The organism is Nesterenkonia sphaerica (genome assembly GCF_005771565.1).
GTDB lineage: Bacteria > Actinomycetota > Actinomycetes > Actinomycetales > Micrococcaceae > Nesterenkonia > Nesterenkonia sphaerica.
In genome coordinates, this window is record NZ_VAWA01000005.1 from 1 (window position 1) to 57671 (window position 57671).

55 protein-coding genes, 1 tRNA gene and 1 riboswitch (1 of these 57 running past the window's edge) are annotated in these 57671 nt (G+C 64.6%); of the genes, 41 read left to right on the forward strand and 15 right to left on the reverse strand.

Translation table 11 applies throughout. The annotated features are described in order from the left end of the window. Positions 1–4: 4 nt before the first annotated feature. From FEF27_RS05105 to nirB, 3 genes are read right to left on the reverse strand one after another with little or no spacing between them, the layout of a single operon-like run. Entirely contained in the window at positions 5–715 is a 711-nt protein-coding gene (locus FEF27_RS05105; RefSeq protein WP_243729104.1) for a uroporphyrinogen-III synthase, read from the reverse strand. 22 nt (positions 716–737) lie between these two features. Continuing rightward, positions 738–1541 carry a uroporphyrinogen-III C-methyltransferase gene (cobA, locus tag FEF27_RS05110; RefSeq protein WP_138169783.1) on the reverse strand — a complete coding sequence of 268 codons (804 nt, stop codon included), beginning with the start codon at positions 1539–1541 and terminating at the stop codon, positions 738–740. Next, complete coding sequence (gene nirB, locus FEF27_RS05115; protein WP_138169784.1) at positions 1538–4207, reverse strand: nitrite reductase large subunit NirB; 2670 nt, start codon at positions 4205–4207, stop codon at positions 1538–1540. Before nirB ends, cobA begins: the two co-directional genes overlap by 4 nt. Positions 4208–4436: 229 nt before the next feature. Here nirB and nirD point away from each other — a divergent pair, with 229 nt between their 5' ends. The 13 genes from nirD to FEF27_RS05180 all read left to right on the forward strand — a co-directional run bounded on the left by nirD (position 4437) and on the right by FEF27_RS05180 (position 16394). After that, the gene (nirD, locus tag FEF27_RS05120) at positions 4437–4811 is read left to right on the forward strand and encodes a nitrite reductase small subunit NirD (RefSeq protein ID WP_138169785.1); all 375 of its coding nucleotides are present in this window, start codon (positions 4437–4439) and stop codon (positions 4809–4811) included. A gap of 1 nt (position 4812) precedes the next feature. Further along, entirely contained in the window at positions 4813–5574 is a 762-nt protein-coding gene (locus tag FEF27_RS05125; protein WP_138169786.1) for a sirohydrochlorin chelatase, read from the forward strand. 25 nt (positions 5575–5599) lie between these two features. Continuing rightward, positions 5600–5848, forward strand: coding sequence for a hypothetical protein (locus tag FEF27_RS05130; RefSeq protein WP_138169787.1), 249 nt, complete (start codon positions 5600–5602; stop codon positions 5846–5848). Then, complete coding sequence (locus FEF27_RS05135) at positions 5845–6294, forward strand: FAS1-like dehydratase domain-containing protein (RefSeq protein WP_138169788.1); 450 nt, start codon at positions 5845–5847, stop codon at positions 6292–6294. The genes FEF27_RS05130 and FEF27_RS05135 overlap by 4 nt, the downstream gene beginning before the upstream one ends. Then, a complete protein-coding gene (locus tag FEF27_RS05140; protein ID WP_138169789.1) occupies positions 6291–6746 on the forward strand; it encodes a MaoC/PaaZ C-terminal domain-containing protein in 456 nt (151 codons plus the stop codon). The genes FEF27_RS05135 and FEF27_RS05140 overlap by 4 nt, the downstream gene beginning before the upstream one ends. A gap of 108 nt (positions 6747–6854) precedes the next feature. Further along, positions 6855–7793, forward strand: coding sequence for an ABC transporter substrate-binding protein (locus FEF27_RS05145; RefSeq protein WP_138169790.1), 939 nt, complete (start codon positions 6855–6857; stop codon positions 7791–7793). A 23-nt stretch (positions 7794–7816) separates the two neighbouring features. Continuing rightward, entirely contained in the window at positions 7817–8662 is an 846-nt protein-coding gene (locus tag FEF27_RS05150; protein WP_138169791.1) for an amino acid ABC transporter permease, read from the forward strand. Then, positions 8659–9444 (forward strand): amino acid ABC transporter ATP-binding protein, encoded by a 786-nt coding sequence (locus FEF27_RS05155; protein ID WP_138169792.1) that lies wholly within the window; start codon positions 8659–8661, stop codon positions 9442–9444. Before FEF27_RS05150 ends, FEF27_RS05155 begins: the two co-directional genes overlap by 4 nt. A 113-nt stretch (positions 9445–9557) precedes the next feature. Then, a riboswitch (SAM riboswitch) is annotated at positions 9558–9690 on the forward strand. A 167-nt stretch (positions 9691–9857) separates the two neighbouring features. After that, positions 9858–10754, forward strand: coding sequence for a MetQ/NlpA family ABC transporter substrate-binding protein (locus FEF27_RS05160; RefSeq protein ID WP_138169793.1), 897 nt, complete (start codon positions 9858–9860; stop codon positions 10752–10754). A 3-nt stretch (positions 10755–10757) separates the two neighbouring features. Then, positions 10758–11813 (forward strand): methionine ABC transporter ATP-binding protein, encoded by a 1056-nt coding sequence (locus FEF27_RS05165; RefSeq protein ID WP_138169794.1) that lies wholly within the window; start codon positions 10758–10760, stop codon positions 11811–11813. Next, positions 11810–12487: a methionine ABC transporter permease gene (locus FEF27_RS05170; protein WP_138169795.1), complete on the forward strand. Its 678-nt coding sequence runs from the start codon at positions 11810–11812 to the stop codon at positions 12485–12487. Before FEF27_RS05165 ends, FEF27_RS05170 begins: the two co-directional genes overlap by 4 nt. A gap of 54 nt (positions 12488–12541) precedes the next feature. Then, positions 12542–13699 (forward strand): UDP-N-acetylmuramate dehydrogenase, encoded by a 1158-nt coding sequence (locus FEF27_RS05175; protein ID WP_138169796.1) that lies wholly within the window; start codon positions 12542–12544, stop codon positions 13697–13699. A 142-nt stretch (positions 13700–13841) separates the two neighbouring features. Then, complete coding sequence (locus tag FEF27_RS05180; protein WP_138169797.1) at positions 13842–16394, forward strand: GcvT family protein; 2553 nt, start codon at positions 13842–13844, stop codon at positions 16392–16394. 27 nt (positions 16395–16421) lie between these two features. On the opposite strand, the gene FEF27_RS05185 is transcribed toward FEF27_RS05180, so the two are convergent. Continuing rightward, positions 16422–17231 (reverse strand): IclR family transcriptional regulator, encoded by an 810-nt coding sequence (locus FEF27_RS05185; protein WP_138169798.1) that lies wholly within the window; start codon positions 17229–17231, stop codon positions 16422–16424. A gap of 132 nt (positions 17232–17363) precedes the next feature. On the opposite strand from FEF27_RS05185, the gene FEF27_RS05190 reads away from it, so the two are divergent. The 10 genes from FEF27_RS05190 to FEF27_RS05235 all read left to right on the forward strand — a co-directional run bounded on the left by FEF27_RS05190 (position 17364) and on the right by FEF27_RS05235 (position 28031). Then, positions 17364–18614 (forward strand): glycine cleavage T C-terminal barrel domain-containing protein, encoded by a 1251-nt coding sequence (locus FEF27_RS05190; RefSeq protein WP_138169799.1) that lies wholly within the window; start codon positions 17364–17366, stop codon positions 18612–18614. A 12-nt stretch (positions 18615–18626) separates the two neighbouring features. Then, positions 18627–19538: a methylenetetrahydrofolate reductase gene (locus tag FEF27_RS05195; protein WP_138169800.1), complete on the forward strand. Its 912-nt coding sequence runs from the start codon at positions 18627–18629 to the stop codon at positions 19536–19538. After that, the gene (locus tag FEF27_RS05200; RefSeq protein WP_138169801.1) at positions 19535–21307 is read left to right on the forward strand and encodes a formate--tetrahydrofolate ligase; all 1773 of its coding nucleotides are present in this window, start codon (positions 19535–19537) and stop codon (positions 21305–21307) included. Before FEF27_RS05195 ends, FEF27_RS05200 begins: the two co-directional genes overlap by 4 nt. A gap of 100 nt (positions 21308–21407) precedes the next feature. Continuing rightward, positions 21408–22286 (forward strand): sulfurtransferase, encoded by an 879-nt coding sequence (locus tag FEF27_RS05205; RefSeq protein ID WP_138169802.1) that lies wholly within the window; start codon positions 21408–21410, stop codon positions 22284–22286. A 14-nt stretch (positions 22287–22300) separates the two neighbouring features. After that, complete coding sequence (locus tag FEF27_RS05210) at positions 22301–23326, forward strand: aldo/keto reductase (protein WP_138169803.1); 1026 nt, start codon at positions 22301–22303, stop codon at positions 23324–23326. A 105-nt stretch (positions 23327–23431) separates the two neighbouring features. After that, positions 23432–23983: an OsmC family protein gene (locus FEF27_RS05215; protein WP_138169804.1), complete on the forward strand. Its 552-nt coding sequence runs from the start codon at positions 23432–23434 to the stop codon at positions 23981–23983. Positions 23984–23988: 5 nt separating this feature from the next. Next, complete coding sequence (locus FEF27_RS05220; RefSeq protein WP_138169805.1) at positions 23989–25095, forward strand: acyl-CoA dehydrogenase family protein; 1107 nt, start codon at positions 23989–23991, stop codon at positions 25093–25095. Positions 25096–25114: 19 nt separating this feature from the next. Then, entirely contained in the window at positions 25115–26380 is a 1266-nt protein-coding gene (locus tag FEF27_RS05225) for a CmpA/NrtA family ABC transporter substrate-binding protein (RefSeq protein ID WP_138169806.1), read from the forward strand. After that, entirely contained in the window at positions 26377–27198 is an 822-nt protein-coding gene (locus FEF27_RS05230; protein ID WP_138169807.1) for an ABC transporter permease, read from the forward strand. Before FEF27_RS05225 ends, FEF27_RS05230 begins: the two co-directional genes overlap by 4 nt. A gap of 14 nt (positions 27199–27212) precedes the next feature. After that, positions 27213–28031: an ABC transporter ATP-binding protein gene (locus FEF27_RS05235; RefSeq protein ID WP_138169808.1), complete on the forward strand. Its 819-nt coding sequence runs from the start codon at positions 27213–27215 to the stop codon at positions 28029–28031. A gap of 6 nt (positions 28032–28037) precedes the next feature. Here FEF27_RS05235 and asd read toward each other — a convergent pair whose 3' ends face one another. From asd to FEF27_RS05270, 7 genes are all read right to left on the reverse strand, one after another. Further along, positions 28038–29237 (reverse strand): aspartate-semialdehyde dehydrogenase, encoded by a 1200-nt coding sequence (gene asd, locus FEF27_RS05240; protein ID WP_138169809.1) that lies wholly within the window; start codon positions 29235–29237, stop codon positions 28038–28040. A gap of 58 nt (positions 29238–29295) precedes the next feature. Continuing rightward, positions 29296–29838: a dihydrofolate reductase gene (locus FEF27_RS05245; protein ID WP_138169810.1), complete on the reverse strand. Its 543-nt coding sequence runs from the start codon at positions 29836–29838 to the stop codon at positions 29296–29298. A 38-nt stretch (positions 29839–29876) separates the two neighbouring features. Further along, a complete protein-coding gene (locus tag FEF27_RS05250) occupies positions 29877–30680 on the reverse strand; it encodes a thymidylate synthase (protein ID WP_138169811.1) in 804 nt (267 codons plus the stop codon). Positions 30681–30694: 14 nt separating this feature from the next. Continuing rightward, on the reverse strand, positions 30695–31045 hold the full coding sequence (locus tag FEF27_RS05255) for a GNAT family N-acetyltransferase (protein ID WP_138169812.1): 351 nt from the start codon (positions 31043–31045) through the stop codon (positions 30695–30697). Between the two features lie 72 nt (positions 31046–31117). After that, positions 31118–32116, reverse strand: a complete 999-nt coding sequence (locus tag FEF27_RS05260; protein ID WP_138169813.1) for an NUDIX hydrolase — start codon at positions 32114–32116, stop codon at positions 31118–31120. Positions 32117–32211: 95 nt separating this feature from the next. Then, the gene (gene mshD / locus FEF27_RS05265; RefSeq protein WP_138169814.1) at positions 32212–33177 is read right to left on the reverse strand and encodes a mycothiol synthase; all 966 of its coding nucleotides are present in this window, start codon (positions 33175–33177) and stop codon (positions 32212–32214) included. A gap of 33 nt (positions 33178–33210) precedes the next feature. Then, entirely contained in the window at positions 33211–33912 is a 702-nt protein-coding gene (locus tag FEF27_RS05270) for a winged helix-turn-helix transcriptional regulator (RefSeq protein ID WP_138169815.1), read from the reverse strand. Positions 33913–34012: 100 nt separating this feature from the next. On the opposite strand from FEF27_RS05270, the gene FEF27_RS05275 reads away from it, so the two are divergent. The 3 genes from FEF27_RS05275 to ygfZ are packed head-to-tail and all read left to right on the forward strand — an operon-like array spanning position 34013 to position 36198. Then, the gene (locus FEF27_RS05275; RefSeq protein WP_208009697.1) at positions 34013–34855 is read left to right on the forward strand and encodes a hypothetical protein; all 843 of its coding nucleotides are present in this window, start codon (positions 34013–34015) and stop codon (positions 34853–34855) included. An 18-nt stretch (positions 34856–34873) separates the two neighbouring features. Then, positions 34874–34996: a hypothetical protein gene (locus tag FEF27_RS13770; protein WP_279526782.1), complete on the forward strand. Its 123-nt coding sequence runs from the start codon at positions 34874–34876 to the stop codon at positions 34994–34996. Between the two features lie 26 nt (positions 34997–35022). Next, positions 35023–36198, forward strand: coding sequence for a CAF17-like 4Fe-4S cluster assembly/insertion protein YgfZ (gene ygfZ / locus FEF27_RS05280; protein WP_138169817.1), 1176 nt, complete (start codon positions 35023–35025; stop codon positions 36196–36198). Here ygfZ and FEF27_RS05285 read toward each other — a convergent pair. Both FEF27_RS05285 and FEF27_RS05290 read right to left on the reverse strand, forming a co-directional pair. Further along, positions 36195–37226, reverse strand: coding sequence for a 6-phosphofructokinase (locus FEF27_RS05285; protein WP_138169818.1), 1032 nt, complete (start codon positions 37224–37226; stop codon positions 36195–36197). The two genes, ygfZ and FEF27_RS05285, sit on opposite strands and share 4 nt — an antisense overlap. A 125-nt stretch (positions 37227–37351) precedes the next feature. Continuing rightward, positions 37352–38557, reverse strand: coding sequence for a pyridoxal phosphate-dependent aminotransferase (locus tag FEF27_RS05290; protein WP_138169819.1), 1206 nt, complete (start codon positions 38555–38557; stop codon positions 37352–37354). Between the two features lie 191 nt (positions 38558–38748). Between FEF27_RS05290 and FEF27_RS05295 the strand changes: the two genes are divergently transcribed. From FEF27_RS05295 to rplL, 7 genes are all read left to right on the forward strand, one after another. After that, positions 38749–38821: transfer RNA gene (locus FEF27_RS05295), tRNA-Trp, on the forward strand. A gap of 141 nt (positions 38822–38962) precedes the next feature. Continuing rightward, entirely contained in the window at positions 38963–39226 is a 264-nt protein-coding gene (secE, locus tag FEF27_RS05300) for a preprotein translocase subunit SecE (protein ID WP_243729105.1), read from the forward strand. Positions 39227–39290: 64 nt separating this feature from the next. Then, positions 39291–39992 carry a transcription termination/antitermination protein NusG gene (nusG, locus tag FEF27_RS05305; RefSeq protein ID WP_243729106.1) on the forward strand — a complete coding sequence of 234 codons (702 nt, stop codon included), beginning with the start codon at positions 39291–39293 and terminating at the stop codon, positions 39990–39992. A 179-nt stretch (positions 39993–40171) separates the two neighbouring features. Then, a complete protein-coding gene (gene rplK, locus FEF27_RS05310) occupies positions 40172–40603 on the forward strand; it encodes a 50S ribosomal protein L11 (RefSeq protein WP_138169821.1) in 432 nt (143 codons plus the stop codon). Between the two features lie 100 nt (positions 40604–40703). Further along, positions 40704–41411, forward strand: a complete 708-nt coding sequence (gene rplA / locus FEF27_RS05315; protein ID WP_138169822.1) for a 50S ribosomal protein L1 — start codon at positions 40704–40706, stop codon at positions 41409–41411. Positions 41412–41935: 524 nt separating this feature from the next. Next, complete coding sequence (rplJ, locus tag FEF27_RS05320; RefSeq protein WP_138169823.1) at positions 41936–42457, forward strand: 50S ribosomal protein L10; 522 nt, start codon at positions 41936–41938, stop codon at positions 42455–42457. Positions 42458–42518: 61 nt separating this feature from the next. Continuing rightward, positions 42519–42902 carry a 50S ribosomal protein L7/L12 gene (rplL, locus tag FEF27_RS05325; RefSeq protein WP_138169824.1) on the forward strand — a complete coding sequence of 128 codons (384 nt, stop codon included), beginning with the start codon at positions 42519–42521 and terminating at the stop codon, positions 42900–42902. Between the two features lie 139 nt (positions 42903–43041). Here rplL and FEF27_RS05330 read toward each other — a convergent pair whose 3' ends face one another. Next, positions 43042–43467, reverse strand: coding sequence for a hypothetical protein (locus FEF27_RS05330; protein WP_138169825.1), 426 nt, complete (start codon positions 43465–43467; stop codon positions 43042–43044). Further along, on the reverse strand, positions 43464–44894 hold the full coding sequence (locus FEF27_RS05335) for a PspC domain-containing protein (protein WP_138169826.1): 1431 nt from the start codon (positions 44892–44894) through the stop codon (positions 43464–43466). Before FEF27_RS05335 ends, FEF27_RS05330 begins: the two co-directional genes overlap by 4 nt. A gap of 131 nt (positions 44895–45025) precedes the next feature. Between FEF27_RS05335 and FEF27_RS05340 the strand changes: the two genes are divergently transcribed. The 8 genes from FEF27_RS05340 to fusA all read left to right on the forward strand — a co-directional run. Continuing rightward, positions 45026–46366 carry an ATP-binding protein gene (locus FEF27_RS05340; RefSeq protein ID WP_138169827.1) on the forward strand — a complete coding sequence of 447 codons (1341 nt, stop codon included), beginning with the start codon at positions 45026–45028 and terminating at the stop codon, positions 46364–46366. Then, positions 46363–47019, forward strand: a complete 657-nt coding sequence (locus FEF27_RS05345) for a LuxR C-terminal-related transcriptional regulator (protein ID WP_138169828.1) — start codon at positions 46363–46365, stop codon at positions 47017–47019. The genes FEF27_RS05340 and FEF27_RS05345 overlap by 4 nt, the downstream gene beginning before the upstream one ends. A gap of 283 nt (positions 47020–47302) precedes the next feature. Then, positions 47303–50824: a DNA-directed RNA polymerase subunit beta gene (rpoB, locus tag FEF27_RS05350; RefSeq protein WP_138169829.1), complete on the forward strand. Its 3522-nt coding sequence runs from the start codon at positions 47303–47305 to the stop codon at positions 50822–50824. Between the two features lie 64 nt (positions 50825–50888). Continuing rightward, positions 50889–54875 (forward strand): DNA-directed RNA polymerase subunit beta', encoded by a 3987-nt coding sequence (gene rpoC, locus FEF27_RS05355; RefSeq protein WP_138169830.1) that lies wholly within the window; start codon positions 50889–50891, stop codon positions 54873–54875. A gap of 200 nt (positions 54876–55075) precedes the next feature. Continuing rightward, positions 55076–55234, forward strand: coding sequence for a hypothetical protein (locus FEF27_RS13305; protein ID WP_166429920.1), 159 nt, complete (start codon positions 55076–55078; stop codon positions 55232–55234). A 20-nt stretch (positions 55235–55254) separates the two neighbouring features. Beyond that, positions 55255–55629, forward strand: a complete 375-nt coding sequence (gene rpsL / locus FEF27_RS05360) for a 30S ribosomal protein S12 (RefSeq protein WP_119902477.1) — start codon at positions 55255–55257, stop codon at positions 55627–55629. Further along, entirely contained in the window at positions 55629–56099 is a 471-nt protein-coding gene (rpsG, locus tag FEF27_RS05365; protein WP_138169831.1) for a 30S ribosomal protein S7, read from the forward strand. Before rpsL ends, rpsG begins: the two co-directional genes overlap by 1 nt. 21 nt (positions 56100–56120) lie before the next feature. Further along, on the forward strand, positions 56121–57671 hold the 5' portion of the coding sequence (fusA, locus tag FEF27_RS05370; RefSeq protein WP_279526783.1) for an elongation factor G. It continues 567 nt past the right edge of the window; only the first 1551 of its 2118 coding nucleotides appear in the window; its start codon is at positions 56121–56123; its stop codon lies off the right edge, out of view.

The following is a 57671-nucleotide window of genomic DNA, read 5'->3' on the forward strand; positions in this document are numbered from 1 at the left end:
GTTGCTACACCCTCATCTGCGATGAGCCGGTAAAGGTAACAATGTCCAACTGACGGTCGATCACCGCGCTGATCATCTTCAACAATTCGGAATCTTCAGCGGGCTTGGTCCAGGTGTACGGCATCACCGTTAAGACTTTGGCTCCCGCCGCCTCGATACGGTGGACCTGCTGGTGGTTAAGCATTCCGTGGAGCTGGAAGGCGATCGTCTTGCCGCTGATATCCCTTTCCAGAAGCATATCCAGCATCGTGTCAGTGCGTTCGTCCTCAGCGGCCCCGTCATCGTCCAAACCCGCAGCGCGAATCGCGCCGCGTGCTTTGGGTCCGCGCACCAGGATGCTTGCACGGCTCAGCGCCTCGTGGAGCTCCGGCCAGACCCCGTATGTCTCGGCCGCCTCCACCCATCGGCGCATGCCGTAAGCCGTGGTGATGATGGCGTAATCCGGGGGCGAGGAAATCACGGCGTTGGTGTCCTGCTGCAGGGTCACAGACTCCGTCAGTGACGCGATGCGCAAAGCCGGGGCGTGGATCACCTCCGCCCCACGCCGCTGAAACGCGGCAATGAGCTCATCGCTGCGCCGATCAGAGGTCACCCCGATGCGGAACCCAGAGAGCGTCTGCGGCAGCAAAGTCGCGGCGACAGCCGCTCGGGAGGGGACTTCTGGGGTCTGTCGAAGGTGCTGGGGAGGATCGTCAGAGGATGCTGGAGAGATCACCGTGGATGGAGGTCCTTCCGTGTCAGAAATCGGCTGCAGCGGGTGCTGCGGCTGAAGCCGCCTGAAGGACCCTGCCATAGACCGCGGAGGCCTCTCCGGTCTCGGGGCCTTCAGCAGCTAGGGTGACGACTTCCCCGATCACCAGGACCGCGGGTGAACGCAGTCGCCGCGTGGCAGCGATTGTGTGAACAGCATCCAGCTGAGTCACTGTGACACGTTGTTCAGGGCCATATCCGTTCTCCACCGTTCCTACCGCCGTGTGACGAGGCAGCCCATGCCTCATCAGACCCTCCACGGTGTGACCCAAGGTTCCGATCCCCATCAGGAGAACGATGGTCCCCCCTAAGGTGACCAGCCCCCTCAGCTCATCCTCGGTGAGGGGATCATGGGCTGAGATCACGGTGAAGGCGCGGTTGATACCCCGCGCTGTCACAGGTATCCCCGCAGCGGCGGGCACCGAGACCGCCGATGTGACGCCTGGCACAACTGTGACCGGGACACCGGCTTCTCGGCAGGCCGCCACCTCCTCACATCCGCGGCCGAAGACGAACGGGTCGCCCCCTTTGAGGCGCACCACATGTTTGCCCTCGCCGGCCCAACGCAGGATCATCTCATGGATGTTCGCCTGGGAGACCCGGTGGTGGCCAGGCCGTTTCCCCACGTCGAAGAGCTCTGCATGCGGTGCCCATGAGCGCAGTTCATCCGTCGGAGCCAACCGGTCGTAGAGCACCGTATCGGCGGTGGTCAGCACATCACGAGCCCGAACGGTCATCAGGTCCATGGCGCCGGGTCCCGCGCCGACCAAAGTCACCCGCCCAACACTCATGCCCCTATCTCCTGCACTGCCACACCCGGGGTGAGCGAATCGCCGGCGGCGTAGTCCCGGAGCTCTTCGCGAACGGGAATTGTGGGTCCGATAAGCACAAGATCCGCCGAATCGCGCTCCTGCTCTGTCGCCGGACGGATCTGTCCGCGTTCGAGAACATACTTCAGGTCGGTATCAGGTGACTCAGGGGCATTGACGAAGCTGCGGAACCGGCGCAGCTTCTCCGGGTCTCGCAGAGTGGCCGCCCACTCGTCCTCGTACCGGTCCACATGATCGGCGATGCTTCGCTCCAGATCTGCCGCGACCCCAAGTGAATCGTGCACCACCACGTCCGCAACATGTTCGACGCCACCGGGAAGCTCTTCGATCCACCGGGCGGTGCGCTGTAGACGATCAGCTGTGCGGATGTAGTACATGATGTACCGGTCGATGTAGGCCACGAGTGTGTCGTCGTCGAGGTCCTTGGCCAGGAGCTGGCCATGTACCGGGGTCGCACCCCCGTTTCCACCGACGTACATGTTCCATCCGTCCGACGTGGCGATGATACCTACGTCTTTGGCGCGAGCTTCGGCGCATTCCCTGGCGCATCCGGAGACGCCAAACTTCATCTTGTGTGGGGAACGTAGACCCTTATAGCGGTTCTCGAGGAAGATGCCCATGGCCACTGAATCCTGGACCCCGTACCGGCACCAGGTGCTGCCCACACAGGACTTTACGTTCCGCAAAGCCTTGCCGTATGCCTGTCCCGACTCGAATCCGGCATCGACAAGGCGCGCCCAGATGCTGGGCAGCTGCTCAATTCGAGCACCGAAGAGGTCGATCCGCTGAGCGGCTGAAATCTTCGTGTAGAGGCCGAAATCAGTGGCGACTTCTGCGATGACTGCCAGTTTTGCAGGTGTGATTTCCCCCGCGGGAATACGGGGCATGACTGAATAGGTGCCGTTTTTCTGCAGATTCGCCAGCGCGCGGTCGTTGGTGTCCTGCAGGCCGCCCCTGCCCGTGCCCAAGATATATTCGTCATGCATCGCAGCGAGCATCGAGGCTACGGCAGGTTTGCACACGTCGCAGCCCAGATTCACCGCGGAGTCTGCCGGGGCACCAAAGTGGTCCACGATTTCGGTGAACGAACGCAGCTGCGCTGCGCGGACGCGGTCGAAAAGTTCCGAGCGGGACTGCGGGAAGTGTTCGCACATTGCCCGAGAAACTTCCACCCCCTGGGAGAGCATCTCCTTCTCCATGACTTTCTTGGCCAGCGGAATGCAGGAGCCGCACTGAGTGCCCACCGCAGTGCAGGCCTTGAGAGATCCCATATCAGTGCAGGAGGCTTCGCCGCCCTGCCCTGATACCGCTTCACGAACGGCGCCGGCCGAGACGTCCTTGCAGGAGCAGATCTGCGCCTCATGCGGCAGCTCAAGGTCTACCTCGCCGCCGCCGGAGGACGAGAGGAATGCACTCGGCTCAGCCGGAAGTTCACGCCCCAGCAGGGGGCGCAGTGATGTATACGGCCCGGCATCACCAACGAACACTCCACCCAGCAGGATTCGGGCATCATCGGTGACAACCAGTTTCTGATACAGCCCCTGAGCGGGGTCGGCGTAGACGACCTCCAGCGCGCCGGGGGTCTCCCCGAAGGTGTCACCGAAGCTCGCGACGTCCATCCCGGCCAGCTTGAGCTTGGCGGCGGTGTCGAATCCCTCGAAGCTGGCCTGACCACCGCATAATCGGTCCGCCACCACTTCCGCCATGGCATTGGCTGGGGCTACAAGGCCCATGCAGGTGTCTTCGAAACTGGCCACCTCCCCGATCGCCCACACATGGGGCGCGGAGGTCAGGCAGGTCTCATCAATGACGACGCCACCGCTGGCACCTACTCGAAGGCCAGCCGCGCGGGCGAGCTCATCACGGGCGGTGATGCCCACGGCGGCCACCACCAGGTCACAGGGGAGGCTGTCACTGTGCTGAAATTCAAGGGTGTACCCATAACGCCCGGCGGCGTTGCTGCGCAGAGCCACAGGGCGCTCTCCTAGCTGCAGATGGTACCCCTGGCCAGCCAGCAGGCGATTCAGCGCCCGACCGCCGCCCTCATCCAACTGCGCGTTCATGAGATGTCCACGTGAGTGCACAATGCTGACGTCTGCGCCACGTCCAGCCAGTCCGCCGGCAGCCTCCAAGCCGAGGAGCCCGCCGCCGATGACAGCGCAGTGCGGAACCCGGCCCAGTTGGTGTTTCAGCTTCTCCACGCGGCGGACCAGCCAGTCCACATCCTCGATAGTGCGATACACCGCGATGTCCTGATTGCCAGGGATGGGCGGCCGGGGCGCGGAGGAGCCGGTGGCGAGGACAGCGTCGTCGTACTCCACCGCGGTACCGTCGGCCAGCGTGACTGTTTTTGTCCCCGGATCCAACTCCACCACAGCCTGACCGGTGTGCAGCCTCACCCGAGGGTCATCCCATAAGGCGACGGTACCCAGCAGAAGGGTGTTCTCCGGTTCCTCGAACCGCGTCGACAGTGCCACACGGTCGTAGGGCGGTGAACTCTCTTCGCAGTACACGCTGATGCGCAATGCGGGATTATCCCGGGCCAGTAGGGCTTCGGTGAGGCGGTGAGCGGCGGGCCCGCCGCCGACCACCACTACATGGTGGGTGAAGGCTGGGGCACCAGACATTGGACGACCTCTCTCGAGATGGCTTACCGAGCGTGGACTCACAGTACGTAGCGTGCGTTTCAGCCCAGTGTCCGGAATGTGATGCCTATGTGACGGCGTCCTCACATGGGTGTTCACACAGGGTGAGCAACGCTTCATGCGGACGTTACACCGCAGTGTTCCTCCAGTAATTCGAGGCTCCTAAGGTGGATTCGCGACAAGGACCCCCGCCCGAATTGAAGGAGACCTCATGGCGACTGCAGTTGTGGAACGGTTGAGCGGCACGACGTTCGAGGACGGTCACCGCCCGTGGCTGACCGTCTGCTCACTGGATGAGCTCGAGCCGCTCTGGGGTGAGGCCGCCCTGCTGCGCGGAACGCAGATTGCACTGGTGCGGCTTCCCGATGATCGCGTGTTCGCTGTGGACCACTGGGACCCACGCGCCCAGGCCAATGTGATGGCCCGGGGGATCGTCGGCTCGGCAAAGGGCCGAGCCACCCTGGCGTCGCCCATCTATAAGCAGGTCTATGACCTGGAGTCCGGCGAATGTTTGTCGGAGACCGGAGCTGCACTCAACGTCTACCCGGTGAGGGTGGTCGGCGGAGCGGTGCAGGTGTCTCACTGATATGCCCGTCACCGCCGGTCTGAACACCGCAGCTTTGGCGGCGATCTCCCACGGCACGAACTCCCCCGCAGGCCAAATTGCGGTTCAGGGCCTCTTCACGCAGCTCGTTCTCAGGACTGCGGGACTGGGGAACCTCACCGACATTCGGCTCGGCCACGTCGACGTCGAACAGCCCGATACCGCGGCCACCCTGACCAGCCTCTCCGGAGATGGCCCAGCGGTCCTGGTTCCCCTGCTGCTCTCGGCAGGTTTTCACGCCAAGGTAGACCTTCAGGAGGCGGCGGACGCGAGCGCACGGTCCGTAGTCGTCGCCGGAGCACTCGGACCTGATGCGCGGCTGGTAGATGCCCTGGAACAGCGGCTCCATGAGTCAGATGCCGACCCGTTCTCGGACATCATTATTCTCGCAGCGGCTGGTTCTTCCGACAGTGGTGCCGTCCGCGACGTCAACACCACTGCAGCAATGCTCGCTGATCGCCTGCGCTGCCCCGTCCAGCCAGGCTTCCTGTCCTTCGCCGGGCCCACGGTGGGCCAGGCTGTCTCAGCAGCCCGCCGCGCTCATCCGCACCGCCGTGTGGTGCTTGCCAGTTATCTGCTGGCCCCCGGATACTTCCGGCGCCTGCTCTCTCAGCAGGGAGCAGACCTCGTGACCGCACCGCTGCTGCAGGTGACCGACGACGGCGCCGATATTCCGCCGGGGCTGCCGGAAATCATCCTCGACCGATTCCAGCAGGGGGCTGCGAGACTCTCGCCGGCCAGCTGAGGCATACGGGTAGGATATTCCCACCATGACTGACAAACCGTTCGACCCCTGGGCCTCCGGGACGCCTGCATACCGTGCCGCGCTGGTCACCGGGATGGTCTGCAGCTTCGTGGGCGTGGTGATCCTCGTCGTCGCTGCGATGAACGATTCGAGCGCTTTCCGCACCATCGGCATTGTTCTCATCTGCCTGGGTCTGGTCAGTCATGTGACCGGCATAGGCCTCCGCAAGCGCCAGGCCCTTCACATCATCCGCGAGAGAAAGAGCCAGGGATGAGTATCAATACTGCGCGGGAGGGCCATACCTATCCCGCGGTCACCTACCAGGTGGGCCGGGAAGCGGTGCGTGAATTCGCCCGCGCCGTCAAGGCAGAGCACCCCGCCCACTTCGAATCCGAGGCCGCCGCTGATCTGGGTTACCCGGACGTGGTGGCACCCCCGACCTTCGCGGTGGTCGTCTCGCAGCGGGCCGAAGCGGCGATCATCGCTGATCCGGAGGTCGGCATCGACTTCTCCCGAGTAGTCCACGCCGACGAGCGATTCGTCCACCATCGTCCCATCACCGCAGGGGAGACCCTGAGCGCGGCCACCACTCTCCAGCGGATCCGAACCATGGGTGCAGGTGCCATGGTGACCACAGTCACCGAAATCACTCACGACGACGCCCCGCGTGCCACGGTGACCTCGACGCTGCTGGTCCGCACTGAGGAGGAAGCCGCATGACGCCGTCACTGACGGACCTGGAGAAGGGCCAGAGCATCGGACGGCGCACCGTGGAGCTCTCCCGCGCGGACCTCATCCGCTACGCAGCTGCCTCAGGAGACCACAACCCCATTCACTGGAATGACCGGTTCGCCGCTGAGGTGGGCCTCGACGGCGTGATCGCCCACGGGATGCTCACCATGGCTGTGGCGGTGGAACTGGTCATCGCCTGGGCCGGCGACCCCACCAAGGTGGTGGACTATCAGACCCGGTTCACCCAGCCGGTGCCCGTCCCCGAGCCCGAGCACGGCTCCCCGGAGACTCCCACGGCCGCTCTGGAGGTCTCCGGGAAAGTCGGCCGGGTCGACGCCGAGTCCCAGACCGCGCGGATTGATCTGAGCGTGGAACTGGCCTCCGGTGACGCACGGAGCAAGGTCCTTACCAAAGCCCAGGCCGTCGTCGTTCTAAACTGAACGCACTGATACTTTTCACGCAGTCACTTTTCACGCACCACCCAGCCCAGCTGGCAACCGCTCGCATTCGCAAAGGCGCGCTGCGCTCACGTTCAAGGGAGAGACCACATGCCCAGCATGAATCAACTGACTGAAAAGCCATGGCTGAAGCCGTTGGCGCTGGCTTCCGCAGCGGCGCTGGTGCTCACGGCATGCGGCGACGACAACGGCGACGACGAGGACTCCGCCGAAGCTGAGGCTGAAGTCGAGACTCAGGTGGAGATCGACGCTGAGGTCGACACCCTGGAGGAAGGCGTCCTGCAGGTCTGCTCCGACGTACCGTACCCGCCCTTCGAGTACTACGACGCTGACGGCAATGTGGTCGGATTCGACATCGACATCGCCACCGCCATTTCCGACGCGCTGGGTCTCGAGCTGGAAATCATCGAATCTTCCTGGGACGGGATCGAATCCGGGGTGGCGCTCAATGCCCAGGACTGCGACCTCGCCATCTCCGGGATGACGATCACCGAAGAGCGCGCCGGCAACATGCTCTTCAGCGAGCCCTACCTTGATGACAACCTCGGGCTGCTGGCCACCGCAGACTCCGGCATCACCTCCACGGACGATTTGGACGACGTCCCGGTGGGCGTCCAGGCGGCCACCACCGGTCACGACTACGCCCAAGACGAGCTCGGTTTGGACGACGTCACGCAGTACGAGGACTCCGGGCTGATGCTGCAGGGTCTGGAAGCCGGTCAGGTGGAGGCGATCGTCGGCAACATCTCCATCATCGGCTACCAGGCCGGCGACGATGAGCGGTTCGAGTTCGTCGAGGAGATCGACACCGGCGAGCAGCTCGGAATCGCCGCACAGCTGGATAACCAGGAACTCATCGACGCGGTGGACCAGGTCCTTGCAGAATTGGAGGAATCCGGTGCGCTGCAGGAGATTGAGCAGGCGTGGTTCCACTCCGAGACACCTGAAGAGGGAGACGAGGACGGCGGCGACGATGAAGAGGCTGAGGACGCCGAAGAGACCGACGACGCCGACGACGACGGGTACTGAGGGGCCCGCAGGCACAGCTGACCATGGCGCTCTCCAACCGGGACCGGGCCCGGCTCTCCCTAGGAATCCAGGCGGCGATCTTCGCGGCCATCGTCGTCGTACTCATCGTCATCATTGACTGGACGGCGGTTCAGCGCAGCTTCTTCAATGTGGAACCTGTGATGGCGATGTTCCCCGAAGTCATCACCGTGGGGCTGTGGAACACGGTCCGTTACACCTTCTTCGGTTTTGTGTTCGGGCTCATCGGCGGCACTGTGCTGGCGTTGATGCGCATCGCCTCCTTCCCGGTGTACAGGTGGCTGGCCACCCTGTATATCGAGTTCTTCCGGGGAATCCCGGCCATCCTGGTGTTCATCGCACTGGGGTTCGGTGCGTCGCTGGCCTTCGGGCTGAACCTCAGCACACTCCAGACAGCCTCCACGGCGTTAGCGATTGTGGGTGCGGCCTACATTGCGGAAACCATTCGGGCGGGCCTGCAGGCTGTGCCGAAGGGTCAGATGGAGGCCGCCCGGGCACTCGGTATGCCGGCCTGGCGGGCCATGCTGACCATCCAGATCCCTCAGGCGTTCCGGATTGTGCTGCCCCCGCTGACCAACGAAGCCATCCTGCTGACCAAGGACTCCTCGCTGATCTTCGTGGTCGGCATGGCTGGCTCCGCAGCGGAACTGACCAAGATGGGACGCGACGGCATCACCATGTATCAGGCCGGGATGACTCCGCTGGTGGTGGCCGGAATCTGTTACCTGCTCATCACCGTCCCGCTGTCCATTCTCGCGCGCAGAATGGAGGAGCGCTCGCCGGGGCGCTCCTCTCGGCGGCGGCCCAAGAAGAAGGCCACCACATCCCCCGTATCCTCAGGAGTGGCATGAGTGACGAGTCCGCAAATGCCGGCCCTATGAGCACCGCACCTGCCGGTGTGGTTATCGAAGGGCTGCACAAGTCCTTTGGTGAGGTCGAGGTGCTCAAAGGCATCGACATGTCCGTCGAACCGGGACAAGTGGTGTGTTTGATTGGTGCCTCAGGATCCGGGAAGTCCACGCTGCTGCGCTGCGTGAACCGGCTGGAGGACCCTGACGCCGGCAGCATCACCGTCGGCGAATTCGACGCCACACACGCAGACGTCAATCTGGATGCGATGCGCCAGCACATCGGCATGGTCTTCCAGCAATTCAACCTCTTCCCACACCTGAGCGTGCTGGAGAACTGCACGATCACCCCACGCAGGGTGTTGAAGCACTCGCGGGAGAAAGCCGAAGCCGAGGCGCTGCACCAACTGGATCTGGTGGGGCTGAAGCACCTTGCACAGCGACGTCCCGCTCAGCTCTCCGGCGGGCAGCAGCAGCGGGTGGCGATCGCGCGCGCGCTGACCATGCAGCCGAACCTGATGCTCTTCGACGAGCCGACCTCCGCGCTGGACCCCGAGACCGTGGGGGAGGTGCTCTCCATCATGCGCGACCTGGCCCGTGCCGGGATGACGATGCTGGTGGTCACGCATGAGATGGGCTTCGCCCGAGAAGTGGCAGACCGGGTGGTCTTCCTCGACCAGGGGCTTGTGGTGGAAGAAGGACCCGCCGAGCAGGTCATCGGCGCGCCCACCCAGCCGCGGACCCAGGACTTCCTCCGAAGGGTACTCAACCCGCTGGGCAAGTAGCCGGGTTCCGGCCCGTGGCGCAGGGCCCTGGCTGTGATCCGCTGAACATATGTGTCTCTTTGTGACGCACAACTGTCTCCGTTGAGGGGCCCCTTGGGATAAAATTTCTGGTGCATCACGAGTTGCGGCTGACACGATCCACGCTGAGCCGCACGCCAACCCCATGTTCACGGGTGGTACGGATCTCGATGTGGCCCGCTTCTGGCGCCGATGGGCGCCACTGCCCGGGGCGGGCAAGAGCACCTCCGAAAGGACCTCAACTCGTTGCGACGCGTGCGTGCGCACCGTGATTCCGCCGCGCCCTTCCGGCACGGCTCCGGTTCTGCTGGCCAGATCCTCTCTCGAAACTCACCCACAGCGGGCAGCCTGTCACCGGACTGCCGCCCTGCTGCCGATCGCAAGGAGCGACCGCTATGAAAACTCGCCCACTCATCTCCGCCGCGCTGATCTCCACTGTCGCGCTGACCCTTGCCGCATGCGGTCAGGACGGTTCCGCAGACGCCGTCGACGAGGACCAGACGTCCTTCACCATCGGTGTCGCCAATGAGCACGAGGCGCACCGCGAACTGGCTCGCATTGCCGAGGAGGAGTACGGCTACGAGGTTGAGCTGGTGAATTTCACTGCCTACCCAGAGCCGAATCCCGCACTGGCCGCCGGTGACTTGGACGCCAACTGGTTTCAGCACATCGCTTTCCTGGCTGAGCACAACGTCGCTTCCGGGGACAATCTCCAGCCCATTGCGCCCACCGAAATCGTGCCGCTGACCCTGTACTCCAACGAATACGACGACGTCAGTGAATTCTCCGAAGGCGACACCGTGGCGATCCCGAACGACCCGGTCAACCAGGGTCGAGCGATCAATGTGCTCGTCGCCGCCGGACTCGTGGAGCTTGCCGAGGAAATCTCGCAGCCTGAGCCCCGCCATGTGGACCAGGAGGCGTCCACTGTGGAGCTGCAGCCTGTTGACGCAGCTCAGACCGTCAACGCCCTGCAGTCGGTGGAGGGCTCCATTATCAACAACAACTTCGCCCAGGACGCTGACCTCGACCCGCTCAGCGACGGCATCTATGCCGATGACCCCTCGGACCCCTCAGCCTTCCCCTATATCAACACTTTCGTGGTGCGGGAAGCTGACGTGGACAACGAGGCACTCCAGGAGATTGCCTCGATCTATCACGACGAGCGAGTCCTGGAGATCATGGACGACCGTTCCAACGGCACCTCAGTTCCGGTCAGCGATGTCTCCGCTGAGGAACTGCAGGAAGCCCTGACCGATTACGAAGACGCCCTGCGTGAAGGTGACAACTGATCCGTGGCTCGTCCGAAGAACCCGCTGATCGAGTTTCAGAACGTCACACGGACCTTCAACCCAGGCAAGGGCACGGCGGTTACCGCCGTCGACGACGTCTCCTTCACAGTCGATCACGGTGAAGTGTATGGCGTGATCGGATTCTCCGGGGCGGGGAAGTCGACTCTGATTCGCCTGATCAACGGGCTGGAGAGACCTACAGCGGGGACTATCACGGTGCTCGGGCATGAGGTTTCACGGATGTCGGAGTCCAAACTGCGCCACGTGAGATCCCGCATCGGCATGGTTTTTCAGCAGTTCAACCTCTTCCAGTCCCGTAATGTCGCAGGAAACGTGGCCTACCCGCTGCGGGTGGCCGGATGGAACAAGGCGGACCGCGAACGTCGGGTGGAGGAGCTGCTTGAATTTGTGGGATTGGCAGACAAAGCCAAGACCTACCCCGAGCAGCTGTCCGGGGGGCAGAAGCAGCGCGTGGGCATCGCCCGGGCACTGGCGGTCAAACCGGACATTCTGCTGGCCGACGAGTCCACCTCCGCACTGGACCCCTCCACCACCGGTGAGGTGCTGCGTCTGCTGCGCCGGGCCAATGAGGAGCTGGGGATCACGATCGTGGCCATTACTCATGAGATGGAAGTCATCCGGTCCATCGCCGATCGAGTGGCAGTGATGGACCGGGGGAAGATCGTTGAAGAAGGACTCGTCTACGACATCTTCTCCAACCCGCGCGACGACGGGGAGATCACCTTTGTGGGGTCGGCGCTGAAGGACCGGCCTTCCGCTGAAGACCTCACCAGGATCCGCCGACACTCCGACGGCCGTCTGATCACCGTCTCGCTCAAGGACTCCGCGGCAGTGGGGGGCGTGCTGGGGCGCGCAGGAGAGTTCGGAATCGCCTTCGAGATCGTCCACGGAGGTATGAACACCACCAAGAATGCCAGCTTCGGTCTGCTCACGCTGGCTCTGACCGGCCGGACCGAGGCAGTCCAGTCCTTCGTCGAGGCCATGAGGGACGCCGCACCCGTCCAAGAGGTCGAACCCGGACAGGAGACGCTGCGATGATCGAGGCATACCGTGAACTGGATTGGGACTACTACGGGCCGGAGCTCCTTGACGCTCTGGCCGAGACCGTCCACATGGTGGTGGTGGCCTTCGCCATCTCCGCGTGGATCGGTCTGACCCTCGGGCTGCTGCTCTACACCACGCGCGCGGGCGGGTTGCTGGCCAATGCGCCCCTTTTCTGGACGGTCAACTTCTTGGTGAACACGATCCGTCCTATTCCGTTCATTATCCTCATCGCCGCACTGCAGCCGTTGACCATTCAGATACTCGGAACCGGAATCGGCAATACCGCGGTCATCCACGCCATGGTGTGGGCCTCCAGCTTCGGCATCGCCCGGATTGTGGAGCAGAACCTGGTCACCATCGACCCCGGAGTCATCGAAGCCGCGCGGGCCATGGGCGCTTCTCGGACACGGATCATCTTCACCGTCATTCTGCCCGAGGCATTCGGGCCGCTGATCCTCGGATTCACGTTCGTGATCATCGCCATGATTGATATGTCCGCCCTGGCCGGAATCGTCGGCGGCGGCGGTCTGGGCAACTTCGCCATTGTCGAGGGGTACCAGCGATTCCGGCCGGAAGTGACCTGGCTGGCGGTGGCCGCAGTGATTCTCATGGTGCACCTGCTGCAGATCCTGGGCAACCTGGCAGCGCGGAAGGTGCTGCGGCGGTAGGCCCCGGCCGCAGCCACGGCCGCAGCCGGGGTGTCGGACAGTTAGGCTAAAGGGGTGAGCACAGCGCAAATCCTCGCCGACCACACCACCGCACGGGTCGGCGGACCAGCAGCAGAATGGACAGTCGCCCGCAGTGAAGCTGAGGCCGTGGATGTCCTGCAGACGCACCCGCTGCCGGAGGAATCAGTGCGCGCCACCGGTCAGGACACTCTCCTGGTGCTGGGCGGCGGGTCCAACCTGCTGGTCAGTGACCGCGGCTTCTCCGGCGCAGTGCTTCAGTTGGCATTCAGCGGGATCTCCGCCGAGCCCATCGGGGACGACGCTGTCGACCTCCAGGTAGCCGCCGGTCATGACTGGGACAGCGTGGTGGCGTGGACTGTCGAGCGCGGGCTCTGTGGGCTGGAGACGCTCTCCGGCATTCCCGGTGCCGCCGGTGCGGTGCCCGTTCAGAACGTCGGAGCTTATGGGTCAGACGTTTCGGAGACTATCGTGCAGGTGCGGGCATGGGACCGGGCCGTCGGCGACGCGGTGGTGCTGACCAATGACGATCTCAAGTTCGGATACCGGGACTCCATGCTCAAACGCAGCACGATCTCCGGCTCCCCCCGGTACGTGGTTCTCTCCGTGACGTTCCGCCTCACCCATCAGCCAGGTCCGGCGCTGTCTGCACCGGTGCGCTACGCGGAGCTGGCGCGAGCCCTGGGACTGGACCCCACCGCGGAGGACTCCGCTCGTCGTGCCCCGCTGGACCAAGTGCGGCGGACCGTCTTGGACCTCAGGGCGAAGAAAGGGATGGTACTCAACGCCGAAGATCACGACACGTGGTCCACTGGCAGTTTCTTCACCAATCCGATCATCGCGCAGGCTCAGCTTGCGACCCTGCCCGAACGCACCCCCCGGTTCTCCGCCGGCACCAGCAGGGACGGTCAGGCGCTGGTCAAACTCTCCGCCGCCTGGCTGATCGACCAGGCGGGATGCGGCAAGGGCTTCGGCCTGCCCGATGGCCCCGAGCTGGGCCGCGGTGCTGCGGGGGCGGGGCTCGTCGGGGGCAGAGCGGCCCTGTCGACCAAACACACTCTGGCTGTGACCAACCGCGGTGAGGCCTCCACCGAGGATCTGCTCACCGTGGCACGCGCTGCGCGTGACCGGGTCCGCGACACCTTCGGCATCACCCTCCACCCGGAGCCGGTCCTGATCGGCTGCGAGCTCTAGAGCGGCAAGGGGGACTGGCCCGCCCCAGCCTGGCGTGGCACTTCTGCAGATCCCTAATTTCTTGTCTGCGGCCATGGTCCGCGGCTCGTCGTGCGGTATATCATCGGGTCATCAAGGTCGCCCAGCAGTGGTGGTGAGAGCCGTGGAGAATCTTCCTGACCGTGCACATGTGGTCGTCATTGGAGCGGGCATCGTCGGCAGCTCCATCGTGAAACACCTTGCCGAACTCGGCTGGCGGGACATTCTGCTGATTGACAAAGGCCCACTGCCCGAGCCCGGCGGGTCCACCGATCACGCGTCCAACTTCGTGTTCCCGGTGGACCATTCCAAGGAGATCACCGAGCTCACGCTGGATTCGCTGCGCCAATACACCGTCCTGGGGGTGCTCGCCGAATGCGGCGGTATTGAGGTCGCTCGGACCCCGGAGCGGCTCCAGGAGCTGCGCCGCCGGATGAGCTCTGCGACTGCGTGGGGTGTCGACGCCGAACTGCTCAGCCCCGCCGGTGTCAAGGAGCACATGCCCTGGATCCGCGAAGATCTGCTGCTGGCAGGCTTTCACACCCCCACCGGAGCGATCGTCGACGCCGTGCGCGCCGGTGAGCAGATGCGGCGCCGGGCCGCAGACCTCGGCGCGCTGCAGGTCGCTGACTGCACCGAAGTGACCGGTGTAGCCGTGGATGCCGGGCCGCAGAGCGGGGTTCCGGGCCGGGTGAGAGCGGTGGAGACTGACCGTGGGCGGGTGGAGACGGAGTACGTCGTCGTTGCCTGCGGGGTGTGGAGCCCGCAGATTGCCGCGATGGCCGGGGCCAGCATCCCTCTGGTGCCCGCCGTGCACCAGATGATGGACCTGGGGCCCATCCCAGAACTGGCCGCGACCGACGACTGGATCTCGGTGCCACTGATTCGGGATATGGACGCCCGTATGTACGCCCGTCAGCGGGGCCCCGACTTGGAGCTGGGCTCGTATGCGCACCGCCCGATGCTTCACGAACCCGCCGGCATCCCTCCGCTGGGCGCGCCAGGACAGGCCTCGCCCACTCAGCTGCCGTTTACCGCTGATGACTTCACTCCGCAGCTGGCGCAGGCTCGGCAGCTGTACCCGGAGCTGCTGGGCGCACACGGGCGCGAGGGCGTCGGCGTCACCCACGCGATCAACGGCCTGCTCTCGCTGACCGCCGACGGCGCCCCACTGCTGGGGGAGACTGCCGAGGTTCATGGGCTCTGGTCCGCGGCCGCAGTGTGGATCAAGGAAGGGCCCGGGGTCGGCAGAGCGGTGGCCGAATGGATGACAGAAGGTGCCTCCGAGGTTGACGTCCATGCCGCAGACATCACCCGCATTCCCCAGCACGGCCGGACTCGCCGCCATGTGCGCGCCCGGGCCGCGGAAGGCTTCCCCAAGGTCTACGGAATTGCGCACCCGCGGGAGCAGTGGAGCAGCAACCGCCCGCTACGCACCAGTCCCTTCCACCCGCGTACTCAGGCCCTCGGCGGCGAGCACTTCGAGGTCTCCGGCTGGGAGCGGCCCCAGTGGTATGCCGCAAATGCCTCCCTGCTGCAGGAGTACTCCGGGAGCATCGACCGCCGGGTCCATGAGTGGGACGCGCGCTGGTGGTCCCCGATCATTGAGGCTGAGCATCTGACCATGCGTGAGCGGGCTGCGATGTTCGACCTCGCCGCTTTCAGCGTCATCGACCTCACCGGACCTGGGGCGTTGGAGGGTGCGCAGCGGGTGGCGGTGGCAAATGTGGACCGCGAGGTGGGACGGGTCATTTACACCCCGCTGCTGGACAGCTGTGGCGGCTTCCGCTCCGATCTCACCATCGTGAGGTTGGCCCGGGATCACTTCAGGTTCATTACCGGGGCCGCCGACGGCGCCCGCGACCTGGCCTGGCTGCACCGGCACCTGCGGGCCGAGCTCGCCACGGGTCGCGTGGCCATCCAGGACCTGACCTCGGCGACCTGCGCCATCGGGCTCTGGGGGCCGCAAGCCCGCACGATCGTTGAGAGACTGACCGACGACGACGTCACTAATGAGGGTTTCCGGTTTGGTACCGCACGCGAGGTGGTCCTGGCCGGGATCCCGACGCTGATGGTGCGCATCTCCTATGTGGGTGACCTGGGGTGGGAGATCCACCTGCCAGTCGAGCACGGGCTCACGCTGTGGGATGCCTTGTGGGAGGCAGGCCGGCCGTACGGGCTCATCGCCGCTGGTGCCGGGGTGTATGGCACCACCGGCAGGCTGGAAAAGGCGCACCGCCTCTTCGGAGCCGAACTCGCCCCGGACCGCGGACCCGTGGAAGCGGGACTGGCGCTGCCGAAGGTCAAAGAGGCGGATTTCATCGGCAAGGACGCCTACCTGCTGGCCCGAGCCCAGCAGCCGGCCTCAGTGCTGTGCACGATTGGGCTGACCGGCTCCGGTGCGGCCGAGCCCCGCTTTCCCAGTGGCAGCGAACCGGTGCTCAGCGGGGACGGTTCACCGCTGTTGGATGGCCGCGGACAGCGCAGCTATGTCACCAGTGCGGGCCCCGCGCCGTCGTTGGGCCGGTACGTGATGCTGGGCTATCTGCCGTGGGAGAGCGCGGAAGCCGGCGCCCGGCTGCAGATTGAGTATTTAGGTACGCACCTGCCAGCTGAGGTGCTGACAGTGGGGCGGACCGCACCGTTTGACCCCGAGCACACCCGGGTCAAACGCTGAGGCTCGCAAGGTGGGGGGCTGCACCGTTCACTCGGGAACCCGTCCCACATGTCCCAGTCTGCGGGAGAGCGTGTCAGCAGCCCGGATGACTGGATCACGCACCTCGGGCAGCCGCTCCGGCGGCAGGCGGTAAGCAGGCCCGGCGACGCTGATCCCGGCGATCACCGTGCCGCTGTGGTCGAAGACCGGAGCAGCGACGGCGTTGAGGCCCTCCTCGAACTCTTCGACGGCGAAGGCCCACCCTCGAGTGCGGATCTTGTGCAGCTCTTCCGACAAGACCTGCGGCGAGGTCAGCGTGTGCTCTGTGAAGGACATCAACCCCCGGGTCAGCAGTGCGGTGCGGTCCTCCTCCGGCAGATGCGCCAGCAGCACCTTGCCGTTCGAGGTGGCATGCAGTGCGGTGTGCTGGCCGATCCAGTTGCGCATCGCGACGGTACTTCCTGACTCGGACTGACACACGTTGATGGCGACTCCCTCCCGAGTGATCGCCACATTGGCGGTCTCGCCGATGGCCGCGGAGAGCGCGTCACACACCGGCTGGGCCTCCTGGCTCAGGTCAAGCCGCGCAGTGGTGGCGCCGGCGAGCCGAAGGCACCCGACACCGAGCCGGTAGCCGAGGGAACCATTCGGGGCTTCCACCAGATCGTGCCGGAGCAGAGTCTCCACCAGGCGCCCGACGGTGGACTTGTGCACATCGAGTTCTCGGGCCATCTGGCTGAGCGTGGCTTCGCCCTCGCGCGCCAGAATGTTGAGCACGGTCAGGGCGCGGTCCACCGACTTGACCGCCGGGACGGATGAGTGCCCTACCGGGACAGGCGGCGCATTTTCCGTGCTCATGATGTCTTGAGCATGCCGGTTCTGCGCTCTGAAGGCAATACTTGGCGTCGCGCATGACGCAACCTATTGTGTGATACGCGACACGATGTCATGCTGGAAGTGTCCCGATGACGTGGCAGCAGGGAGGCTTCCATGACTCTCAACGAGCGAACTTTCGCCATCTCAGACGGCCCCGGCGCCGTCGTCCCCGACCCACGGATCCTGCTGTACCCCAGACTCCGCAAGTCACCCTACTTCTGGGCCTCGCGGCAGCACGGGGTCGCGATGTACAGCGTCTACAACCACACCTACCACCCTCGCCATTACGGGGACCCGGTCGCCGAATACTGGGCTCTCGTCCACGGAGTGACGCTGTGGGATGTGGGAGTCGAACGCCAGATCGAGATCACCGGCCCCGACGCTTTCGAGTTCACCAATATGCTCGTTCCGCGGGATCTCACCAAGTGCGAGGTCGGCCAATGTAAGTACGTCTTTCTCACCGGCGCCGACGGAGGCATCCTCAACGATCCCGTTCTGCTCCGCCTGGGGGAGAATCACTTCTGGCTCTCCTTGGCCGACAGCGACATCCTGCTCTGGGCACGCGGGGTGGCTCACCACTCCGGCATGGATGTCACGATCGAGGAGGCGGACGTCGGCCCCGTCCAGGTGCAGGGGCCGCTCTCGGGGCAGGTAATGGCGGCCATCTTCGGCCCCGAGGTGTACAACATCGGGTACTACCGGCTCAGGGAATATCAGCTCGATGGCATGGAGGTCATCGTCTCCCGCACCGGCTACACGGCTGAGCTGGGCTTCGAGATCTACCTCAAGAACGCCTCCCGTGACGGCGTGCGGCTCTGGGACACAGTCTGGGCCGCCGGCGAACCGTTTGGCATGAAAGTGATTGGCCCCTGCCACATGCGCAGGATCGAAGCCGGAATTCTGGCCCACGGCTGTGACATCACCTACCAGACCAACCCATTCGAAGTCGGCATGGGGTATGACTGGATGGTGGACCTGAACCAGGAGGCGGACTTTATCGGCAAGGCCGCGCTGAGCCGCATCAAGGAGCAGGGCGTCCGCCGCAGGCTCGCCGGCGTGGAAATCGGTGGACCACCGCTGGGGACCTTCAATGATGGCTCGATGATCGAGGCATTTCCGGTCTGGCGCGGCCGGGAACGGGTCGGGGAGGTCACCTCCGCCTGTTTCTCCCCTCGTCTGGAGCACAACATCGGTTACGCGATGGTGCCGGTGGGGCTCAGTGACATCGGCACCGAGCTGGAGGTGGAGACACCTACCGGGGTGGTGCCGGCGGTGGTGGTGCCCAAACCCTTCGTGGACCCCACCAAGCACATCCCCAAGCAGCCATTCACCCCGGGTCGCGGCCACCTGCCTTCGGAGAACTGAGGGTACGAGCCGGTGGCCCGTAGGGAACGCGCCATCCCCCTGGGATCTGCTGCCCATCGCGCCAGTGTCCGCCACCTTCTGGAGCGCCCCAGGTTTGAAGTGATCCCGCTGGCGGGGATCGTCGACGAGGCCGCGAACCACTTGCCAGCTGGTGCCACGGTCACCGTGACTGCCTCACCGACCCGGGGCCCGGAACCCACCCTGGAGACCGCCGCAGCGCTCGCCAGGGTCGGATTCCATGCGGTGCCCCATCTGGCAGCCACCCAGTACTGCGAAGAGTCCCTGCCCGAGGCGCTGCAGCAGATCGGCGCTGCCGGAATCCGGGAGGTGTTCATCGTCGGAGGAGATTCCGCACCGCCGAGGGCAGGCGCCGGCCACGACGCCGGGGACCGTCAGGACCGCTTCGGTGACGGCCTGCAGCTGATCGAGGCGGTGCGACGCCTGGCGCCACAGCTTCACGTGGGGGTGCCGGGCTACCCCGAGGGACACCCGAGGATCCCGCAGCAGAGCCTCGAGCAGTCGCTGGCGCGCAAGGCGGAACACGCCGCCTGCGTGGTCGGCCAACTCTGCTTCGACCCGCATACAGTCACTGACTGGGCGGTGGGACTGTGCGCGCGGGGCCTGCACATGTCCGTCTACGCCGGGCTTCCCGGGGCGGTAGGCTCGGCACGCCTGATGCGCATTGCCGGTCGAATCGGGGTCGGAGATTCGCTGCGTTTTCTCTCCTCCGGCGGCACCAGGACAGCCTTGAGACTGGTCTCACCGGGGCGTTACGACCCCACACCGCTGGTGACGGGTCTTGTCAGGGCAGATGGCGGCGTCGTAGTGTCAGGTATCCATCTCTACACCTTCAACGCGCTGCAGGAGACCCAGCTGTGGCGACGGCGACTGCTGGCGCGGCTCCAGGAGGGGGACCCTCGATGACGACTGCCCACCACTCCCCAGACCAGCCGGACGGCAAGGCCAAGCCGCAGGCACCACTGACTGCTCAGGACAGCCTGGGCATCTCTACGCGCACGCAACTGCGCCCGATTCACCAGATCGGTGCCGAATTGGGACTCGATGAGGACCTTATTGAGCCCTACGGGCGTGGGGTCGGGAAAGTGGACCTAGCGGCGATCGACCGGCTGGCCCAGCGGCCCCGTGCGAAGTACATCCTGGTCACAGCCGTGACGCCCACGCCGCTGGGGGAGGGCAAGACGACAACGGCTGTCGGGCTCGGCCAGGGGCTGCAGCACACCGGGCGCCGGGCTGCGGTGGCAGTCCGCCAGCCGTCACTGGGCCCCACCATGGGCATCAAAGGTGGAGGTACCGGCGGGGGCTGGAGTCAGGTGGTTCCCATGGATCGGCTGAATCTGCACCTCACCGGTGACCTGCACGCGGTCACCGCCGCCCACAACCAGCTGGCCGCGATGGTCGACAATCACCTGCATCGCGGCAGTCCTTCCGGTCTGCACCCGGAGCGGGTGACCTGGCGGCGTGTCATGGACGTCAACGACCGGTCTCTGCGGCAGATCATCACCGGTCTCGGTCCACCCGGGGGTGGCCCTGCGTCGAATGGGCCCCTCCGCCAGTCCGGCTTCGACATCACCGCCGCCTCAGAAGTGATGGCCACACTGTCATTGGCGCGCTCGCTGGAGGAACTGCGCGCCAGGCTGGGTCGGATCGTGGTCGGCGCAACCGGTGACGGTGAGCCGGTCACCGCTGAGGACCTCAAGGCTGCCGGGGCGATGACTGTGCTGCTGCGCGAGGCGCTGCAGCCAAACCTGTTGCAGACCGTGGAGCACACCCCTGCGCTGGTCCACTGCGGGCCCTTCGGCAATATCGCCACCGGCAACTCCTCAGTGGTGGCTGACCTCATCGGCACCCGCGCCACTGACTACCTCATCACCGAGGCCGGGTTCGCCGCCGATATGGGTGCGGAGCGGTTCTTCAACATCAAGTGCCGCGTCTCCGGGCTCGAGCCCGACGCTGCGGTGGTGGTCACCACTGTACGTGCGCTGAAAGTCCACTCAGGCCGCCACCGCGTGGTGGCTGGCAAGGCTCTCCCGGAAGGCATGGGGCAGGAGAACCCGGAGGAAGTCCGTACCGGGGCTGAGAACCTGCGTGCTCAGCTGCGCATCATCCGCCGCCACGGGGTGACCCCGGTAGTGGCCGTCAACTCCTTTCCCACCGACTTCGCCTCCGAACACCAGGTGATTGCGGAGGTGGCTGCTGAGGAGGGGGCCCGATGTGCGGTCTCCACTCACTTCTCCGACGGTGGGGCCGGCGCCGCCGAACTTGCCGAGGCAGTGGCGGAGGCCGCAGCAGAGCCCGGAGAGTTCCAGTTCCTCTACCCAGAAGAGGCCTCCCTGGCCGAGAAGATCGAAACTATCGCCACAGAGGTCTACGGGGCCGAGGGGGTAGACCTGTCCCCCGCAGCCACGAAGCACCTGGCCGCCTACACGGATGCCGGTTATGGGCACTTGCCGGTCTGTGTGGCCAAGACGCACCTCTCCATGTCAGCGGATCCAAAACTGGTCGGAGCGCCGACCGGATGGCGGCTGCCGGTGCGGGAAGTCCGGCTCTCTGCGGGGGCAGGGTTCGTCTACCCGATCTGCGGGACCATGCAGACCATGCCGGGACTGGGGGCCTCCCCGGCCGCGGAACAGATCGACATTGACAGCGAAGGTCGCACGGTCGGCCTTTTCTGAACCCCAGTTCAGCTCCCAGCGTCATCAACGTTAACCTGGGTGCACAGTGGTGTCTCCGCTGTGGCACATTGAAGGCAACCCAATTGAGAGGCAGGCCACCATGTCCAAGGATCTGACGCAGTACGCCAACCCGCATGCCCTGGTGAGCACCGACTGGCTCGCCGAGCACAAGGACGAGCCGAACGTGGTGGTCCTGGAGTCCAATGAGGATGTTCTGCTCTACGAGACGGGGCACATCCCCGGCGCGGTCAAGATCGACTGGCACACTGACCTGAACGACTCGGTCACCCGGGACTTCATCAACGAACAGGAGTTCGCTGAGTTCGCCGCTTCCAAAGGCATCACGCCCGAGACCACCGTGGTGTTCTACGGAGACAAGTCCAATTGGTGGGCCGCCTACGCGCTCTGGGTCTTCACCCTCTTCGGGCACCGCGACCTGCGGCTGCTCGACGGTGGACGACAGAAGTGGATCGACGAAGGCCGTGAGCTCACTACTGAGGTGCCCAATCCAGCTCGCACCCAGTACCCGGTGCCGGCGCGGCGGGAGGACGACCAGTGGCGGGCCTTCCGGGAGGACGTGCTCGCCCACATTGGCAGCGGCCCGCTGGTGGATGTTCGGTCTCCTGCCGAATACACCGGCGAAGTCACCTCCGCACCCGGGTTCGAGGACAAGGAGGGTGCCCTGCGCGGCGGTCACATCCCCACCGCAGCCTCTGTGCCCTGGGCGCGTGCGGCGAACGACGACGGTACCTTCAAGTCTCGTGCGGAGCTGGAGGAGATTTACAAGGAGGAAGCCGGGGTGGGGGAGTCCCAGGACGTCATCGCCTACTGCCGGATCGGCGAACGGTCCAGCCACACGTGGTTCGTCCTCAGTCACCTCCTCGGGTACAAGAAGGTTCGCAACTACGACGGCTCCTGGACCGAATGGGGCAACGCAGTGCGTCTACCCATCGCAGTAGGGAACGAACCGGGAAGCTGAGGAGCTGAAGCCCTATGGCGCTGCGCACCGTGGACCTCGGCACCGGTCCACACACGCTGACCACCACCTCTTTCGGCTATGGTGCGATGTCGCTGGCCGGTGCCTACGGTCCCATCGGGGAGTCTGCTGCCATTGCTCTGCTTCACCAGGTCTGCGACCGTGGAGTCCGTCATATAGATACTGCGAACATCTATGGGTTGGGTCTGAGTGAGACCATACTGGGCAAGTTCCTCAACGGACGCAGAGACAGCGTCACTCTGGCTACCAAATGCGGCATCGAACCCAAGGGGCAGGCCGGGCAGCGCAGCACCAACGGACGCCCTGAGCACATTCGCGAGCAGATCGAGCTCTCGCTTCGGCGCTTAGGCACCGACTATGTGGACCTCTACTACCTGCACCGACCTGATCCAAAGGTTCCGATCGAGGAATCAGTGGGTGCACTCGGGGAGCTGGTCAGCGCCGGCACGGTCCGCAGCATTGGGCTCTCCGAGGTCACTGGTGAGGAGCTGCGCCGCGCACACCGGACGCATCCGATCAGTGCGGTGCAATCCGAATGGAGCATCTTCGCCCGGGACGTGGAGCACTACGTCATCCCTGCCTGCGCGGAACTCGGCATCGGATTTGTGGCGTTCTCGCCGGTGGCGCGGGGGCTGCTGACTGACGGGTTCGACCCGGAGGCTTTGGGGGAAAATGACGCGCGCCACAAGTTTCCCTGGTTCGCGCCGGAAAACCTGGGTCACAACCACCAACTGGCGGAAGCAGCAAGGGCCATGGCAGCTGATGCGGGAACGCCCACCGCCTCGCTGGCCCTGGCCTGGCTGTACGCCAAAGCTGATGATGCGGGTCTGAAGCTTGCGGCCATCCCCGGAACTCGGTACTCCGCCCACCTCGACGAGCTGCTTGCCGGACTGGACACTCAGCTGAATGCCGCGCAGATGGCGGTCCTGGACGCGCTCGCCGACGAGATCGCCGGTGATCGCAGCTTTGCTCCGGACTGGGTCTCTGGGGGCCGCGAAGGCCTGATCCCACGGGCGGGCTGACGATCGCTCTAATTTGTTTCGGCAGATTACATCGAAATGTTCAAAATGGACTTGCTCCCCTAGCATTCTCGGAAAGATTCAACCGAGACGTCAGGGAGAAGCCCCATGAGTGAGACCACTGCCCAGCTCGTAGGCGTAGACGCCCAGGGCCTTGAGGAACTTTCCCTCAAGAACAGAGAGAACCCGAGCCAGGGTCACAAAGTCATCCGGACCCGGACGGTCGCCGAATCGGGTTTCCGCAACCTGAACCATGTGCGCGGCCACCAGCCCTTCCTGATCTCGGAGCCGCACAAGCTACTGGGCGACGACGAGGCACCCAATCCCACGGAGTTCGCCTTAGGGGCGTTGGGGTCGTGCATCTCTGTGGGTTTGATGGCCAACGCGACCCACCGTGGTGTGAGGTTGACCAAGATCGAGGTGGATCTCGAAGGTGAGATAGACATTTCAGCCACCTGGGGGACAGGCGACCTGGACCCGGAAAAGGTGCTTGGTGTCTCTCACGTGCGCGTCAACGTGATCCTGGACGGTGACGCCGACCGGGCAACGCTGGAGGAGATCACGGACAACGCCATCAAATGGTCTCCAGTGGTGAACACCTTCACCAGGCCTGCGACCTTTGAGACGCGGCTGAGCGTCGGTGACGGTGCTGGTGGTTGAGCAACGTGTCTACCGAAACTCCGCCACCTGTTGACAGCACACTGGCAGCGGTTGAAATCCCCGCCGATCTGCTGGCACAGGTTGATGACAGCGCTGAGGCTATCGACGCCGGGACTGTCGCTGCGCGTGAGATCCTTCCTCAGCTGGCTGCGGCGGGTTTGCTTGACTTGGGTGCGCCTTCCAACAACAGTGGCGGACTGGTCAAGCAGGCGGCGGTTATTGAGGCTTTGGGGCAGCGGTCCCTGAGCGCGGCATTTGCCGTCTGGGGCCACCGGATGAGCATCGAATATCTCTGCCTCGCAGGCGGCACCTACGCGGAGTCGCTGCTGCCGGCAATGCGTTCAGGAGAAGTTCCAGGGGTCTCGGGCATGGCCTCGGCCTTCAAGACCTACGCCGGGGCGGGAGAACTTGGCCTGCGGCTCACTCGCGACGGTCAAGGCCGGCTGCTGCTGTCCGGAAAGCTGCCTTGGGCCTCGAACCTGCACCCGGACGCCGTCGCCGTCACGGCGGCCTACGGGCCGGAGGGAGAAGGCGACGGTGACCGAAGCAAACTGATCATCGCGGTGCCTCTCTCGGCACCCGGTGTGCAAGTCGGCACACGATTGAATCTCTTGGCTCTGCAGGGCACTGCCTCCACCTCGGTGACACTGGATAATGTGCCGCTGAGTGAGGAGCAGGTTCTCAGCACTGACTTCGAAGGGTTCATGACTCGGTGCCGGCCGACCTTCGCCGTGCTGCAGTCAAGCTTCTGTCTGGGTCTGGCCGCAGCCAGCCACCGGCACACCCGCGCGAACATCTCCGGCATCAACGAGGTTTTCCGGCAGGAATTGCACCAACTCGGCGACGAACTCGAGGCGCGAACAAAGCAGCTCCGTGACTATGCCGAACGCGTGGCCACCAGCGCACCGCCGCAGCGGCAGGAGGTGCTGAGCCTGCGGCTGGCAGTCGGGCACCTCGCCCTGGCGCTGGCGACCCTGGAAGTCAAGACCGTAGGCGGTAAGGGGTACATCAGTAACTCAGACCCCAACCGCCGCTATCGAGAAGCTACCTTCATTCCGGTCCAATCCCCCTCAGAGGCACAGTTGCGCTGGGAACTGGCCCAAGGCCGATGAGTCTTCCCTGGAAGAGGACATGAGACGTATCCACCCACCGCGGACGGATGTCCCGCCACACGCTGCGCCGTCGCTGAGCCGCCGCAGGCTCTTCAGCCTCGGCGCGGGAATCTCAGCGGCGACGATGCTGAGCGCCTGCACATCTGGAGCTCCCACCGGCTCAGGAACTGCCTCGGCCGGATTGCGGCCTATTCCCGCAGCAGAGGCAGACCTCGAGCAGCGTGAGATCACCATCGGCTTTTTCCCGATCACCTGCTCCTCTCCCATAGTCAACGCCGCCGCCATGAGCATCTTTGAGCAGTACGGACTCGACGTCACCCTGCGCCGCTACACCGGTTGGGCCGAGCTGTGGATCGCATTTGTGGCAGGGGAGGTGGACGCTACACAGTTCTTGGCGCCGATGCCGCTGGCGATCCACCATGGGTTCGCCTCAGGGCAGCGGGCCCTTCGTTTGCCCTACGTCACGAACACCAACGGCAATGGCATCACCGTCTCCCAACGACTGGCCGGGCAGATGAGCGGGCCCGGAGACTTCCGCGGGCTGCGGCTGGGGCTGCCGTTCGACTACTCCGTGCACAATCTCCTGGCCCGCGACTACCTGGTCTCCGGCGGGCTGGACCCCGAGGAGGATGTGGATCTGCGCATCATGCGCCCAGCGGATATGGTCACCGCGCTGGCGGTGGGTGAGATTGACGCTTTCTGCCTGCCTGATCAGTTCAACCAGCGGGCGGTGGCCGAAGGCGTGGGTTTCATCCACGTGCTCACCAAAGACCTCTGGGCGGACCATCCCTGCTGCAGCTTTGCAGTGGCTGAGGACTTCGCCGCCCAGAATCCCAACGTTTACATGGCGTTGCTGCGCGCGATCGGAGAATCAGCGTTGTACGTCGATGATCCGGAGCACCGCGCGGACACCGCTGCGCTGATGTCTCAGCCGGCGTATCTCGGGCTTCCCGAACCAGTACTGAACTCGGTGCTGACGGGAGACTTCCCCGACGGCACCGGTAACGAGCACTCCATTCCCGACCGAATCGGGTTCCAGCCCTACCCGCATGAGTCCTACGGCATCTGGATTCTCAACGCCCTGCAGCGGTGGGGCCTGACCGGAGACCATAGCTTCACGACCGGTGCGGAATACTCCAGAGCGGTCTCCGAGGTCTTCGACTCGCAGTCAGCCGGCTCGGTGCTGAGCGATTTCGGTGGTGTCACTGACGAACGGACCGAGGAGACCGTGCTCGGCGCACCCTTCAACCCCCAACGCCCCGCCGAGTGGAGTGAACGACTATGACGACGACACCCCGCGCGCTCCAGCACCGAGCCAGGCGAGAGCGCACCGTGTTTCAGCTGAAGTCCGCAGGGGGCATGGTCCTTTTCGCCGCGTCGTTCATCGCAATCTGGCACGTTGCCACCGCTGGGTATGAGGACGGCGGGCTGGCCCCGACTCCACTGGCCAGCGGGCAGCGCCTGATTGAAGTACTCTCCTCCGCCTTTGTGCATAATCCACCCAATGAGGTGGGCATTGTTTTCCACCTGGCTGCGTCGTTGCAGCGGGTGGTCCTCGGATTCGGCATGGCCGCACTGGTGGCGATCCCGCTGGGGCTGCTGTTAGGCACAAGTCGCGTGATCCACGATGCGTTGGATCCCGTCATCCAGGTACTGCGCCCGGTGTCCCCGCTGGCGTGGCTACCATTGGGACTGGCCCTGCTGCGCGACTCCCAAGCCACTGCGATTTTTGTGATTTTCATGGCAAGCCTCTGGATTATCCTTGTCAACACCATCGACGGGGTCCGCCGGGTCAACCCGCTCTACTTGGATCTTGCCCGCACTCTGGAAGCGACAACGGCCAACCGCGTACTCAGAGTTCTGTTGCCGGCTGCGTTGCCCGGGGTGGTGACCGGCCTGCGCACCGCCCTGTCTACTGCCTGGCTGGTCATCGTCGCGGCAGAGATGATCGTAGGGGACCGCGGGATGGGAACCTTCGTGTGGACCGAATGGAACGCCATGAACATCAACAGCATGGTAGTAGCCATCCTTGTCATCGGAGTGACCGGACTAGTACTGGACCGCTCGATCGCCCAACTGCATCGACTCATTCCTGCGAACTGACTGAGGAGTCCACTATGGGTACCACCATCGAGACGGACGCGCAGCTGCCTGGCAAGCCCCCGGCCCTGGAAATATCGAAAGTCACCAAAGGCTTCGCCCACCGACGCAGGGGCTTTCAGCAGGTCCTCGGGGAGGTCTCCTTCTCCGTTGACGAGGGAGAATTCATCAGCATCATCGGCCCTTCGGGGTCTGGAAAATCGACGCTGCTGAAGCTGATCGCTGGTCTGGAGTCGCCAGATCAGGGCCATGTGAGGCTCACCGATGAGCAGATCGCCGCGCCCAGCCGGCGGCTCGGGGTCGTCTTCCAGCAGCATGTGCTGCTTCCCTGGCTCACAGCGAAACAGAATGTGCTTTTCGCACTGCAGGCCCACGGTGCCAGCCGACGCTCGGCGGCTGAACGTGAAAGCTTGGCCGAGCACTGGTTGGGCCTGGTCCAGCTCTCAGAGGCCCAAGACCTCAAACCCGGGGAACTCTCCGGTGGTATGCAGCAGCGCGTGGGCATCGCGCGAGCCTTCGCACTCGAATCAGAGGTATTGCTGCTTGACGAACCTCTGGGGGCGTTGGATGCCCTCACTCGGCATGCACTGCAGCTTCAGCTGCTGCGTCTGTCCGAGCAGCAGCGCCGCACATTCGTGCTGGTGACACACGATGTCGATGAAGCACTCCTGCTCTCGGACCGCATCCTGGTCCTCTCCCACGGTCCGCAGGCGAGGATTCAGCAGGACCTCCGGGTGCCTTTCCGGCGTCCCCGCGACCGCACCGCTATCGAGAGCAGCGAGGACTACCTCACGCTGCGTCGCGAACTGCTGGAGTCATTGACCGCCCAGCCCTGATCGCGATCAGAGCTTGCCGATGGCGATCAGCAGCATCCGGCGCAGCGGTTCGGCCGCGCCCCAGAGCAGCTGATCTCCGATGGTGAAGGCGGAGATGTACTCCGGGCCCATCTCCAGTTTGCGGATGCGGCCCACGGGGATGGTCAGCTCCCCGGTGGCAGCGACAGGAGTCAGCTGCTGCATGGTCGCCTCCTTCTCATTTGGCACCACCTTTGCCCACGGGCTTCCCTCAGAGATGATCTGTTCAATCTCATCCACCGGCAGGTCCCGGCGAAGCTTCAGCGTCAGCGCCTGGGAGTGCGACCGCAGCGCGCCCACCCGGACGCAGAGCGACTCAAACGGGATGCTGTCCCCGCGGCGCTGCACACCGGGGGCCAGTGACTCCCCGCGGCCGAGAATCTTATTGGTCTCATCCGAGCCTTTGCGCTCCTCTTTGGACATTCCGTTGCCCAAATCAGCGTCGATCCACGGGATGAGCGACCCAGCCAGCGGCACGCCGAACTGGGAGGCGTCCAACTCCCCGCGCTGGGAATGTAGGACACGCCGGTCGATTTCGAGGATGGCGCTGGCCGGGTCCGCCAGTTCAGTCTCCACCGCCGAGCCGAGGTGTGCGAACTGGTTCAGCAGCTCTCTCATGTGACGGGCACCGCCGCCGGAGGCGGCCTGATAGGTCATCGCAGTGCCCCACTCCACCAGGTCCTGCTTGAACAGCCCGCCTAGGCCCATCAGCATGCAGCTGACCGTACAGTTGCCGCCCACATACTCTTTTACGCCGGCATCCAGACCCGCATCGATGGAGTCGCGATTGATGGGGTCCAGCACAATGATCGACTCATCAGACATGCGCAGTGCGGAGGCCGCGTCAATCCAGATGCCCTGCCATCCCGCAGCGCGCAGCTTCGGGTAGACCTCCTTGGTGTACTCCCCGCCCTGCATGGTGACGATGATCGGCAGCTTGCTCAGCGTGTCGACGTCGTAGGCGTCCTGCAGGGTGGGCGTCTCCGGTGAGGCTCCCTCGTACTCTGGGGCCGGTTTCCCGGCGGCCGAGGTGGAGAAGAAGACAGGATTGATATGCGCCAGGTCACCTTCGTCGACCATGCGCTGCATCAGGACTGAACCCACCATGCCGCGCCAGCCGATCAGACCGACCGACGGGGCGGTTTCGGAGTGAGCGGACAGGACTGGGGAGGCAGATGCAGATGTCATAACTTCTAGAGTAACGAAATGTGCTGCGCAGTGTGGCCCCGGCTCCGCTGGGACCAGCTCAGCGCCGCCGATACGTGTCGAATCGGTACCCGAGGCCCGTCGAGGAGATCTGCCACCCCTGCTCCGGCTCGGATTCCACCAGTACCCACTGTTCAGGGTCCAGACGCGGAGCATATGTGTCCCCGGAAGCGTCCAGGTCCAGCTGGGTCACTGATGCCAGCTGAGCGATACCGGCATCCACTGCCTCCGCATACACGGACCCCCCGCCCATGATCCACACCGTGTGGGCTCCTCCAGCGTGGCTCTGCGCGATCTCCACCGCCTCCGGCAGCGAGTGAGCGGGCAATGCCCCGGAGTCGGTGAGTCTGCCGAAGGTGGCTGCGTCGCCGGTGATGACCACGTTGGTCCGCTGCGGCAGCGGCCGGAACCGCTCAGGCAGCGAGTCCCAGGTCTTGCGACCCATCACCACGGGGCAGCCCTGTGTGCTGTGACGAAAGTGCGCCAGGTCCTCCGGCACATGCCACGGCATGGCGCCCCCGGCGCCGATCACCCCGCTGCGGGCCTGCGCCCAGATCATGCCCACTGGGAGGTTTCCGTTCATCGATGTGCTCCTCAGGCCGGTCTCCGGTGGCGTGCCGCTCAGACTGCGACCGGAGCCTTGATGGTGGGGTGCGGATCATAGTTGAGGACCTCAAAGTCCTCGTACGCGTAGTCAAACAGCGACTCCGGTGCGCGTCTGAGGCGGAGCTGCGGGTATGGCCGAGCTTCCCGGCTCAGCTGCTCACGCACCTGGGCCTCATGGTTGCTGTAGATGTGGCAGTCGCCGCCGGTCCAGATGAACTCGCCCGGCGTGAGGCCCGCCTGCTGGGCGACCATCAGGGTCAGCAGCGAGTAGCTGGCGATGTTGAAAGGCACGCCCAAGAACATGTCTGCGCTGCGCTGATAGAGCTGGCAGGACAACCGGCCGTCGGCCACGTAGAACTGGAAGAGGATGTGGCAGGGCGGCAAGGCCATCTCCGGGAGCTGTCCGGGGTTCCACGCCGTGACCACGTGCCGGCGCGAATCGGGGTTGTGGCGCAGCTGGTCCACCAGCCCGCTGATCTGGTCTACCTCGCCACCGCCGGGGGTGGGCCAGGATCTCCACTGCACGCCGTAGATGGGTCCGAGATCCCCGTTGGTGTCCGCCCACTCGTTCCATATACGCACACCGCGTTCCTGCAGCCACCGGACATTGGAGTCACCGCGCAGGAACCACAGCAGTTCCAGCGCGACTGACCGGAAGTGCACGCGCTTGGTGGTGATCAGCGGGAAAGAATCAGCGAGGTCAAAGCGGATCTGCCGGCCGAAGAGGCTGCGCGTCCCAGTGCCGGTGCGGTCGGATTTCTGGGCTCCGTGGGCGAGGACTTCAGCCAGCAGGTCTTCGTACGGGGTGGGGGTCGGCATCACGGTAGGTGATTCTACGCCAGCAGCGCCTGGTGCTTGCGGTACTCGGGATAGCGGCTCAGGTACTGATCAATGTAGGTGCACTCAGAGGTGAAGCGCTTGCCCTCCGCCGCCAGCCTGTCCAGCAGCAGCGTGACCAGTGCACGGGCGTAGCCCTGCCGGCCGAAGCGGTCGTTGACAATGGTGTGCATGAGCAGCCACACCGGCTCACCGCCGATGGTCTCCTCGGCGTAGCCGACGAACCCGATGAACGTCCGCTCTCCCTGCACGGTGTCCCACAGCTCGGCCCGGCACCGGTCATGGTCGATCACCAACTCTGCCGCCGGATGAACGTTCTTCTGCTCGTGTCTGCGGTGTGTGCCCATACAGCAAGAGTAGCCCTCCGCTGTGAAACATGTCACCGGGCCGGAGCGGCGGCCGGGCACCCGGGAAGCGGCTCAGTCGTCGTGCGGTTCGTACACCTCAAGGGAGACGATGCGCCCGCCTCGGTCCAGAGCCTGCTGCGCCACCACCACACCACCGGGACGTAAGTAGGGATCCTGCTGGGGGAGAGCGTCGCTGAGGGAGGCATCGTCCAACCACCCTCCGACCTCGCCGAGCACAAGGGGCAGCACGGGCCGGTGGGTGCACAGCAGCGAGGGGTGCATCCACTCCAGGGAGCGGCGCACCCGGGAGGCGGCCTTCTCCGGCTTCTGCTTCGCCCGCTTCTCCGTCAGGGACTTCCGGTACTTGATCCGATGGTGGTGCTTCTTCACATAAGGTGCAATGGTTTCGGCACACCTTCTCCAGGGGCTGGAGTGGATCTGGCGAGGACGCCAGGCTGTCAGCAGCTGCTCGACAGCCTTGGCCTGCCGCTTGCCGGTGGCCGCCAAGGGCCGCTCCGCCTCGGCCTTTGACCAGGAAGAGCGTGGTTTCGCTTTGGCGTGGCGAAGGACCACGAACGGCACGGTGCGCAGGCAGTTCTGGTTGTACAGCTCCACCAGAGCCGCCAGGGGCTCACGGTCTCCCGGGTTGGTCAACATCTGCTGTGCCTGCTCCGGGTCTGCCCAGACGGCGTCGTCAGCCTCCTCGCCGTCGGGGCGGGGGCGGCCCTGCAGGACTTCGGCAGCCCAGTACCAGACTTCCTTCTGCAGGGAGACTGGGCCTCGCTTGGACTTCTTGGTGATCTCGTAGCGAGTCACCGGCAGGGGGACGCCGAGGCGCACCTTCAGCTGAATCTCCTCAGCCACCTCGCGGACGGCGCACTCGGGCAGGGTTTCACCGGGGTCAAGCTTCCCTTTCGGAAATGACCAGTCGTCATAGCGCGGCCGGTGGATCAGCAGCACCTGCAGCTGGCCGCGATGGACCCGCCAGACCAGGGCGCCGGCAGCCAGCACATCAGCCTGTGTTCCATTGTCGGCGACAGAGGCGCTGCGCCGGCGAGGTACCTCAGTCATGAACTCCGAAGTGGTCACCGTTGAAAGATACCAGGGCGCCTGCTGCACGGTCCGGTGCGCGTTCCGCGTTCCCTTAGGCGGGCTTCGCCCCAGCTTCAGGCTGCGGGGGCGTACTGCGTGTCTGTGGCGCTGACGGTGAACCCGAGCTTCTGGTACAGCCGTACCGCAGCAGTGTTGTCGGCATCGACGTAGAGAATGACGGAGTCGACCCCCTGTGCTCTGAGGTGCTCGATTCCAGCCACGGTCAGTGCCGCTCCCAAGGATCGCCCCTGAGCCTCCGGAGCGACTCCCACTACGTACACTTCCCCCTCCCGGTGGCCGTCCGGGTGGGTATGGATCTTGGTCCAGTGAAACCCGAGCAGGTGATCTGCAGCGTCGTCGTGGCTCTCCCAGGCCAGCAGGAACCCTTCAGCGGAGAACCAGTCCTCAGCCATGCGGGCTTGGAGATCCTCGAGGCCGAGACGGCCCTGCTCCGGATGATCGGCGAAGGCCGCGGCATTCACCGACAGCCACGCCTGGTCATCCTCCCCGGGGCGGAAACTCTGCAGCCTGACCCCGGCGGGCAGTTCCGCTGCCGGCAGCCGCACGACGTTCTCAAGGCGCATCTGCCACAGCTGGCGCACCGGCGCCCAGCCGAAGTGAGCGGCCAGCTGCGGCCCGCCCGGGTGCCCGCCGTGGGCCCACGCCCGGACGCCCGGCGACGCCTGCTGGGTCAGGGGAGAGGAGCTCAGGGCGCTGCCCAGCCGCCGGGCCACCCCCTGCTGACGGCACTCGGGGTGGACCACCAACTCCAGGGTGTGCGGCACTGCCTCCTGGGCAGCGTCCTCAGTCTGGCCCAGGACGACGACGCCGGCTCCGGCCAGTCGCTCCGCTCCGGTCACCGGCTGCCAGGCATAGCAGACGGCCACGCCAGAGGCTCGGCTGAGCTCCACCCACGTCTGGTCGCCGAATGGAGGCGCACCGTCCACGGACTGGGCGGCCGTGGCCACTTCGCGCAGGGCGTGCAGCTGATCGGCGGAGGGAGCCGCCTCGCTGAATTCGATTCTGAGGTCGGAGCACATGCTCTGAGCCTACTTCGCAGCGGTGCGGACTGCTCACGGAGTCTCAGCGGCGTCGTCGTTTTCTGCCGCTTGGTGCCGGGCGCTGCCCTCAGCGACCAGCCGGTATCCCACATTCCGGACCGTGCCGATCAGCGATTCGTGCTCCGGGCCGAGCTTGGCGCGCAGACGCCGGATGTGAACATCGACGGTCCGGGTGCCTCCGAAGTAGTCGTAGCCCCACACATCGTGAAGCAGCTGGTCCCGGGTGAAAACTTGTCCGGGGTGCAGCGCCAGGTGCTTCAGCAGCTCGAACTCCTTATAAGTGAGGTTCAGCAGCTTGCCGTGAATGGTGGCCATGTAGGTGGTTTCATCGATCAGGATCGCCCCGGCGCGGATTTCGCCCACCGGCCCGTCTTCCTCCACTTCGGCAGCCGCCAGGCGGATGCGGGCATCGACTTCACCGGGGGAGGCTTCTGTGAGCACAAAGTCATCGGCCTGCCACGCCTCGTTCAGCGTCGGAAGGCCCGTCTCAGTCACCACCACGATCACGGGGGAAAGGATTGAGGACTTCACCAGCTGGCACAGGGAACGAGCGTGGGCCAGGTTGGTCCTCGCATCGATGAGCGTAATGTCCACAGTCGGTGCGCGAACAATGGAGGAGGCCTCACAGGGAAAGCGGCGAACACGGTGGTTCAGCAGCTCCAAAGACGGCAGGCTGTCTTCCGGGGCGTCAGAGAGCAACAGCACCTGCGCCATGAGCGGATCCTCCTCACATCACCGTCCGCCGCCCGGTGAAATGCACCAGAGCGAACGTGTTGAGTATAGCCATGCTGGCCGCTCTGGCAGGATGGACTATGTGAAATACCTGCCCGTCGCGCTCACCTCCGCGGTCAGCGCCGCCGCCATCGCATCTGCCTCCTGGCTGGGGGTTGCTGCGCTGCTGGTGGTGGTGTGTGCCCTGTGCGGTGCAGTGGCGCTGGGGTGGCCGCAGCTGATGGGCGTGACCGCAAGGAAGTCCCTCTCAGCTGTGATCATGGCTGCAGGCATCGTCGCTGCCCTGGGCGCAGCGGTGGTCAATCAGGTGGAGGCGCTGTTCTTCTGGTCCTCAGTGTCGCTGGCCTTCGGAGTCATGGTGGTCTTCGCCATTCAGGTGTTGCGCGGATCTGGCCGACCGCATCGGCTCGAGTCGACTTTGGGAGCATGCACCGGGGTGGTCATCACCACCACCGCAGCGGGGTGGATAGCCGGTCTGCGGTATCCGGCCGGAATGATGGAAACTGCCAACGGGGACGGACTCTCAGGGCTGCGGGTGCGCGGTCTCGTGCCTTATGAAGACTGGGAATTCTGGGGTGCCACTGGTCCGGGCGGAGAACTTTCCGTGGTGGCGCTCTCGGCATTTGTTATGTGCGTCGGCACAGCGGTGGCTTGTGTGCCCGGCCGAGACGCGCTGGTGCTGCCCCTGGTGGTTCTGGCCTCGGCGGCCACGTCCATCACCGTTGCGCTGCTGTGGGGCGAGCTGACCCTGCTCTTTGCAGGGGTGCTCGGCCTGGCCGGGGGAGTGCTGCTGGCCAGTTTCCGGCGGCTCCTCATCCTGCAGGGCCCCCCGGAGCAGCTGCTCTCCCGGCTGGCAGTGGGTGCGGCTCCCGTCGCAGCGATGGGCGCCCTGGTGTATTTCACAGAACGACTTCTCATCACTTAGTTCCGCTAGGATGGCCTCATGAGTGACGCACAGATTCTTGCGCTGGAGGTCTTCTTCATCGGCCTGCTGGTCCTGTCCGTGATTACGATCAGCTGGATCGGCTTCGTGGTGCTCTCCCGCCTGTTCAAGGGACAGCGCTGATCGCCACCCCGCGCACCTCACCCCTGCTGGGCCGCGCCGGCGCGGTCGCGGCCACGGGGCCGGACGCTGGAACAGCCGCGCACTACGGCAGTCCCACCCGAGAGCAGCGTGCCCTGGAGGCCGGCTCCGCAGTGGTGGACCTCTCCACTCGTGCGGTGGTGACCGTGTCAGGCCCGGACCGGCTGAACTGGCTGACCACTCTCTCCTCCCAGCAGGTGACCGACCTGCGCGCGGGAGACTGTTCGGAGCTGCTGCTGCTGGACATCGCCGGCCGCATTGAACACGCCCCGGCCATCGTGGACGATGGCGAGACCGCATGGCTGATTACCGAAGCCAGTCACGGCCCCGCTCTTCGCCAGTGGCTGGAGTCCATGAAGTTCGCCCTGCGGGTGGAGGTCGCCGAGCGCACTGACGACTATGCCGTGCTGGGCAGTACGGCCGCGCTTCCGGAGTCCCTGCCCTCCACCCCGGCCGCGCAGTGGACCGACCCCTGGCCGCAGCTGGGGCCAGGCGCTGAGTCCTACGCAGCCACCGAGGAGGCTGACCATCCTGGCAAGGAGTTCAGCTGGCACCTGACCCTGGTACCCCGGGAACAGCTCGACGACGCCGTGACGCATCTGGAGAGCCAGGGCTGGCTGCTCGCCGGGGCCATGGCAGCCGAAGCGCTGCGCATTGCTGCCTGGCGGCCCCGACTGGCTTTCGACGTTGATGCCAAGGCCATTCCCCACGAGCTGGACCTTATCCGTACCGCGGTACACCTGAGCAAGGGGTGCTACAAGGGGCAGGAGACGATCGCCCGGGTGCACAACCTGGGGCATCCTCCCCGCCGGCTGGTGTTTCTGCACCTCGATGGTTCCGAGCACACTTTGCCCGCCCCTGGCGCCGACGTGCTGGCGCCCGCCACCACCGCCGACCGTGCTGCACTGGCAGCAGAACGCGCGGTGGGAGTGGTCACCTCGGTGGCCCGCCACCACGAGGCCGGCCCGATTGCGCTGGCCCTGGTCAAACGCAAAGTGGACCCAGAAGCAGCACTGGTGGTGCGGGACACTGCCCCCGCCGAGGCTGATGATGCCCCGCAGGAGCAGCCCGCCGAGCCTGTGTTCTACGCGGCGTCCCAGGAGGTCATTGTGCGCCCGGACGCGGGGAAGACCGTGGGTCGCCCGCAGGGGGATTTCCTCCGCGGGCCCCGGCGCCAGCCCTAGCGGCCGAAGAGGATCTTCGCCTCCTCATAGCGTTCGGCGGGAACCTCTTTGAGTCCGTCCAAGGCCTCCTGCAGGTCCACCTTCACAATCTCGGTGCCGCGCAGCGAGGCCATGTGTCCCCAGGCCCGTTCGTGCACCAGGTCCAAAGCCTTGATGCCGAACCTGGTGGCGAGCACGCGGTCATAGCCGGTGGGGTTGCCGCCGCGTTGGATGTGCCCCAATGTCGTGTTGCGCGTTTCGATGCCTGTGCGCTCTTCAATCAGGGTGGTGATGAAATCCCCGATGCCGCCAAGCCGGGGCCGGCCGTCGGCTTCCTGTCCCTTGCCGGCCAACGCCTCATCGGCGTTCTCCGGAATGAAGCCCTCGGCGACCACCACCAGCGGCGACCGGCCTCGTGAGTGGACCTGCTCGACCCATTCGCACAGCTGATCAATGCTGACCTTCTGCTCAGGAATGAGAATCGCGTGGGCACCAGCAGCCATGCCCGAGTGCAGGGCGATCCAACCGACATGACGGCCCATCACCTCAGAGACCATGCACCGGTGGTGGGATTCACCAGTGGTGCGCAGGCGGTCCATGGCGTCGGTGGCAATGGATATCGCGGTGTCAAACCCGAAAGTGTAATCAGTGGCCTTGAGGTCATTGTCGATGGTCTTGGGGACCCCCACCACAGGTATGCCATCCTCAGCTAACCGTCTGGCACCTGCCAGGGTGCCTTCGCCCCCGATGGCGATCACCGCATCCACATCGTGGCGCTTCAGCTGCTGAGCGATCTTCACCGGTCCGCCCTGCGGATGGTTGTAGGGGTGGGTCCTGGAGGTGCCCAGGATGGTGCCTCCCTCCCGGGCGATGCCGCGCACGTCCTGTCGCGTCAGATCAATGTAGTCGGCTTCGATCATGCCTTTCCAGCCGGACTTGAAACCGACAAACTCGTCGCCGTAGGACTTGATGCCGTGCAGCACGGCTGAGCGGATGACGGCGTTGAGTCCGGGGCAGTCGCCTCCGGAGGTGAGGAGTCCAATGCGCATGGGATGTGTCACTTCTTTCTCGCGTGGCGCGAAACGTCATGGTCCTGACATCCTCGGCAGGTGGTTCAGCCACCAGTCTATTACCGGCGTGCGGGCCCGCGGTGGCGTGACCGGCCCCTGCGGCGTTACTTGCTGCCCAGGAGCCTCTCGATGCGCTCAATACCTTCGGCCAGGTCCTCGTCCCCCAGTGCGTAGGAGAGCCGGAGATAGCCTGAGGGGCCGAACGCCTCTCCGGGGACCACGGCGACCTTGGCTTTCTCCAGAATCACTTCGGCCAGCTCCGCAGTGGAGGTGGGCGTGGTGCCGTCGATCTCGCGGTTCAGCGCGCCCCGACCGTCGACATAGGCGTAGAACGCCCCCTGCGGCACCGGCGTTTCGAAGCCCGCAATCCTGTTGAGCTTCTCCACGATGGTGGTGCGCCGCCGGTCGAAGGCTTCGCGCATCTGGTCCACCGGCTCCTGCGGGCCGGTGATCGCAGCAAGTGCGGCCCGCTGGGAGACGTTGGCCACGTTAGAGGTCAGATGGGTCTGCAGGGTGCTGGCGGCTTTGATCACATCCGAGGGGCCGACCATCCAGCCGACTCGCCAGCCGGTCATCGCGTAGGTCTTGGCCACTCCGGACAGTATGACGACCTGGTCTGCAAGCTCCGGCACCGAGGCAATGGAGGTGAAGGGAACCCCGTCGTAGGTCAGCTTCTCGTAGATCTCATCAGTAATGACCCACAGCCCCTGCTCGGCAGCCCACCGGCCGATCGCCTGCGTCTCCTCGGGGGTATACACCGCCCCCGTGGGGTTCGACGGTGAGACGAACATCAAGGCTTTCGTACGCTCGGTGACAGCGTCCTGCAGCTGCTCCACGGTGACCTTGTAACCCTGTTCCGGACCGGCGAAGACCTCCACAGTGGAGCCACCGGCGAGCTTGATGGCCTCCGGGTAGGTCGTCCAGTACGGGGAGGGGACGATGACCTGATCACCGGGGTCCACCAGAGCGGCCAGGCTGGCATAGACCGCGTGCTTTCCGCCATTAGTCACCAAGACCTGGGAAGCCTCCGCCTGGTACCCCGAATCCCGGGCGGTCTTCTCCGCGATGGCCTGCCGGAGCTCCGGGAGCCCTGCTGCAGGCGTGTACTTATGATTCTTGGGGTCCTTCGCTGCGGCCACCGCAGCTTCAACAATGTGCTCAGGAGTGGGAAAGTCGGGCTCACCGGCGCCGAAACCGATCACATCCTCACCGGAGGCTTTCAGTGCCTTGGCCTTGGCATCGACTTTCATCGTGGCGGACTCCGCGATTGACGCGATCCGAGAGGAGACTCGATGGTGGGGAAGCGGCATGACAGGTGCGTCCTTTCTGGAGCGGGCACTATGGACCTGGTGATTCCCACACTATCGGGCAGCGTCGCCGGCGTATACCGTCAGCGGCCGGCGCAGTTGGTGTTCTGTCAGGGCTCGGCGTAGACTTGACTGCTGGTGTCGTGAACACCGCTACTGGGCATGCCTTTGCACCAGCGGAGGAAATGGCCAATAGGGCAGTGGCGCAATTGGTAGCGCAACGGTCTCCAAAACCGTAGGTTGCAGGTTCGAGTCCTGTCTGCCCTGCGTTGAGCAGTGCCGTGTTGTCAGCGGCGCTGCTTCACGGGAAGGTTCGCTCACGCTTCGGCTGGGCGCGCACCTCGCCCCACCTGCCCCGACACACGCGGGGGAGCAGCCACACAGTAGCCGAAAGCAGATGGAGTCTTCGTGTCCCAGACACCTGTGACAGACCCCGGAGGTCACTCCGGCGGCAGCTCACGCCCGAAGAATCCGCTCTCCAGGGCCTGGCTGTTTCTGAAGCAGGTTTTTGACGAACTGCGGAAGGTCATCGTTCCCACGCGCCGGGAGTTGCTGAACTACACCGCCGTGGTCCTGGTCTTCGTGCTGATCGTGATCGGCATCGTGTCACTGCTGGACTGGGGACTCGACAACCTTTCGGAGCTCGTGTTCGGCGGCGGCGCGGGCACTTAGCTCAACTGCAACAGCAAACTGAATCCGGCTGGGCCGGATTACGCATCACTTACCTAGGAGAAACGTGTCTGATCAGGAACTGACGCAGGACGACGCAGCTGAGGCTGCAGAGGCCCCCGCGGAGGAGGAGAAGACCTACGAGCAGCGCGCCGAGGAGCTCAAGAGTGAGCTTCGCCGCGGCCTGGGCGACTGGTACGTGGTGCACACCTACGCGGGGTACGAAAAGCGGGTGAAGTCCAACCTGGAGACTCGCATCCAGACCCAGGACATGGAGGAACAGATCTACGAGATCGACGTTCCCATGGAAGACGTCGTGGAGATCAAGAACACTCAGCGCAAGGTCGTCAACCGAGTGCGCATCCCCGGATACGTACTGGTGCGCATGGAACTCACCGACGAATCCTGGGGCGTGGTGCGGCACACCCCAGGCGTCACCGGGTTCGTCGGCAATGCTCACGACCCACAGCCCCTGGGCACGGAAGAAGTCTTCAACATGCTCGCCGAGCACCGGTTGGGCAAGCCCGGGGAGCGCAAAGTCGAGGTCGTCGAGGGAGACAGCGGTCCGGCCCCGGCTCCCGCCTCAGACGTCAAGGTGGACTTCGAAGTGGGCGAGTCCGTCACGGTCACCGATGGTCCGTTCGCCACCCTTCCTGCCACCATTTCAGAGATCAATGTGGATGCCCGCACCCTGGTGGTGCTGGTCTCGATCTTCGAACGTGAAACTCCGGTGACACTGAACTTCAATCAGGTGGCGAAGATCTACTGATCTCTGGCGCGTGAGCGCACACGGCTCTTCCCCGCCCAAAAAACTGAACAAGACTTCGTCGCCGCTTACCGTGCTTTGGGTGACTGGCGGCGATCTGAGCGGCTCGGCCAGATCCGCTCACCCCTGCACATCTCGCTCCTGAGGGTGCAGGACGCACGAAAACTAGCAAAGGACAGATTATGGCCCCGAAGAAAAAGGTCTCCGGGCTGATCAAGCTGCAGATCCAGGCTGGTGCTGCCAACCCGGCACCGCCGATCGGCCCTGCGCTCGGCCAGCACGGCGTCAACATCATGGAGTTCTGCAAGGCGTACAACGCCGCGACGGAAAACCAGCGCGGCAACGTGGTGCCGGTGGAGATCACGGTCTATGAGGACCGCTCCTTCACCTTCATCACCAAGACCCCGCCCGCAGCCGAACTCATCAAGAAGGCTGCCGGAGTCAACAAGGGTTCCGGTGTCCCGCACACGGAGAAGGTCGGCAAGCTCTCAAAGGCACAGGTCGAAGAGATCGCGCAGACCAAGATGGAAGACCTCAACGCCAACGACATCGAGGCTGCGTCCAAGATTGTCGCCGGCACAGCCCGGTCCATGGGCATCACCGTCGACAACTGAGTCGGCACGTCAATACAAGTGAGAAGTCCCGAAGCATTCGGGACGGTGGGAAGGGTCGAGCGCGGCCCATGTACCACAACTGCTAAGGAGAACAACGCAGATGGCAAAGCGCAGCAAAGCATATAAGGCAGCAGCCGAGAAGATCGGCGAAGACACTGTCTACACCCCGGCCCAGGCCGTGGCCCTGGCCAAGGAGACCAACCCCTCCAAGACTGACGCAACCGTGGAGGTGGCTCTGCGGCTGTCAGTGGATCCGCGCAAGGCTGATCAGATGGTCCGCGGCACTGTGAACCTGCCGCACGGAACCGGTAAGACTGCCCGCGTGGTCGTCTTCACCCAGGGTGACAATGTGGCCAAAGCGGAGGAAGCCGGTGCCGACTACGTCGGTGGCGACGAACTCATCGCCAAAGTCCAGGAGGGGTGGGTGGACTTCGACGCCGCCGTCGCCTCCCCAGACATGATGGGCAAGGTCGGCCGTCTGGGTAAGGTGCTGGGTCCCCGCAACCTGATGCCGAACCCCAAGACCGGCACCGTGACTCCGGACGTGGCGAAAGCGGTGACCGACATCAAGGCCGGCAAGATCGACTTCCGCGTCGACAAGCACTCCAACCTGCACTTCGTAGTCGGCAAGACCAGCTTCGAGCCCAAGCAGCTGGCTGAGAACTACGCTGCAGTGCTGGAGGAGGTCCTGCGTCTGAAGCCCTCCGCCTCCAAGGGCCGGTACATCAGCAAGGCCACCGTGTCCACGACCTTCGGACCTGGCATCCCCGTAGATCCCAATGTGACCAAGGTCGTTGTCGCAGAGTAACTGAGGTACGCCTCCCAGGAGCCCCGTTCCAGAAGTCGGAACGGGGCTCCTGTGCGTGGTGACGAAAGTCTGCAGCCGCCACCTGGGCGGACCTCGCCTGCGCCTGGGCGGTGCTGCGACTCAGCCGTATGGGCAGTCCGATGGGACACCTGGGCGGCTGATCAGTCTTGTCCCATCCTGCTGCCCGCATGTAGCAGTGGCCCTTCGAAGCGGCCCGTGGTCGGCAAGGCAGTGAGGATTTGAGGGTCTCCGATGAAGGGGTGTAGAGTATCCAATTGACCAAAGACCGCCGGTCGCTTCAGTCGTGCGAGAATCAGTTGGCGCTGACTCTCGCGGTCACCGGGACCCCCGGAGTACGACTGAGCTTTAAAGACCCTCACGGGCGACCTGCGCAGGTGGACAACGCGCCAACATGAAATACCCGGATTCCGGTGTTGTGTTGAGCCCTGTGCAGCTGCGCACGGGGCTTTTTCTATGCCCCGCTCCTGTGACTCTGGCCGGCACTGTAATTCGGAAGGAGTGCCATGGCGAATCCTGAGAAGGCGGCCGCCGTTGCGGAGCTCAAGGAGCTTTTCAACGCGTCAAACGCTGCTGTGCTCACGGAATACCGCGGCCTCTCCGTCGGTCAGCTGCAGCAACTGCGGCGGTCCGTGCGGGAGAACGCAAACTACGCCGTGGTGAAGAACACGCTGACCGAGATCGCAGCCAAGGAAGTGGGCATCGAATCCTTTGAGGGTCAGATGACCGGTCCTTCTGCGATCGCTTTCGTCCACGGGGACGCCGTGGACGTGGCGAAGGCTCTGCGTGACTTTGCCAAGGACAACCCTCAGCTCATCGTCAAGGGCGGCTACATGGATGGCCGGCCCCTGACCGAGGACGAGGTCAAGAAGCTCGCGGATCTTGAGTCCCGTGAGGTTCTGCTCGGCAAGCTGGCTGGTGCCTTCATCGGCGCTCAGACCAAGGCGGCCGCTACCTTCCAGGCTCCGATCTCCAAGATGGTCCGGACCGTGGAAGCCCTGCGCGCGAAGCAGGAAGACGCTGCCTGACCCTTGTCAGCGCACAACAACGAAAACAAGATCCGTTTCAAACACGTAAGGAACCAATCCCATGGCTAAGTTGAGCCACGACGAACTGATCGAACAGTTCAAGGAAATGAGCCTCATCGAGCTCTCGGAGTTCGTGAAGGTCTTCGAGGAGACCTTCGACGTCACTGCAGCCGCTCCCGTGGCCGCTGCCGGTGCCGCTCCAGCCGGCGGCGAGGCCGCTGAAGCTGAAGAGCAGACCGAGTTCGACGTCGTTCTCGAAGCTGCCGGTGACAAGAAGATCGGTGTCATCAAGGAGGTGCGCGGCCTGACCTCCCTCGGCCTGAAGGAGGCCAAGGAGCTGGTCGACGGCGCCCCCAAGCCAGTGCTCGAAGGCGTGGACAAAGAAGCTGCTGAGAAGGCCAAGGAGGCCCTCGAAGGCGCCGGCGCCACTGTCACTCTCAAGTGATCACTGCGGCCCACGCCGCACCCGGCAGCTGACACACAGCTTATACGCAGGAACCCCGGTCGACTCCACTGCAGGAGCCGACCGGGGTTCTTGCTGTGCTAGGGCCGCCGAAGGGTCGCCAGACAGGTCGGGTGATAGGTCAGAGCCGCGTGCCGGGCTTGGGCCGGAGGCCTGCGATGATCAGGCAGCTGCCCGCCGCGAAGCAGATCACCAGGCCCACCACCAATGGGGAGACCGTCACACCGAATGCGACGGTGGCCACCACCCAGCCTGCCAAGATCAGGCTGATCAGTGCGAACACCACGGACCCCCACCGCGCAGCCGGCTTCCCCGGCGCAGCCTCCTTGCTGACCTGACTCACCGCGCCAGCGGCTTCCGCGCGCTCCCACCAGCGTGGCCTGCGCTCTGGCTCCTTCCACGTGAAGTCCCGCTCCGACTGAGCCTTCAATGATTCGGCCAGCAGTGCGTCGACATCCGCGGGCTCAGCCGCGGACGCACCAGTGTCCTCGTCATGCGGATGCTGCGCCGCCCGGTCCCGGGGGTGCTGATGGTCCTGCGCGCTCATGAGGCCTCCTCATCGGAGTCGCCCAGCTCTTCCTGGGCGTACGTTGCCTGGTCATAGATGACCACATTGCCAAAGGCGTTGCTCACTCTGACCTCCACAGGGCCCGCAGCGGACTCCGGCCCGTAGCTCTGCGGGCTTCCGCCCAGCCCCTGCTGAGTCTGGCGTTCGTGCTGGGTGCGGATATCTATATTGCCCAGAAAGTTGCCGGGGTCCAGCTCCCAGAAGAGGTCGTCGGGAAGGATCAGTGTGGTGTGGGCAAAGGCGTTGTTGAGCTCCACGGCGGTGTCCACTGCGGGGGCGGGGCCCGCTGTCTCGCCGTCACCGGCGCGGAGGTCTTCACCCAAATGACGCAGATCCACCGTGGTGTTCGCGAAAGCCGTGTTCACTGTCTCCGCCTGCGTGGTGTAGTTGCCAAGGACGTGGTTGGAGCTGTTCTGAAGATTCTCCGGCGCAAAGAAGAACACCACCATCATCAGGACAGTGAAGGTCCCCAACAGCCCGGCCCGGCCTCGCTTGCCGCGGATGGCGGCACCCAGGTGCAGCAGGGCCAACAGCACCACCACCAGTGCCAACCCCAGCAGGACCGCGCTGGTGGCAGCCAGCCCTACCACCGTGGCGAACCACATGGCGCCAGCAATCGCAGGCACCGCAAGCAGCACGAGCCCGAAGGTGACCATGCGGCGGCGGCGATTCTCCTCTGCGATCCTGGGATTCTCCGGCGTCTTTCGCGCCGTCTTCTGGGCACCGGCCGCAGAGAGCATCGTGTGATCGGCTCTCGCCGGTGACGAGCGGTCCAGTGACGACTCACCCTGACCCATGGTGTCGGCACCGTTGGCTGATGCTGCGGAGGGGTCTGCTGCCGGCGGCGGACCCTCCTTCGGGTACCAGGCCGGTTTCCCATCCTTCCGGGGGGCGCGCGTCGGGCGCGGCGCGACATCAGCAGATTCCTCGGTGGGGGCCCCACCGTCTGGAGAGGCGGCACGGTCGGCTGCACTGCGCTGGTAGCTGCGGAAGATGGTCCACACCAGCCACGCCACCAGACTGATGACGACCAGATTCAGCAATATGGCGAACGGGCCCACAATATTCGGGGTAAAGACGTTCACCGCCCCCACCAGGGTCATGGCGCCTGCACCCCAGAAGCCGATCGGAAAGGATCCCCGCAGCGCCTGCTGAGCGTGAATCTCCCCCTCCCGGTTTGGCAGAAACAACCATGCCAGCCCGTAGAACAGCGCCACGGGGGAGAAGAAGATCAGGAAGGCGACGACTGCGATTCCTCTCACCAAGGCGGTGTCCCAGCGCAGCTTCTCCGCCGCTGCGGCACACACTCCGCCCACCCAGGCGTCGTCGGGCCGGTGGACCCCCAGGGTGCGGACCCAGGAAAAAACGTGATGTCCCGCCTCCGGGCGGTCAGCTCCACTGCTCATGCCTCCAGTCTCCTCCAGCCGCCGTCTCCGCGCTATGCGGGACCCCCCTGATGAGACCCTGATACGACCCCGGCAGCAGGCCAATTCCCTGTCGGGAGGCAGGACGCGCGTGACACTATGGAGAGGTGGCAATGACGACGCCGGCACGGGACCCCGTGCCCCACCGACCCCCACTGCGCCGGGCCGTGGGGACGCCGATCGCCGGCGTGTGCCTGGGACTCTCCCGCCATCTGGGGATATCGGTGCCTGTGGTTCGTGTGGCGTTCATCCTGCTCACTCTGGCCGGCGGCGTGGGCCTGCTCCTGTACTGCTGGCTGTGGGTTTTCGCTCCGACAGAGAAAGAACCCACCGGCACGGCCGGCGGCCGGGGCCTCAGCGGGCCCGCGCTGGCGGATCAGGAGCCGCGCCCGCAGGACAACCTCGCTGGTGGGTCCTCCGCCCGCCTCCGGCGCACCCTGGACACATTGACATCCTCGCCGGAGATCCTGCTCGGCGGAGTCTTGGTCAGTGTGGGTGCCCTCATGCTGGCGCAGCTTCTGGGGGTGGGCATCGACTGGCGGCTGGTGGTGGTGCCGGCCGTGGCCTTGGGTGGGGTGCTGCTGACATGGTCCCAGTGGGACCGAATCTACTCCGCCCAGGAACCCCCAGCCTCGGGCCAGCGCAGAGCGGCCCTGTGGCAGGTAAGCCTTGGCGCCTGCCTGGTCCTGGTGGCCATGCTCATCATCGCTGGCGGCGTGGTGGGACCTGGTGAGCTGATCGCGGGAATCACCGTGGGCGGAATTCTCCTGGCTGGACTGGCGCTGGTGCTTGCCCCCTGGCTGATCAAGCTCTACCGCACGTCCCAGGTGGAGCGGGAGCGCGCGGCTGCGGAGGCAGAGCGGGCGGACATTGCCGCACACCTGCACGACTCAGTGCTGCAGACGCTGGCGATGATTCAGAAGCAGAAGTCGGATCCGTCCGAGGTCGAACGTCTCGCTCGGGGTCAGGAGCGGCAGCTGAGAGCCTGGCTCTACCGGCAGAACGCTCAGGCCACTGGGACTCTGAAGGACCAGATTCTGGCAGTCGCCGCGGAGCTGGAGGAGCAGCACGCGGTCCCGGTGGAGGTGATCGCGGTGGGGCACTCGCACCAGAGCCAGCACGAGCCACTGGTCGCCGCCGCGCGGGAGGCCATCCTCAACGCGGTGCGGCACGCCGGGCCAGCTTCTGTCTATGTCGAATCCACTGACATTGAAGATGCGGTCTTCGTCAGGGACCGCGGTCCTGGCTTCGATCCGCATGCAATCGCTGAGGACCGAATGGGGGTGCGGGAGTCGATTATCGGGCGCATGAACCGCAGCGGCGGCAGGGCCACCATCCGCTCGGGTCCCGCGGGTACGGAGGTGCAGCTGATCATGCCGCTGACGCCTCGGCAGACCGGCCACCCGCCTGCTGATCCGGTTCCGCCACACGACTCAGAGAGGCAGCAGCAGTGAACCCACCGCGCCGCATCGTCATTGTCGATGATCACCGTATCTTCCGAGCCGGACTGCGCGCCGAGTTGGGCGGATCCGTCGACGTGATCGGGGAGGCCTCCACCGTCGACGAAGCCGCTGACCTCATCCGCCAGGTGCTGCCGGAGGTGGTCCTGCTGGATGTGCATATGCCGGGAGGAACTGGCGGCGGGGGGGCCGAGGTGGTGAAACGCTGCCGGGATGTGCTGGAGAAGGTGAAGTTCCTGGCACTGAGCGTCTCCGATGAGGCATCAGACGTGGTCTCGGTGATCCGCGCCGGGGCTCGCGGGTACGTGACAAAGACCATTGGCACCGAGGAACTGCTGGCTGCCGTGGAGACTGTGGCCGAGGGCGACGCCGTCTTTTCCCCGCGCTTAGCCGGATTCGTCCTGGATGCCTTCGGGGCCTCCGGGCTGGTCGACAATGTCCGGGACGAGGAGCTTGACCGGCTCTCAGCTCGGGAAGTCGAGGTGATGCGGCTGATCGCCCGGGGATACACCTACCGGGAAATCGCCTCGGAACTGTTCATCTCCATCAAGACCGTGGAGACCCATGTCTCCAAAGTGTTGCGAAAACTACAGCTCTCCAGCCGGCACGAGCTCACCCGTTGGGCCGAACAGCGACGCATCGTCTAACCGGCGGCTCCGGCCAACACGCCCCGTACAGGGTTCCGGCCCCTCCGGCGAAGGTGCTAATGTGGACGCCATCACCCCACTCTGGGGCCATGAGGCGTGCACTTGCGTGCGTCCGGATTTCGTGTGTATCCTAAAACTTCGCGTTTCCCCTCATATCTTCGTGCCTTCATATAGCGGTCGGCGCAATTGAAGCTGACGCTGCCACACCGGCAGCGCAACCTTCAAGACACCTGTGGAAGCGATCCGGTACGCAATACGTAAAAGGTCTGTGGAAGGATCCCTCTTGGTCGCCTCGAGCACCTCACTCAATACCGCTGCATCGGCCCGCACCCCTGAGTACGCCGGCCGTCTCTCATTCGCAAAGATCCACGAACCCCTCGACGTTCCAGAGCTGCTGGCTCTGCAGATCGAGTCTTTCGACCGCCTGGTGGGCAACGACGCCTGGGCCGCTCGCGTGGCCGAGGCCAAGGAGAAGGGCATCAAGGGGGTCTCCGACACCTCCGGCCTCTCCGACATCTTTGAAGAGATGTCCCCGATCGAAGACTTCCAGGGCACCATGTCGCTGAGCTTCTCCGATCCGGAGTTCGCCGACCCGAAGTACACCGTGGAAGAGTGCAAGGACCACGACACCACCTACTCGGCGCCGCTGTACGTCAAAGCCGAGTTCATGAACCACAACACCGGTGAGATCAAGCAGCAGACGGTCTTCATGGGCGACTTCCCGCTGATGACCAACCGCGGCACTTTCATCATCAACGGCACCGAGCGCGTGGTCGTCTCGCAGTTGGTCCGTTCCCCCGGCGCCTATTTTGAGTCCGCTCAGGACAAGACCACCGATAAAGAGATCTTCACCGCCAAGGTGATCCCTTCCCGCGGTGCGTGGTTCGAGCTGGAGATCGACAAACGCGATCAGGTCGGCGTGCGCCTGGACCGCAAGCGCAAGCAGCCGGTCACCGCGCTGCTGAAGGCCATCGGCTGGACCGAGTCCCGAATCCTTGAAGAGTTCGGCGGGTACGACTCCATCCGCGCCACCATTGAGAAGGACACCTTCGAAACCCAGGACGAGGCGCTGCTGGACATCTACCGCAAGCTGCGGCCGGGCGAACCGCCGACCGTTGAAGCCGCTCGCGGTCTCCTCGAAGGGCTGTACTTCACCCCGAAGCGCTACGACTTGGCCAAGGTGGGCCGCTACAAGCTCAACCGCAAACTGGGCGTGGACAAGGACTTCACCGATGCAGACGCCAGCGTCCTGACCGAAGAGGACATCACGGCGATGATCCACTACCTGTGTGCACTGCACGCCGGTCAGCGGAGCATCAAGGGCGTCCGCGACGGAGCTGAGGTTGAGATCCCGGTCACCGTCGATGACATCGACCACTTCGGCAACCGCCGCATCCGCGCCGTCGGCGAGCTGATCGAGAACCAGGTCCGCACGGGTCTTTCCCGTATGGAACGGGTGGTGCGTGAGCGGATGACCACCCAGGACGTCGAGGCCATCACCCCGCAGACGCTGATCAACATCCGCCCGGTGGTCGCCTCCATCAAGGAGTTCTTCGGCACCTCGCAGCTTTCCCAGTTCATGGATCAGAACAACCCCCTGGCTGGACTGACGCACAAGCGGCGTCTGTCGGCTCTGGGCCCAGGTGGTCTCTCCCGCGACCGCGCCGGTATGGAAGTCCGCGACGTCCACCCCTCACACTACGGACGCATGTGCCCCATTGAGACTCCGGAAGGCCCGAACATCGGCCTGATCGGCTCACTGGCCACCTACGGCCGGATCAACAACTTCGGCTTCATCGAGACCCCTTACCGCAAGGTGGTCGACGGGAAGGTCACCGACCAGATCGAGTACCTGACCGCTGATGACGAGCTCGTCGCCAACATCGCGCAGGCGAATGCTCCGCTGGAGGAAGACGGCAGCTTCACCGAGAGCACCGTGCTGTGCCGCGGCAACGTCTCCTCCGGTGAGCAGGGCGAACCGATTCTGGTGGAGCCGGCGAGCATCGATTTCATGGATGTCTCCCCCCGCCAGATGGTGTCGGTGGCCACCGCGCTGATCCCGTTCCTTGAGCACGACGACGCCAACCGCGCACTCATGGGCGCCAATATGCAGCGTCAGGCTGTGCCGCTGCTGGAGTCAGAGTCCCCGCTGGTCGGCACCGGCATGGAGAAGTACGCCGCAATCGACGCCGGTGACTCCGTCACTGCCGTGAAGCCGGGAACAGTGACCAAGGTTGCCGCCGATCTCGTCATCGTTCAGAACGACGACGGTAGCTACACCAACTACCCGATCATGAAGTTCCAGCGCTCCAACCAGGGCAATGCGTACAACCAGCGGGTCCGGGTGACTGAGGGCGACCGCGTCGAGTACCAGTCCATCCTCGCCGACGGCCCCTCCACTGAGCACGGTGAGCTGGCCCTGGGCAAGAACCTGCTGGTCGCGTTCATGTCCTGGGAGGGATACAACTTCGAGGACGCCATCATCCTGTCCCAGCGTCTGGTGCAGGACGATGTGCTGACGTCCATCCACATCGAAGAGCACGAGGTCGACGCCCGGGACACCAAGCTCGGCGCTGAGGAGATCACCCGGGACATCCCCAACGTCTCCGAGGAGATGCTCGCCCAGCTCGACGAGCGCGGCATCATCCACGTCGGCGCAGAGGTTGATTCCGGAGACATCCTGGTGGGCCGGGTGACCCCGAAGGGTGAGACGGAGCTCACTCCTGAGGAGCGTCTGCTCCGGGCGATCTTCGGCGAGAAGTCCCGCGAAGTCCGCGACACCTCCCTGAAGGTGCCGCACGGCGAATCGGGAACTGTCATTGGTGTGCGCATCCTTGACGACGGCGACGACGACCACGAGCTGCCCCCGGGCGTGAACCAGGTGGTCCGGGTCTACGTGGCCCAGAAGCGCAAGATCACCGACGGTGACAAGCTGGCCGGACGTCACGGCAACAAGGGCGTCATCTCCCGGATCCTGCCGGTGGAGGACATGCCGTTCCTCCCCGACGGCACTGCGGTCGACGTCGTGCTCAACCCCATGGGTGTCCCGGGCCGTATGAACATCGGACAGGTCATGGAGCTGCACCTGGGATGGGCAGCAGCCAACGGCTGGAAGATCGCCGGCAACCCGGAATGGCTGGAGTCGCTGCCGAACCTGCCCAAGGAGACTGGCCCCTGCAAGGTGGCCACCCCCGTGTTCGACGGCGCCGAGCCAGAAGAGCTCACCGGCATCTTGGAGGCCACCAACCCCTCCCGTGACGGCGAGCAGCTGGTCGGGCCCGACGGCAAAGCGCGGCTGTTTGACGGCCGCTCCGGCGAGCCGTTCCCTGACGCTGTGGCAGTCGGCTACATGTACGTGCTGAAACTCCACCACCTGGTGGATGACAAGATTCACGCCCGCTCCACCGGACCGTACTCCATGATCACCCAGCAGCCGCTGGGCGGTAAGGCGCAGTTCGGTGGCCAGCGCTTCGGTGAGATGGAGGTCTGGGCTCTGGAGGCCTACGGCTCCGCCTACACCCTGCAGGAACTGCTGACCATCAAGTCTGATGACATCCACGGCCGCGTCAAGGTGTACGAGGCCATCGTCAAGGGCGAGGACATCCCGGAGCCAGGCGTTCCGGAATCCTTCAAGGTGCTCATCAAGGAGATGCAGTCGCTGTGCCTGAACGTCGAGGTGCTCAATGAGCACGGCGACGCCTTCCAGATGCGCGACGCAGACGCTGACAACTCCGGCTTCTCCGCCGCTGAGGAGCTCGGCATCGACCTCTCCCGGGCAGAGCCCAGCTCAGTCGAAGAAGTCTGAACGACTCCCTTCCGACTCACACGCTTGACGAATTTTTACAGACAGAAAAGAGAGATACCGGACTATGTCCACTGAATCCTCATTCGACACCATGCGCATCGGGCTGGCCACCACCGACGACATCCTTCGCTGGTCCCACGGCGAGGTGAAGAAGCCTGAGACCATCAACTACCGCACGCTGAAGCCGGAGAAGGACGGGCTGTTCTGCGAGAAGATCTTCGGCCCTTCCCGTGACTGGGAGTGCTACTGCGGTAAGTACAAGCGCGTCCGCTTCAAGGGCATCACCTGTGAGCGCTGCGGTGTGGAGGTCACTCGCTCCAAAGTCCGCCGTGAGCGGATGGGCCACGTGGAGCTGGCCGCGCCGGTCACCCACATCTGGTACTTCAAAGGTGTCCCCTCACGTCTGGGGTACCTGCTGGACCTGGCGCCGAAGGACCTGGAAAAGGTCATCTACTTCGCCGCCTACATGATCACCTCTGTCGACGAGGACCGCCGTCACGAGGACCTGCCCAACCTGCAGGCCGAGGTGGACCAGGAGATCAATCACCTGACCTCCCAGCGCGACGCCGATATTGCTGCCATTGCCAAAGAGCTTGAGGACGGCCTGGCCGAGCTCGAGTCCGAGGGCGCCAAGGCCGCGGAGAAGAAGAAGTTCCGCGAGACCAAGGAAAAGCAGATGGGGCAGCTGCGCAAGCGCTCCGATGCTGAGATTGAGCAGATCCAGAACGTCTGGGACCGGTTCAAGAACATCAAGGTCGGAAACCTGGAAGGCGACGAGACCCTCTTCCGCGAAATGCGGGCCAAGTACGGACAGTACTTCGAAGGCTTCATGGGGGCGGAGTCCATCCAGAAGCGGCTGCAGACCTTCGACATGGAGGCCGAAGCCGAGTCGCTGCGCGAGACCATCGCCACCGGCAAGGGTCAGCGGAAGACGCGTGCGCTGAAGCGCCTGAAGGTGCTCAACGCCTTCCTGGTCAACGGGAACTCTCCCACCGGCATGGTGCTGGAGGCTGTCCCGGTGATCCCGCCGGAGATCCGCCCCATGGTTCAGCTCGACGGCGGACGCTTCGCCACCAGCGACCTCAATGACCTCTACCGCCGGGTGATCAACCGCAACAACCGCCTGAAGCGGCTGCTGGATCTCGGCGCGCCGGAGATCATCATCAACAACGAGAAGCGCATGCTGCAGGAGTCTGTGGACTCCCTGTTCGACAACGGCCGCCGGGGCCGGCCGGTGACCGGGCCGGGCAACCGTCCGCTGAAGTCGCTGTCCGACATGCTCAAGGGCAAGCAGGGCCGCTTCCGGCAGAACCTGCTCGGCAAGCGCGTCGACTACTCGGGCCGCTCGGTCATCGTGGTCGGCCCGCAGCTGCGCCTGCACGAGTGCGGTCTGCCCAAGCAGATGGCTCTTGAGCTGTTCAAGCCCTTCGTGATGAAGCGGCTGGTCGATCTCAACCACGCGCAGAACATCAAGTCCGCCAAGCGGATGGTCGAGCGTCAGCGTTCGGCCGTGTGGGATGTGCTGGAGGAGGTCATCACCGAACACCCGGTGCTGCTGAACCGTGCACCGACCCTGCACCGGTTGGGCATCCAGGCCTTCGAGCCTCAGCTCGTCGAGGGTAAAGCCCTCCAGCTTCACCCCCTGGTGTGTGCTGCGTTCAACGCCGACTTCGACGGTGACCAGATGGCAGTGCACCTGCCACTGGGCCCCGAGGCGCAGGCCGAGGCGCGCATCCTGATGCTGTCCTCAAACAACATCCTGAAGCCCTCCGACGGGCGCCCCGTCGCGCTGCCGGCCCAGGACATGATCATCGGACTGCACCACCTGACCACCGTCCGCGAGGACGAGGCCGGGGCCGGGCGCGTGTTCTCCTCCCTCGGGGAAGCGCAGATGGCCTTCGACCTGCGGGAGCTGCATCTGAACTCACCGGTCAAGATCCGGGTGGAGGGATTCGTGCCCTCACAGCACACTCCCGCCCCCGAAGGGTGGGAGGAAGGTCAGCCCGCGCTGATTGAGACCACCCTCGGCAAAGTGCTCTTCAACGACCTCCTGCCGCAGAACTACCCCTGGCAGGATCAGGTGGCGGACAAGAAGTCGCTGGGCACTCTGATCAATGACATCTCAGAGCGCTACACCACCGTCGAGGTGGCGCAGACTCTGGATAACCTCAAGGACGCCGGGTTCTACTGGTCCACCCGTTCGGGGGTGACGGTCGCGATCTCGGACATCACCTCCAACTTCGACAAGGCCGCCATCATGGACAAGTACGAAGCTCAGGTGGCCAAGGTGGAGGAAGAGTTCGGACTCGGGTTCATCGGCAAGGAGAACCGCACCCAGGAGCTGCAGGAGATCTGGGGCAAAGCGACCTCAGAGATCGAGAAGGCAATGATGGAGGGAATGGACTCCCTCAATAACGTCAACCGGACGGTCACCTCAGGGGCTCGCGGCAACTGGAACCAGATCCGGCAGATCGCCGGTATCCGTGGCCTGGTGACGAACCCGAAGGGTGACATCATCCCGCGGCCGATCAAATCCTCCTACCGCGAGGGTCTGACCGTGCTGGAGTACTTCATCGCCACCCACGGTGCGCGAAAGGGCCTGGCTGACACCGCGCTGAAGACCGCCAACTCCGGCTACCTCACCCGCCGCCTGGTCGACGTCTCCCAGGACGTCATTGTGCGCGACGAGGACTGCGGGACCGCCCGCGGCCTCACCGTGCCGATCGCCCAGCCGAAGTACTACGCCCACGAGGACGACCTGCGCCCTGACGGCGTGCTGGTGAAGTCCGGACGCAAGTACGTCACCGAGGAGATCGAGGAGGGCGGCGAGTACGAACTCCACAAGATGGTGGAGACCTCCTCCTACTCCCGCACCCTGGCCGAAACTGTCGCTGATGCCAACGGTGAGGTCCTCGCCGAGGCCGGCACGGAGGTCGGCGATGTGCTGATCGGGAAGCTCTTCGAAGCCGGAGTGAAGACCATCAAGGTCCGCTCCGTGCTGACCTGTGAGTCCCCGGTGGGTACCTGCGCGGCATGTTATGGGCGCTCCATGGCAGCCGGGCACCGGGTCGACGTCGGCGAGGCTGTGGGCATCATTGCGGCACAGTCCATCGGCGAGCCGGGCACGCAGCTGACCATGCGCACCTTCCACTCCGGCGGTGTGGCCTCAGCGGACGACATCACCCAGGGTCTTCCGCGTATCCAGGAACTGTTCGAAGCCCGTACTCCGAAGGGCGTGGCTCCCATCGCGGAGTCCTCCGGACGGGTGCACTTCGAAGAGGATGAGAAGCAGGCACGGCTGGTCCTCACCCCGGATGACGGCAGCGAGGAGCAGGTCTACCCGGTGCTGCGCCGGGCCCGGCTGCTCATCGACCTCGGAGACGACAACTCCGGCACCGCCCACGTCGAGGTCGGCACCCAGCTGGTCCGCGGCCACGTTGACGCCAAGCAGGTCCTGCGTGTGCTCGGTCCCCGGGCGGCCCAGAAGTTCCTGGTTGCTGAGGTGCAGGAGGTTTACCAGTCGCAGGGCGTGGGCATCCACGACAAGCACGTGGAGGTCATCGTCCGGCAGATGCTGCGGCGCATCACCGTCATCGAGTCCGGTGAGACGACACTGCTCCCCGGTGAGCTGGCTGACCGCTTCCGCTTCCAGCAGGCCAACAAAGAGGCCTTTGAGCAGAGCAAGCGGCCGGCTTCCGGACGGGACGAGCTCATGGGCATCACCAAGGCCTCGCTGGCCACCGACTCCTGGCTCTCCGCAGCCTCCTTCCAGGAGACCACCCGGGTGCTCACCCAGGCGGCCATGGAAGGAAAGTCAGACCCGCTGCTGGGCCTGAAGGAGAACGTGATCATCGGTAAGCTCATCCCGGCAGGCACCGGCCTGGACCGCTACACCCAGACCCAGGTCGAGCCCACAGAGGATGCCAAGGCCAACCTCTTCACCGGCCCGAGCCTGTACGGTTCCAGCTTCGACTACGCCGGAGCTGACGGTGACAGCGAGTTCCACGCCATTCCGCTGGAGGACTACAACACCGACGTCGACTTCCGGTAATCGCCGGTTCACGGCATCACCGTCACCTGAAGGGCTCGGAAGCACACCGCTTCCGGGCCCTTCGGTGCCTCTGCTGACGTTTGAGTGCCAGCGACGAGCAGCAGTATTCGCTCGAACGCGCCTGAAGCTGGTATCGTTGACTTGATTGTTTCTGTGTGGCAGTAGGACTCGGTCCGGGTTGCGGGTAAGGTGCGCAACAAATGCCACATATTTTCATGCTCAGCCGCTTGCGGCAGCAGCAGGCAGGGCCCCGGTGGCCCGCAGCCCTGCGGCGGGCCGGACCGGCCGTGAGTCTGAATCAGTGGCGGAGCTTCACCGGCGCAGAGACTCGCCCGGCCGGCAACGGCCATACGACCTGAACAACAATGGAGATTGCATAGTGCCTACTATTCAGCAGCTGGTGCGCAAGGGGCGCACACCCAAAGCCGCGAAAAACGCGACTCCCGCTCTGCAGGGATCGCCCATGCGTCGCGGCGTGTGCACCCGTGTGTACACCACCACCCCTAAGAAGCCGAACTCCGCGCTCCGCAAGGTGGCCCGTGTCCGCCTCGGCGGCGGTGTGGAAGTCACCGCATACATCCCCGGTGAGGGCCACAACCTGCAGGAGCACTCGATCGTGCTCGTGCGCGGCGGTCGTGTGAAGGACCTCCCCGGCGTCCGTTACAAGATCGTCCGCGGCGCCCTCGACACCCAGGGTGTCAAAGGCCGTGGCCAGGCCCGCAGCCGTTACGGTGCCAAGAAGGAGAAGAAGTAATGCCACGTAAGGGACCCGCGCCCAAGCGCCCACTCGTCCAGGACCCCGTACACGGCTCACCACTGGTCACGCAGCTGATCAACAAGGTGCTCGTCGACGGCAAGAAGTCCACCGCTGAACGCATCGTCTACGGCGCGCTCGACGGCGTGGCCAAGAAGACCGGTGAGAACTCCGTGGACACACTGAAGACCGCCATGGACAACGTGCGTCCCGCCCTTGAGGTCCGGTCGCGTCGTGTCGGCGGTGCCACCTACCAGGTGCCCGTTGAGGTCAAGCCCGGTCGCGCCACTGCACTGGCTCTTCGCTGGTTGGTCGGCTACGCCAAGGATCGCCGTGAGAAGACGATGACTGATCGCCTGATGAACGAAATCCTCGACGCCTCCAACGGCCTGGGCGCCGCAGTCAAGCGTCGCGAGGACACCCACAAGATGGCCGAGGCCAACAAGGCATTCGCCCACTACCGCTGGTAATAAGGAATAGGGGAATTCACCGTGGCACAACAAGAGGTGCTCACTGACCTCAAGAAGGTCCGCAACATCGGCATTATGGCTCACATCGATGCCGGTAAGACCACTGCAACCGAACGCATCCTGTTCTACACCGGCATGAACCACAAGATCGGTGAGACTCACGATGGCGCGTCCACCACGGACTGGATGGAGCAGGAGAAAGAGCGCGGCATCACCATCACCTCAGCCGCGGTGACCTGCTTCTGGGGCGACAACCAGATCAACATCATTGATACCCCTGGTCACGTGGACTTCACCGTTGAGGTCGAGCGCTCCCTGCGTGTGCTCGACGGCGCGGTGGCAGTCTTCGACGGCAAGGAGGGCGTCGAGCCCCAGTCTGAGACTGTGTGGCGCCAAGCCGACAAGTACAACGTGCCGCGCATCTGCTTCGTCAACAAGATGGACAAGCTCGGCGCCGACTTCTACTACACCGTCGACACCATCAAGTCCCGCCTGGGTGCTACCCCGCTGGTGATGCAGCTGCCGATCGGCTCCGAGAACGACTTCGTCGGCGTCGTCGACCTGCTGCAGATGAAAGCCCTCGTGTGGCCCGGCGACGCCAAGGGCGATGTGACCATGGGCGCCGAGTACGAGGTGCGCGAGATCCCCGACGATCTCAAAGAGCGCGCCGAGGAGTACCGCAACACGCTCATTGAGCAGGTTGCTGAGGCTGACGACGATCTGATGACCAAGTACCTCGAAGGTGAAGAGATTACCCTCGAGGAGCTCAAGGCGGGGATCCGCAGCCTGACCGTGGCCTCGGCCGCCTACCCGGTGTTCTGCGGCTCGGCGTTCAAGAACCGCGGCGTCCAGCCCATGCTCGACGCCGTCATTGACTTCCTGCCCACCCCGGCTGATGTCGAAGCGATGGAGGGCCACAAGCCCAACGATGAGGAGACGATCCTCACTCGCCGCCCCAGCAAGGAGGAGCCCTTCTCCGCGCTGGCATTCAAGATCGCCTCCCACCCGTTCTTCGGAACGTTGACCTTCATCCGCGTCTACTCCGGCAAGCTCTCCGCTGGCGCACAGATCCTGAACTCCACCAAGGGGAAGAAGGAGCGCATCGGCAAGCTGTTCCAGATGCACGCCAACAAGGAGAACCCGGTCGACGAGATCCAGGCCGGGCACATCTACGCGGTGATCGGCCTCAAGGACACCACCACCGGTGACACCCTGTGCGATCCGAACAACCCGATCGTGCTGGAGTCCATGAGCTTCCCCGAGCCGGTGATCAACGTCGCGATCGAGCCGAAGTCCAAGGGCGACCAGGAGAAGCTCTCGACCGCGATCCAGAAGCTGGTGGCCGAGGACCCGACCTTCACCGTCTCGCTGGACGATGAGACGGGTCAGACCGTCATCGGCGGTATGGGTGAGCTCCACCTGGACGTTTTCGTCGACCGGATGAAGCGCGAATTCAAGGTCGAGGCCAATGTGGGCAAGCCCCAGGTGGCCTACCGCGAGACCATCAAGAACAAGGTCGAGAAGGTCGAATACACCCACAAGAAGCAGACCGGTGGGTCCGGCCAGTTCGCG

Excerpts from the sequence above, each read along its gene's own strand:
- FEF27_RS05270 (WP_138169815.1), bottom strand. The coding sequence starts at position 33,912 with ATGGCGCAGGTGCTGTTGCTCTCTGACGCCCCGGAAGACAGCCTGCCG.
- mshD (WP_138169814.1), bottom strand. The coding sequence starts at position 33,177 with ATGTGCTCCGACCTCAGAATCGAATTCAGCGAGGCGGCTCCCTCCGCC.
- FEF27_RS05245 (WP_138169810.1), bottom strand. The coding sequence starts at position 29,838 with ATGAACGGAAACCTCCCAGTGGGCATGATCTGGGCGCAGGCCCGCAGC.
- FEF27_RS05200 (WP_138169801.1), top strand. The coding sequence starts at position 19,535 with ATGACGACTGCCCACCACTCCCCAGACCAGCCGGACGGCAAGGCCAAG.
- FEF27_RS05145 (WP_138169790.1), top strand. The coding sequence starts at position 6,855 with ATGCCCAGCATGAATCAACTGACTGAAAAGCCATGGCTGAAGCCGTTG.
- FEF27_RS05210 (WP_138169803.1), top strand. The coding sequence starts at position 22,301 with ATGGCGCTGCGCACCGTGGACCTCGGCACCGGTCCACACACGCTGACC.
- FEF27_RS05190 (WP_138169799.1), top strand. The coding sequence starts at position 17,364 with ATGACTCTCAACGAGCGAACTTTCGCCATCTCAGACGGCCCCGGCGCC.
- FEF27_RS05135 (WP_138169788.1), top strand. The coding sequence starts at position 5,845 with ATGAGTATCAATACTGCGCGGGAGGGCCATACCTATCCCGCGGTCACC.
- nirB (WP_138169784.1), bottom strand. The coding sequence starts at position 4,207 with ATGTCTGGTGCCCCAGCCTTCACCCACCATGTAGTGGTGGTCGGCGGC.
- FEF27_RS05205 (WP_138169802.1), top strand. The coding sequence starts at position 21,408 with ATGTCCAAGGATCTGACGCAGTACGCCAACCCGCATGCCCTGGTGAGC.
- FEF27_RS05225 (WP_138169806.1), top strand. The coding sequence starts at position 25,115 with ATGAGACGTATCCACCCACCGCGGACGGATGTCCCGCCACACGCTGCG.
- FEF27_RS05335 (WP_138169826.1), bottom strand. The coding sequence starts at position 44,894 with ATGAGCAGTGGAGCTGACCGCCCGGAGGCGGGACATCACGTTTTTTCC.
- FEF27_RS05250 (WP_138169811.1), bottom strand. The coding sequence starts at position 30,680 with ATGCCGACCCCCACCCCGTACGAAGACCTGCTGGCTGAAGTCCTCGCC.
- FEF27_RS05185 (WP_138169798.1), bottom strand. The coding sequence starts at position 17,231 with ATGAGCACGGAAAATGCGCCGCCTGTCCCGGTAGGGCACTCATCCGTC.
- FEF27_RS05150 (WP_138169791.1), top strand. The coding sequence starts at position 7,817 with ATGGCGCTCTCCAACCGGGACCGGGCCCGGCTCTCCCTAGGAATCCAG.
- rplK (WP_138169821.1), top strand. The coding sequence starts at position 40,172 with ATGGCCCCGAAGAAAAAGGTCTCCGGGCTGATCAAGCTGCAGATCCAG.
- FEF27_RS13305 (WP_166429920.1), top strand. The coding sequence starts at position 55,076 with ATGCCACATATTTTCATGCTCAGCCGCTTGCGGCAGCAGCAGGCAGGG.
- rplL (WP_138169824.1), top strand. The coding sequence starts at position 42,519 with ATGGCTAAGTTGAGCCACGACGAACTGATCGAACAGTTCAAGGAAATG.
- FEF27_RS13770 (WP_279526782.1), top strand. The coding sequence starts at position 34,874 with ATGAGTGACGCACAGATTCTTGCGCTGGAGGTCTTCTTCATCGGCCTG.
- FEF27_RS05340 (WP_138169827.1), top strand. The coding sequence starts at position 45,026 with ATGACGACGCCGGCACGGGACCCCGTGCCCCACCGACCCCCACTGCGC.
- cobA (WP_138169783.1), bottom strand. The coding sequence starts at position 1,541 with ATGAGTGTTGGGCGGGTGACTTTGGTCGGCGCGGGACCCGGCGCCATG.
- rplA (WP_138169822.1), top strand. The coding sequence starts at position 40,704 with ATGGCAAAGCGCAGCAAAGCATATAAGGCAGCAGCCGAGAAGATCGGC.
- FEF27_RS05125 (WP_138169786.1), top strand. The coding sequence starts at position 4,813 with ATGCCCGTCACCGCCGGTCTGAACACCGCAGCTTTGGCGGCGATCTCC.
- FEF27_RS05170 (WP_138169795.1), top strand. The coding sequence starts at position 11,810 with ATGATCGAGGCATACCGTGAACTGGATTGGGACTACTACGGGCCGGAG.
- FEF27_RS05260 (WP_138169813.1), bottom strand. The coding sequence starts at position 32,116 with ATGACTGAGGTACCTCGCCGGCGCAGCGCCTCTGTCGCCGACAATGGA.
- FEF27_RS05140 (WP_138169789.1), top strand. The coding sequence starts at position 6,291 with ATGACGCCGTCACTGACGGACCTGGAGAAGGGCCAGAGCATCGGACGG.
- FEF27_RS05215 (WP_138169804.1), top strand. The coding sequence starts at position 23,432 with ATGAGTGAGACCACTGCCCAGCTCGTAGGCGTAGACGCCCAGGGCCTT.
- FEF27_RS05155 (WP_138169792.1), top strand. The coding sequence starts at position 8,659 with ATGAGTGACGAGTCCGCAAATGCCGGCCCTATGAGCACCGCACCTGCC.
- rplJ (WP_138169823.1), top strand. The coding sequence starts at position 41,936 with ATGGCGAATCCTGAGAAGGCGGCCGCCGTTGCGGAGCTCAAGGAGCTT.
- FEF27_RS05290 (WP_138169819.1), bottom strand. The coding sequence starts at position 38,557 with ATGCCGCTTCCCCACCATCGAGTCTCCTCTCGGATCGCGTCAATCGCG.
- FEF27_RS05255 (WP_138169812.1), bottom strand. The coding sequence starts at position 31,045 with ATGGGCACACACCGCAGACACGAGCAGAAGAACGTTCATCCGGCGGCA.
- FEF27_RS05330 (WP_138169825.1), bottom strand. The coding sequence starts at position 43,467 with ATGAGCGCGCAGGACCATCAGCACCCCCGGGACCGGGCGGCGCAGCAT.
- FEF27_RS05230 (WP_138169807.1), top strand. The coding sequence starts at position 26,377 with ATGACGACGACACCCCGCGCGCTCCAGCACCGAGCCAGGCGAGAGCGC.
- FEF27_RS05130 (WP_138169787.1), top strand. The coding sequence starts at position 5,600 with ATGACTGACAAACCGTTCGACCCCTGGGCCTCCGGGACGCCTGCATAC.
- FEF27_RS05160 (WP_138169793.1), top strand. The coding sequence starts at position 9,858 with ATGAAAACTCGCCCACTCATCTCCGCCGCGCTGATCTCCACTGTCGCG.
- rpsG (WP_138169831.1), top strand. The coding sequence starts at position 55,629 with ATGCCACGTAAGGGACCCGCGCCCAAGCGCCCACTCGTCCAGGACCCC.
- rpoC (WP_138169830.1), top strand. The coding sequence starts at position 50,889 with ATGTCCACTGAATCCTCATTCGACACCATGCGCATCGGGCTGGCCACC.
- FEF27_RS05235 (WP_138169808.1), top strand. The coding sequence starts at position 27,213 with ATGGGTACCACCATCGAGACGGACGCGCAGCTGCCTGGCAAGCCCCCG.
- asd (WP_138169809.1), bottom strand. The coding sequence starts at position 29,237 with ATGACATCTGCATCTGCCTCCCCAGTCCTGTCCGCTCACTCCGAAACC.
- FEF27_RS05285 (WP_138169818.1), bottom strand. The coding sequence starts at position 37,226 with ATGCGCATTGGACTCCTCACCTCCGGAGGCGACTGCCCCGGACTCAAC.
- nirD (WP_138169785.1), top strand. The coding sequence starts at position 4,437 with ATGGCGACTGCAGTTGTGGAACGGTTGAGCGGCACGACGTTCGAGGAC.